The sequence below is a fragment of the Gordonia terrae genome (assembly GCF_051789125.1).
Lineage (GTDB): Bacteria > Actinomycetota > Actinomycetes > Mycobacteriales > Mycobacteriaceae > Gordonia > Gordonia terrae_A.
Map to the genome: position 1 here is coordinate 1653936 of NZ_CP196526.1, position 57671 is coordinate 1711606.

The window sequence follows — 57671 nt, forward strand, 5'->3', positions numbered from 1 at the left end:
CTCGGCGACCTCGTCGACGCGGCCTGCCGGGACGAGCATCCGGCTGGGGGCGTTGCAGGACTGGCCGGAGTTCATCATCATCGTCGCGATGCCTCCGGCGACGTTCTTGGCGAAGTCGTCGTCGTCGAGGATGATGTTCGGGCTCTTGCCGCCGAGTTCCTGTGCGACGCGCTTGACGGTCGGCGCCGCACTCTTGGCGACCTCGATGCCCGCCCGGGTGGAGCCGGTGAACGAGATCATGTCGATGCCCTCGTGGCTCGACAGCGCGGCACCGACGCCGGGACCGTCACCGTTGACGAGGTTGAACACGCCGGCGGGCACGCCGGCGGCGTCGAAGATCTCGGCGACGATCGCGGCCGAGAACGGAGCGACCTCCGACGGCTTGAGGACCATGGTGCAGCCGGTGGCCAACGCCGGGGCGACCTTGCACATGACCTGGTTGAGCGGCCAGTTCCACGGGGTGATGAAGCCGCACACGCCGATCGGCTCCTTGGCGATACGCGAACTGCCCCGGTCCTCGACGAACTTGAAGTCGGGGAGTTGGGCGGCGGCGGTCATCAGGTGGCCGAGGCCGATGGGTACCTGGGCGGCATTGGTGAGACCGACCGGCGAACCCATCTCCTCGGTGACCGCGGCGGCGAGATCACCCATGCGGTTCTGGTATTCGGCGATGATCCGGTTGAGGACCTCGAGGCGTTCTTCGACGGTGGTCTGACCCCAGGTGACGAAGGCGCGACGTGCCGCGTCGACAGCTGCGTCGACGTCGGCGGCACCACCGATCGCGACCTGACCGGCCGACTTCTCGGTCGCCGGGTTGATGACGTCGATGAGGTTGAGCTCTGCGGGCTCGACCCACTGGCCGTCGATGTAGAACTTGGTGATGTCCGGCATGGTGCCTCCGTTGCTGCCTGAAGTGAGGACATTTGTTGTCTGTTTCACACTCTAGGCTCTCTTGCGGTCGAGGTCTCGTGAATCCCTGCCTTCGGCGGCACCGGGCCCGAACCGATTCTGGAACACCCGTCCCAGTCGCAATCTGCGACGCTCCGACCGGCGGGTCGGCGCTAGGCTCGGATCATGATTCTCATCGTCGTGAAGTTCCCGATCAAGCCCGAGTACGCCGACGAATGGCCCGAGCTGTCCCGTGAGTTCACCGAGGCGACGCGAGCCGAACCCGGCAACAAGTGGTTCGACTGGTCGCGGTCGGTGGAGGACCCCAACACTTATGTCCTCGTCGAGGCGTTCGACGACGACGCCGCCGAGGCGCACGTCACGGCGCCGCACTTCAAGCAGGCGCAGCAGGAACTCCCCAAGTACCTCCAGCGGACCCCCGACGTCATCAACACGACGATCGACGGGGACAGCTGGTCCGAACTCGGAGAGTTCCGGGTCGACTGACCCGCTTCAGCGGCCGGCGCGTACCTCGGAGTCCGTGTCGGCCCCCGCGGCATCGGCCGAGCGGGCGGCGTCGTCGAGTCTCAGCTTCTCGCCCTCGATGTCGACCTCGGGCAGGATGCGGTCCAGCCAGCGCGGCAACCACCAGGCCTTGTCACCCAGGACGGTCAGCACCGCGGGCATCAGGGTCATCCGGACGGCGAAGGCGTCGAAGAACACCGCGGCCGCCAGGGCGAAGCCCATCACCATGATGAAAGCCATGTCCTGCAACATGAACGCGGCGAACACCGAGATCATGATGGCCGCGGCGGCCGCCACCACGCGGGCGCTGTGGCGATATCCCTCGACGACCGCGGTCTTGGCGTCGGCGCCGTGCACGTACGCCTCTCGCATCCGGGTCACCAGGAACACCTGGTAATCCATCGCGAGCCCGAACACGATGCCCACCAACATGATCGGCAGGAACGACACCAGCGGTTGCGGGTTGTCGACGATCCCCAGGTCGCCGTTGGTGAACAGGGCCACCGTCACGCCGAAGGTCGCGGCGACGCTCAGGAGGAAGCCGAGTGCCGCGGTCAGCGGGACGAGGATCGAGCGGAACACGATGATCAGCAGGATGAACGCGAGGCCCACCACGACCAGGAGGTAGGGGATCAGCGAACTCGACAGACGGTCGGAGATGTCGAGTTCGATCGCGGTCTGCCCGGTCACGCCGTAGGAGATCCCCGTCGTGCCCTGCACCTGGGACTCCATCTCGCGGAGCGTCTCCACGAGTGCGGGTGTTGCATCGTCGGACGGAGCGGTCGACGGGATGATCGTGATCTTGGCAGTGTCCTGGGCCTCGTTGAGTCCGCCGGCCCCGATCTGGGCGACCGCGACGTCGTCGACACGACCGAGGTCGTCGACGAGGGTGTCGAAGGCACGCAGGCGCTCGCCGGTGTCCTCGATGGCTCGCCCGTCCGCGACGACGACGAGCGGTCCGTTGAAGCCGGGGCCGTATCCCTCGGCGACCATGTCGTAAGCGCGTCGCTGGGTCTCGGACGGATCGGCGGTCCCGTCGTTGGGCAGTGCGAGCTTGAGCCCGGCCATCGGGATCGCGAGGATGACCATGATGCCCACGATCGCGACCGTGACCGTACGCGGCCGGGCCACGACACGCTGGACCCAGCGCTGCCCGTTGTGGCCGCGGTCGGCGTCGTGCGGTCCGACATCGGGTGCGTTGAGGCGTGGCACCCGTCCGGCGAAGGCCTTGCCGCCGAACAGGCCGAGGATCGCCGGGAGCAGGGTGAGCGCGACCAGGACGGCGACGATCACGGTGCCCGCCGCGGCGACGCCCATGGCGGTCAGGAACGGGATGTTCACGATCGCCAGCGCGGCCAGCGCGATGACCACGGTGCTGCCGGCGAAGACGACGGCGGAACCGGCGGTGCCGACGGCCCGGCCGGCCGCATCGGCCCGGTTCGCCGACCGATGGATCTCGTGGCGATAGCGGGAGACGATGAACAGTGCGTAGTCGATGCCGACGGCGAGGCCGATCATCGTCGCGAGGATCGGGGTCTCGTTGCTGAGGTCGAAGAAGTGGGTGCCCATCTGGACGCCGAGCATCCCGATCGCGACGCCGACGATGGCGGTGATGATCGGCATGCCCCAGGCGACGAGGGAGGCGAACGTGAGGATGAGGATGAGCGCGCCCACGCCGATGCCGATCAGCTCGGAGGTGATCCCGAGCTCGAATTGCTGTGTGGCCGAGCCCTTCATCTCGACGGTGAGACCTGCGGCTCGCGCGTCGTCGGCGATCTTGTCCATCTGTTCGCGCATGGTCTCGGTGACGTCGGACGAGGCCTCGACGTCGAAGGAGGCGCCGAGTTGGGCGACGGTGCCCGCCGCATTGATCGGTGAGGTGGCCTGCGCGTCGGCTGCCGCTTCCTCGGCGTTCTTGCCGAAGGTCTCCTCCTGGAAGGTGGCGGACAGCTCGCGGAGCTGACCCGGTGACTGTTCGGTGCCGTAGGAGACGAACGGATTGGTGATCGAGTCGGGGCTCTTCACGTCCTCGACCGACTTCAGGCCGGCGACCATCGAGTCGATCGCCTCCTGGTAACGGGGCTCGGTCAGCGTCGAACCCTGCGGTGCCCGAACGACATACGTGACGCCGATGTCGGAGCCAAAGGTCGCCTCACCGGGGAAGCGCTCGACCATGAGGTCTTGCGCCTTCTCCGACGGGATGCCCGGGATCGAGAACGACTCCGACGTCGGTTTGGCGAGAAGGCTCGCGCCGATGCCCAGTCCGATGAGGACCAGGACCCAGATCGCGATGGTCTTGAGGCGGTTCTCGAACGCCCATCGCCCTAGTCGGTACAGGTGTGTTGCCACGTCAGTGCTCCTCGGGGGATGGGTCGGGAAGGTCGTTCATTGGTCGGATGGGTTGCGACAGGCCGGATTCGAGCTGGTCGAAGGCGCACTCCAGCACGGTGGCCAGGTCGGTGGCGGTTCCCGCCGAGTCGTGATGGCTCACCCAGAACTCCAGGGCGACGCGGACGGTGGTGATCGCGTTGTGCAGGACTAGGCGCGGATACAGGGCGTGCACCGGCTGGCCGCGTTGCGCGCAGAGCTGGGTCAGTCTGGCCTCGACGGTGTCGCCGAGTTCGATGTCGCGCGAACGCGCGGTGAGACCGGGGTCGGTGTCGAGGAGCCGCAGGAGGCCGACGATTTCTCTCGGTTCGCCGACATCGGGGGAGAGGGCGGCCTCGACGAGGGCGGTACGCACCGAGCACCAGAAGGTCTCGTCCGCGGGCCGTGCCTCGATCCGTTCCACGATCGTGTCGAACAGCGACGACACAAAGAACAGCAGGGCGTCTTCTTTGCCGCTGAAGTAGTTGTGGAAGGTACGCACGGACACGTTCGCCTCGGCCGCGACGGCGTCGATCGTCACATGGTCGATGCCCTCGCTGGTCGACAACCGCAGGACGGCGCGGGCGAGCGCCGTGCGGGTGGCCGCCTTCTTCGCCTCACGGAGTCCGGGGGAGTTCACCCCGTCCACGGTACGGAACTTGCAGATTCCTGCAATCTTGCAGTGTCATGCAATATCGGGAGACTGCTCACAGTCGGGGTCGTCGGGTGTCGTACATCACGATGGGACGCGTCGACCCGGGTGAGTCTGGGACTCGCCCGGGTCGGGTCGATCGGTGGCCGTGCCGGCCGCGCGGATCAGCGGTTGTTGTAGCCGGCGTCCACCGGCAACGTGACGCCGGTGATGTAGCGGGCCTCGTCGGAGGCGAGGAACACGATCGCGTTGCTGATGTCGACCGATTCGATCAGCTCGACCGGCATCGGATTCTTGTACGCGTCGTCGTTCGCCACCTCGGGGTGGGAGTTCACGAACTCGCCGTACTCCGCGTTGGCGACCATCGGGGTGTTCACGCCGGTCGGATGGATCGTGTTCACGCGGATGAGATTCTTCGCGAGCTGCTTCGAGTACAGGCGCATCAGGCCCACGACCCCGTGCTTGGCGGCCGAGTAACCCGCCTGGCCTGCGAACGTGTTCAGTCCGATGCTCGTCAGTCCCGCGGCCGAACTGGTGATGACGATGGAACCGCCCTCGTTCTGCTCGATCAACCGCGGGACGGTGAGGTCGAGGACGTTCCACACGCCGGTCAGCATGACGTCGACGGCGTCATGCCAGGCCTGCGTCTGTTCGCCCGGGCCGATGACGGGCATGATGCCCGCGTTCGCGATCACCGTGTCCAGTCGGCCGAATTGGTCGATGCCGGCGTCGAGCACCGAGCGGATGTCGTCGCGGTTGCGGACATCGCCCACGGCGGTGACGATCTGTCCGCCGGCTTCCTTGACCAGTCGCTCGGTCTCGGCGAGGTCCTCGCGGGTCGCCATCGGGTAGAAGACGGTGGGGATCTGGTCGCAGATGTCCAGACCGATGATCGAGGCACCCTCCTCCGCCAGGCGGACGGCATGGGAACGACCCTGCCCACGCGCCACGCCGCTGATGAACGCAACTTTTCCACTGAGTCTCTGCACGATGATCGTCTTTCTCTGGGCGGACCGGGGCGCACGACGGCCTCGACCGGATTGTGTGCGGCGCAGCGCTTCCCGCGCTCATGATGTCCACATCTGAGCGCGCCGACGCCTGGGGGCGGTGTGATGACCCGCTGTGGGCGAAACTAACACAATTAGGTTGAATGTGAAATGGGTTCAGCGATGAAGAGTCCTCAGCCCATGGCTCAGGTGGCGACGATCGCAGGAATCAGGAACGCGCGCAACTTCGTCCGTACCCGGTCCAGGTGGTGATCGGCCGAATCGAACTGGCTGATGTACATGATCTCGAGTTCGGAGATCCACTCGCACAGAAGCGCGATGTCGACATCCGGGCGGAGGTTCCCCGCGGCCTGCTCGGCGAGCAGGATCGGCTCCCACAACTCCCGGGTCAGTTCGATCGCGCGCCCTGAGGCGCTGAGCAATTGCATTGACAGCGCCATGGATTCGGGGGCGACCAACCGGTTGACCATCGGATCCGAATGACCCTTGCGGATGTCCCGGCAGATTCCCTCGACGATGCGTTCGGAGACGGTCGGCCACTGGTTGATGTGTGCACGCGCGGTGTCCATGTTGGCGTGGGCACGGCGAACCACCAGTTCGGTGATGAGTGCCTCGCGATCGCGGAAGTAGCGGTACACGGTCGCGCGTGACAGCGATGCCGTCCGTGCGACGTCCTCCATCGTGGTCTTGGACAGGCCGAAACGCGCGAAACACTCCTCTGCTGCCCGGAGGATGGCTTCCGAGACGTCGGTGCGCTTGTCGGAGTCGGTGCTTGTGGCCACGAACATGACGGTAGCAAGGGTGTACTAATCGAAAGAAGATAGATAAGACACTAGACAGTGAATGTCTCGTGTGTCAGTCTCGGTACATGCAGCGCGACGAGAAGATCAGACTCACCCGGCGACTGATCGACCACGTGGACAACGACAGCACCGATTACGCGGACGATCTGCTGAGAGTTCCCTTCTCGGTCTTCAACGACGCCGAACTGGCGGCGAAGGAGCGCGATGTGGTGCGGCGGTTCCCGCACATCGTCGCGCATGTCGACGAACTGCCCAAGACCGGTTCGTTCGTCACTACCGAGTTGATCGGCACGCCGTTGCTGGTCGTCAGGCAGGGTGACGGCTCGGTCAAGGCGTTCTCCAACGTGTGCCGTCATCGCGGCTCGAAGGTGGAGTTCGGCGAATCCGGGTGCAAACGTGTCTTCGCCTGCCCCTACCACAACTGGTCCTACGGCAAAGACGGTGCGCTGCGGGGCATGCCGCACGCCGAGGGGTTCGACGGGATGGATCGTGCGGAATACGGGCTCGTGGAGTTCCCGTGCGAGGTCCGGCACGGGCTCGTCTGGGTCGTCCCGACGGTGGGTGCCGATCTGGACATCCGGACAGTCCTCGGAGACAAGCACGATGACGAGGTCGCCGACACCGGCTTGGCCGACTCGTACCAGGTGCGCAAGGAGACGTGGCGGCTCGACATGAACTGGAAGATCGCGGTGGACGGCGTCCAGGATTCGTATCACCTGTGCCAGTTGCACACGAAGACGGTGTGCAACTACCTCGAGGGGAACATCACCGCCCTCGACGTGGTCGACCGCTCATGGCGACTCGTCGTGGCGCGCAAGGCCATCACCGAGGTCAGGGATGCCGATCCGGACAGCTTCGACGTCCGCGACTATTCCCTGGCCAACTACACCGTGTACCCGGGCACGATGCTGGTCACCGAGCCCAACCACTTCGAGATCTGGACGATCGTCCCTGACACGCACGACCCGAACGTCAGCCACTGCACGATCCGCCTGCTGTCGCCCAAGAAGCCGGAAACCCCCCGCGAGGAGCGGATCCTGGACAAGAACTGGGAGCTGCTGATGGAGACCCTGCACGCCGAAGACTGGTTCGTCACCAAGACGATCACCGACAACGCGGCCTTCGGTCAGGTCGACGAACTGATCTACGGTCGAAATGAGTTGCCGGGTCAGCTCTTCCACAAGATGGTGGCCGGCGACGTCGAGGCGCTCGAGGAGGAGCGCCGGAAGCTCCCCGCCACCGCCGAAGCACGATAGATACTCGTGTCCGACCTACAGGTGGACCGGCCGGCGCCCGGCGTGTGTCGGCTGACCATCGATCGTCCAGAGGTCCGCAACGCGATCTCCCTGGAGCTCCAGCGGGACATCGACCGGTCACTGGCGACGATCGTGACCGACGACTCGATCCGGTCGGTGGTCCTCGCCGGAGCCGGTCCGCTCGCCTTCTCCGCGGGATACGACATCGGCGAGCTCGCGAAGTGGACTCCAGGGGAGGCGGCCGATGCCGCGGCCGAACGTGACGAGCTCGTCTGGCGGTTCTGGTCGTTCCCCAAGCCCGTCGTCGCGGCGGTGCACGGAATGGCGTACGGAGCCGGAACGATACTCGCGGTGTGCGCCGATCTCCGTGTCGGTGGTCCGCGGACACGATTCGCCGTGACCGCGGCGCGATACTCCGGCGCCAACCTCACCTGGTTGCTGGACTCCGTCGTGGGCGCCGGTCGCGCGCGGGATCTGCTGATGTCGGCACGCACCGTCGACGGCGCCACGGCCTACCGGATCGGTCTGCTGAGCCGCTTCGTCGACGACGGGGACGACGGGGACGACGGGGACGACGGGGACGACGGGCACGACGGGGACGTGGGTGCGGCCGCGGTGGCCGAGGCCGCCGAACTCGCCGAGCTGCCGCCCGAGGGTGTCCGAGACATCAAAGCACTTCTGCAGAACGGGCCCGGTCTGGATCTGCGAACCCGGTATGAGCGCGAAATCGAACGCGCGCGAGCTCATTCGCAGCCCCACCAGATCGCCGGGCTGGTGGCCGGCCTGGCGAATCGCACCCGAGGCGGCGACCGATGACAGGAGGCGGTGTGGACGAGGTGCTCTCGGCAGTGGACCCGTGGCGTCCGGAGTGGGCGGACCCGTTCGGGCCGACCGTGTCCGCTGCGGACGACTACGAGGCCATGGTGCAGGCGCTGCGGGACGTCCAGGAGGCGGTGACCCGCAGCCGTCCCACGCCTGGTGCAGCGGCCGAGGCCGCCGAGGCGCTCCGGGCGGTCGCGCGCCTGATGCATCGCCATGAGGTCGACGAGGACCGCCAGATCGCCGGTAAACGATGGCTGACGGCGGGCAAGGGCCACGCCCTCGCCCCCGTCCTGCACATCGTCGACGTGACCGACACCACCGCGACCGCGCGGGTGACCATCGGCAGATTCCATTCCGGTCGCTATGCGCTCAACGGTGGGGTCACGCCGTTGATCTTCGACGAACTGCTGGCGCGGTTGGCCAACAGCGCGGGCCGTCCGTGGGGCCGGACGGCCTACCTCAACGTCAACTACCGAGCGCCCGCCCCGCTGCACAGGGAACTGAGGGTCACCGCCGAACTCGTGGGGCAGCAGGGGCGCAAGCGCACCCTTCGCGGCGCCCTCTATGTGGGCGAGACGCTGCTGGCCGACGTCGAAGGGCTGTGGGTGGAGCTCAAACCCGAACAGACACACAACACTTCGCTGACGTGAGAGAAGGTCGATGATGAGTGGATACTCCCTGCTGGACGGGATCAGGGTGCTCGAGGTGGCCCAGCTGGCGCCGTCGTCGCTCGGCGGTCATCTCGCCGATCTCGGTGCCGAGGTGATCAAGGTCGAGTCCGGCGCGCTGGGCGATCCGGTGCGTGTCGGTGGCGCGCGGGCGGTCGGGTCGCCGGACGGGCCCGCGTTCATGCACCTGCGCTGGAATCGCGGGAAGAAGTCGGTCGCCCTCGACCTCCGCAGCGATGGCGGACGGCGGGCGTTCCTGGACATCGCCGCCTCGTGCGACGCGGTGATCGAGGGCATGCGAGGTGGCTACCTCGACTGGCTGGGGATCGGCTATGAGCAACTGCGAGAGGTGAATCCGGCCCTCGTGCTGTGCACGGTGTCCGGGATGGGCGCTGACGGCCCCTACCGGACGCTGGGTACCGGCGGGCCCGTCTTCGACGCCTACGCCGGTCTTCGCGAGGTCAATACGCCCGACGATCCGCCGCGAACCGGGATCGCCGGATCGACGACACCGCCCATCGCGATGTATGCCCTGGGGGCCTACGGAGCCATGGGTGTGCTCGCCGCGATCCACCGGGCGGGCGTCACCGGAACCGGCTGCCACGTCGAGGTGGCCGGCATCGATGTGGCAGCCGCGTGGATGCCGGATATGACCGATGCCGAACTGAACAAGACCAGGTCGGTCCCGCGGCCGACCTGGCTGCCCGACGGGCGGCTGCCCGACTGGCCGCGGCTGGAGGCCTACCGGACCCTCGACGGCGAAGCCATCCTGTTCGGTTCGCACGTGGACAAGTTCTGGCACAACTTCTTACGGGCGGTCGGCCGCGAGGACCTCCTCGAGGTGGACCTCACGTCGACCGACGACGGAGCGCCCGCACGCGCCGACAGGGTGTGGCGTGCGCTCACCGAGATCTTCGCGCAGCGCACGCGCGCGGAGTGGGTCGAGTTGTTCCTCGAACACGAGATCGCGGGCGGCCCGGTCAACAGCGTCGAGGACATGATCACCGACCCGCATTTCCGGGCCAGGGCGAACACCTACCGGGTGGAGTACGCCGGGGTCGGCGAGATGGAATTCGTCGCCAGTCCCGTGCGCGTCACGGGAGAGGACTTCGCCCCGCACCTTCCGCCCGACGTCGGCGCCGACACCGCCGAGGTGTTGCGCACGGTCGCCGGCTACGACGACGCCCGGATCACCGCCACGACGGATTCGCGGGGCGTCCCGGCAGGCGCGGGGTCGCACTCCGACTGACTCGACACGATTCAGACACTCACACGAAACACGTTGTGTGAGTGTCTTTGTCATGTCCCGAGCGCGACGACCCGGGTCGGTTCCCGATGACGGATCCACATTGCGGCGAGCACCTAAAGCTGTTAGTTTAAATTCAGCACGAGTGAGGGGGGTCACACCTCTGGGCCTCGGGTGACCCACGTCGACGAAGGAGTATGGATGAACCTCTCGGACCTGACCCGTTTCTGGGGCAAGACCCGCCCGGGGCAGGAGGCGATCGTGTTCGGGGACACCAGGCAGACCTGGGCGGACGTGGACGCGATGACCGATGCGATCGCCCGGGGTCTCGCCGCTCGCGGAGTCGGCAAGGGCGACCGGGTGTCGGTGATGATGCTCAACCGGCCCGAACTCGCGCACATCATCCTCGCGACCCTCAAGCTCGGCGCGATCAGCGTGCCCCTCAACTTCCGCCTGACCGCCACGGAGCTCGCCCCGATGGTCGTCGACGCCGGCCCCCGCGTGGTCATCGTCGAAGAGGACTTCGCCCCGTTGCTGGGCGTCGCCCGGGAGCAGATCGAGTTCGAGACGTTCTCGATCGAGGGCACCTCGCATCCCGCCTTCGGGTCACTCGTCGATCCCGGGCGTGCGCCGCTGGTGGACATCGCCCCCGACGATCCCGCGTTCATCTGCTACACCTCGGGCACCACGGGCGTGCAGAAGGGTGCACTCATCACGCATCGCAACGCGATGACCCCGGGCATCTCGCAGACCATCACCTTCGGATTCTCCGCCCGGGACCGGGTCCTGTGTTCCGCGCCGCTCGTCTACACCGGTTCGGTGCTGTCGATCTTCATGCAGCTGGTCGTGGTGCCCGGCGCCACGATGGTCCTGCTGCGCGAATACGATCCGGAGATCGCACTCGACGTTCTCGAGCGCGAACAGATCACGGCGACCACGACGGTTCCGGTGATCTGGGAACGGATGACGACGTTGCCGGACTTCGGGTCCCGCACCTTCGCCGAGCTCACCTTCGCGGGGACCGGCGGGGCGCCGGTGAGTCCCGACCTGCTCGAGTTCTACCGCTCGCACGGCATCCCGCTGACCCAGTGTTACGGCCTGACCGAGGCCTCGGGGATGGTGTCGACGCTGGAGTACCGGGATGCCGTCACCCGCCCGGGATTCGCCGGACTGCCGCTGGTCGGGACCAGGGTGCGCATCGGCGAACCCGACACGGACACCGCTGCGGGCGAGGTCGGGGAGATCCTCGTCCGCGGCGATCACGTGCTCCGCGAGTACTGGAACAAGCCCGAGGCGACCGCCGCGACCCTGACCGACGGATGGTTGCGCACCGGCGACCTGGGGATGCAGGACGAGGGCGGGTTCCTCAAGATCGTCGACCGCAGCAAGGACATGCTGATCTCGGGCGGTCTCAACGTGTATCCCGCCGAGATCGAGAAGGCCCTCCACGGTATCGACGGTCTGGTCGACCTGGCCGTCATCGGGGTCAAGGACGATCGCTGGGGCGAGGTGCCGATGGTCGTCTTCCACAGCCAGCGCCCGGCCGCCGAGATCGTGACCGACATCGCCGGGGTGGCCGGCGAGCATCTCGCGAAGTTCAAGCGTCCCAAGCACGCGGTCGCGCTGGACGAGCCGCTCCCGCGGACCTTCTCCGGAAAGCTGGCGAAACCGTCTCTGCGAGCGCGCTTTCCGGAGCCTCCCGCCGACGCCTTCGTCGTCGGCGGCGCCCCCACCACGGCCTGACCCGAACGTCGAAGTCACTCCCCACCATCGAGAGGACGCCCGTCATGGGTTCTGTTCGTGACGTCAACATCTCACGTCTCATCGACGACAGGCCCGTCACGGGTCTGCAGAAGCGAGCCATCGCCATCTGCCTCGCCCTGGCCGTACTCGACGGGATGGATGCCCAGCTGATCGGGTTCGCGATTCCGGCGCTGTCCGACGACTGGGACGTGTCCAAGGCGTCGTTCGGTCTGCTCCTAGCTCTCAGCAGCGCTGCGATGGTCGTGGGCAGCCTGGTGTTCGGGCCAGTCGCCGACAAGTGGGGGCGTCGTCGGGTGATTCTCGTGTGCACGGTGATCTTCGCGGTGTTCACCCTGGCCTCGGCGCTCGCCACGTCGATGACCGCGCTGATCGTCCTTCGTATCATGGCCGGAATCGGTCTCGGCGGCGTCACTCCGAACCTCATCGCCCTGACGAGCGAGTACAGTCCCGCACGCGTCCGCGCCACGATGGTGACGATCGTCGTGGCCGGCATGTCACTGGGCGGCTTCGTCGGCGGACTCGTTGCCGCTCAGCTGATCCCGGCGTTCGGATGGCAGTCGATCTTCGTTGCGGGCGGCATCGCGCCGCTGGTCGCGGTACTCGGCGCATGGGTGTGGCTTCCGGAGTCGGGCAAGTTCCTCGCGGCCCGTGGCGATCACGACCGCGTCGCGGCGATCGTGGCCGCGATCGACCCCCGCATCGATCTGACGGGTTCGGTGAGGTTCACCCAGGACACCCAGGTCGTCGCGACATCGCCGGTCCGCGAGCTGTTCGTCGCAGGACGGGGCGTGGACACCGCCCTGCTGTGGGTCGTGTTCGTCGTCAACTTCCTCGTCATCTACTTCCTGTTCGGCTGGATGCCTTCGTTGTTCAGCGAGGCGGGACAGAGTTCGGCCACCGCCATCACGGCCGCGGCGCTGTTCAACCTGGGAGGTATGGCGGGCGCGCTGTCGGCCGGGTGGATCACCGACAGGGTGGCGACCGCATGGAGGTCCGGGGGACCGCGTGCCGCCTACCTGGTGGTGATGGGTGGCTACACACTGGGAGCGGTGTTCATCGGCGTCGTCGCCATGGTTCTCGCGAACCCGGCCCTGTTGCTGATCGCCATCTGCGTGGTGGGTTTCGGGATCTCGGGCAGTTCGGCCGGGATCATCGCGATCGCGGCGTCGATCTACCCCGTCGCCGCGCGGTCCACCGGGATCGGATGGGCGATGGGGGTCGGCCGCATCGGCTCGATCATCGGTCCGACGGTCGGTGCGGCACTCATCGCCGCCGGGCTGGACGCACGCACGATCTTCCTGGCGATGGTGATGCCGACGCTGCTCGCCGTCGCGACCCTCGGGTTGCTGAACCGGCGGGAGGGTACGCGCCTGAGGCGGACGGAAACCGCGGCCCGGGCCGTCCCGACGACGGCAGGCACCCACTGATCGTGCACAGCGAAACGGTCCGCCGAACCTCGTACTGCAGGCTGTGCGCGTCGTCGTGCGGCGTGCTGCTCGACATCGAGGACGGACGAATCCGGAACATCCTGGGAGACAACCACCATCCGATCTCCGGTGGTTACACCTGCCCCAAGGGGCGTCGCGGGGCCGATCTCGCCCGCGGGCACGACCGGCTCACCACCTCCATGCGACGCAGTCGTGACGGTGTGCACGAGCCGGTCACGGTGTCACGCGCGGTCGACGACATCGCAGCGAGATTGCGCACGATCATCGACCGGCACGGCCCGGACGCAGTCGGTCTGTTCACCGGAACCCAGCAGAACTTCGCCGCGCTGACCCCACCCGCCGCGCGCGCGTGGTTCCGGGGCACCGGGTCGCACAAGCTGTTCTCGACCATGACCATCGACCAATCGGCGAAATGGGTTGTGGCCGAACGGATGGGGACGTATCTCGGTGGTCGTCAGCGATTCGGGGACGCCGATGTGTGGCTGTTGATCGGAACCAACCCCGTCGTCTCCGGTAACGGCGGCGACGGGGACGGCGCCGTCGTACAGAACCCCGCGATCACCCTGCGACGCGCTCGCCGGCGCGGGCTGAGGCTGATCGTCATCGACCCGCGCCGCACCGAGACGGCCGCGCTCGCCGACGTTCACCTGGCCCCGCGCCCGGGCACGGATGCGGTGCTGCTGGCCGGGCTGCTCCGCGTGATTCTCGACGAGGGTCTGCACGACGAGGAGTTCTCCCGGCGCCACACCTCGGGTCTCTCCGGAGTACGGCAGGCGGTCGCCGGGCTCACCCCCGAGACCGTGGAGCGGATCTGCGGTGTCCCGGCCGACGATGTGCGCCATGCGGCACGGGTTTTCGGCCGAGGCCGCCGGGGTATGGCCACCAGCGGCACGGGTCTGTGCATGGGTCCGCATTCGAACGTCGCGGAACACCTCGTCGCCGCGTTGAACGTGGTGTGCGGTCGCTTTCTCCGCGAGGGTGAGCGGGCCGACGATCGGGCGGTCCTCACGCGCCACCTGCCCGCCCGCGAGGAGGTCGCCGCCCCCGCCCGAGGGTACGAGCACGGATTCCGCAGCCGCGTCGACGGTGTACGGGCGATCCGCGGAGAGCTGCCGTCGGGGATTCTCGCCGACGAGATCCTCCGGCCGGGGCCGGATCGGATTCGGGCGCTGGTGGTCTCGGGCGGCAATCCGGCATCGGCCCTGCCCGATCGCGCCAAGGCACTCCGGGCGTTGCGTTCCCTCGACCTCCTCGTCTGCATCGATCCGCTCATGTCCGACACGGCGTCGCTGGCCGACTACGTGATCGCGCCGACCATGATGTACGAGCGGGCCGATCACACCGCGATCATGGAGCCCTTCTTCCCGCGCCGATTCGCCCAGTTCACCCCCGCGGTGGTGACGCCGCCGCCCGGGGTGGTCGACGACTGGCGGTTCTTCTTCGACCTCGCCGCGGCCTCCGGGCAACCCTTCAAGTTCGCCGGCCGCATACTCGATCCCGCGGACCCGCCCACGTCCGAACAGATGCTGGCCATGATGGCCGAACGCGGGCGTCTGTCGTTCGACGACCTCGTCACCGCCGAGCACGGCCGTCTCGTCGGCGACAGCGGCGCCGTGGTCGGCCCACCGGGTGACGGGCAGGACGGCCGGCGCCTCGAGCTGATGCCCGACGACGTCCGCCGGGAGCTCGACGACGCGGTCGCACAGACCACGGTGTCGGCGCGGTTTCCGTTCCTGCTGGTGGTGCGTCGCATGCGGGAGGCCGTGAACTCCACCGGCACACGAGTGCCCGGACTCGTCCCCGGCGGTCGCAACCCGGCCGGGATGCATCCCGACGACCTCGAGGCCCTCGGAGTCGAGGACGGAAGCGGGGTCGTCGTGCGTTCGGCGTCCGGATGGTTGCGCGCCACCGCGCGGGCCGACCGCACCCTCGCCCGGGGCACGGTCTCGATCACGCACTGCTTCGGCGGCGTCGACGACGATCCGGACGCCGGGGTCAACGTGAACGTGCTGACCGGATCGTCCCACGGCGTGCAGGCCATCAATGCCATGCCGACGCTCACCGCGGTGCCCGTGGTGGTCACGGCCGAGGTCGCGGAGGGCGAGCCGACGCTCACCGCGGTGCCCGTGGTGGTCACGGCGGTCGGTCCCGAAGCAGCGGAGGGTGAGTCGTGACGGCCTCGACGGAGTCGAGAACCACTGTCGGGCATCGTATCTGCCCGCTCTGTGAGTCGACCTGCGGACTGCTCGTCGAACTCTCCGGCCGGACGATCACGAGGGTGGCGCCCAATCCGGATGACGTGCTGAGCGCGGGTCACAGTTGCGCCAAAGGACTGGGTCTCGGACGCGTCGAGGGCGACCCGGATCGTGTCCGGACACCCCTGTTGCGCACCCCCGGCGGAGGCTTCCGCGCGGTGGGGTGGGAGGAGGCGTTCGCCGAGATCGAGCGCAGGCTCACCGAATTCGTGCTCGACGACCCGGGCACATGTGCTGTCTACCATGGCAATCCGGCGGCACACCACCTCGATGCGACCTTCTACCTCGGTGAGCTGATCGCTGCCCTGGGCACCCGGCACGTGTACTCGCCGGCGAGTGTCGACACCTGGCCGAAGAACCTCGCCCACATGGCGCTCTACGGCACCGGACTCGGCATGAGTCTGCCCGACATCGACCGCACCGACCATCTGCTGATCCTCGGCTCCAATCCGATGGTGTCGAACGGCAGCACGGTCACCGCTCCCGGGATGCACGCGAGGCTGGCGGCACTGCGAGAACGCGGGGGGACCCTCGTGGTCGTGGACCCGGTGCGCACCCGCACGGCCGAGGTCGCCGACGTGCACGTGCCGATCCGTCCGGGTACCGACGCCCTGTTCCTGCTGGCCGTCCTGTCGGTCATCGCGGAGGAGGGCCTGAGCAGGCCCGAGCGGATCCCGGACGTGGTGGACGGCGTCGAGGAGGCGCTGGAGCTGGCGCGCGAGTTCACCCCGGACTCCGTCGCGGACGCCTGCGGGGTGGATGCCGAGATGATCCGTCTGGTCGCGCGCGGTTTCGCCGGCGCCCCGGCGGCGGTGGCCCACTCGCGGATCGGTACCTGCATGCAGGAGTTCGGGACCCTGGCGAACTGGCTCGTCGAGGTGCTCACGATCGTCACCGGTAACCTGGATCGTCCCGGGGGAGCGATGTTCTCGCTGCCCGCCGCGGGCGGACAGAACACCTGGCCGGTGACCCGGCCGCCCACGCTGATGTTCGACCGCTGGCGGTCCCGGGTGCGCGGGCTGCCCGAGGCGATGGGCGAGCTCCCCGCGGTCTGTTTCGCCGAGGAGATCCTGACCCCCGGTCCCGGCCGGACCCGGGCACTGATCACCCTCGCCGGCAATCCGGCACGCTCGCTGCCGAACAGCGGCGCGATCGAGGAGGCCCTCGACGCCCTCGACTTCATGGTCTCGGTGGACTGCTACCTGAACGAGACCACCCGTCACGCCGACGTGATCTTGCCGCCCCCACCGCTGCTGACCCGGGGGCATCACGATGTCACGTTGTCGCACTTCCAGATCCGCAACGTCGCCCGGTACACCCCGCCGCTGCTGGAGCTCGGCGACGACGAACTCGCCGAGTGGCAGATCCTGCTCCGCCTCGCGGGGATCGCGCGGGGCACACCGGAGCGTCGCGTCGAGGAGCTCGACGACGAGGTCGCCGCGGTGGCCGTCCGGCGTGCCGCGCGCCTCGCCGGATGCGATACCGACCGGGCCGCACGAGCGGTCGCCGGGCGGAGCGGACCCCAGCGGTTGCTCGACCTCCGCCTGCGCAGCGGACCCTACGGCGATCGTTTCGACGGTGGCGAGGGCCTGACCCTGGCCGTCCTGGAATCCCGTCCCGACGGAGTCGATCACGGTCCGCTGCGACCCAGGATCCCGGAGGTGTTGCGTACCCCGAACGGCCGAATCGATCTGTGCCCGGAACTCATCACCTCGGACCTGGACCGGCTGCGGGCACGACGACCCGATCCGGACGGGGGACTCCTGCTGATCAACCGGCGGCAGCGCCGCGGGATGAACTCCTGGCTGCACAACGCGCTCCCGCAGCCCGATTCCGGCCAATGTGCCCTGCTGATGTCCCCGCCAGACGCCGCCCGACTCGGTCTCGTCGACGGTGATCGTGTGGCGGTGACGTCGGCAACGACCACCGTGGCGGCCGAGCTGCGGATCGACGACGCGCTACGGCCGGGGGTGGTGAGCATGCCTCACGGCTGGGGTCATGACGGGCCGCACCTGCAAACACCGCGTGCCGAGGCGATGCCCGGCACCAACTACAACGCGCTGGTCGCCGACACCACCCACCTCGACGTGCCGACGTCGTCGCCGGTCTTCAACGGCGTTCCGGTGTCGGTGACCCTGATGAACGAGGAGAACTCCCGATGCCCTACGTGGTGACGCAGAACTGCTGCAACGACGCGACCTGCGTGGCGGTCTGCCCGGTCGACTGCATCCACCCCACACCCGCCGAACGCGAGTACGCGCGGACCGAGATGCTCTACATCGATCCGGCCACCTGCATCGACTGCGGCGCCTGCGCGGATGTGTGTCCGGTGGATGCGATCGTCCCGGGCGACTCGGACGCGGACGACGTCGACACCTACCTCGACATCAACGCCGACTACTTCCGGCGCAATCCGCGGGAGATCGCACCGGGGGCGCACGTCCAGCCGCTGCCGTCGTCGATCGCGACCGCGGGTGTCGCGAATCCGCCGGCGCTGCGGGTGGCGATCGTGGGATCGGGCCCGTCGGCGTTCTACGCCGCGGAAGAACTGCTGGCCCGCCGCGACGTCGCCGCCGAGGTCACGATGTTCGAGCGACTGCCCGTTGCCGGGGGACTGGTCCGGTTCGGGGTCGCCCCCGATCACTGGCATACCAAGTCGGTGGACCGCGTGTTCGAGCGGACGGCGAGGCGGGACGGCTTCACGTTCCATCTCGGGGTCGAGGTCGGGCGAGACGTCGGCCTCGACGAGGTGGCCGCCCATCACCATGCGGTCATCCACGCCTCGGGAGCGTCCGGGGACCGCCGGTTGGGCATCCGCGGGGAGGACCTGTCCGGCAGCCACGCGGCACGCGAGTTCGTGGCCTGGTACAACGGGCATCCCGAGCACGCGGACGCACGGTTCGATCTGTCGTCGAACCGGGCCGTGGTGATCGGCAACGGCAACGTCGCGCTGGATGTCGCGCGGATCCTCGTGTCCGATGTGGAAAGCCTGCGCCGCACCGACATCGCCGATCACGCCCTCTCCGTACTCGCCGGCAGTCACATCGACGAAGTGGTGGTGCTGGGCCGGCGCGGACCCGAGCATGCCGCGTGCACGACACCCGAGCTGCTGGCACTGGGGTCGCTGCCCGGGATCGACGTGATCGTCGAGGGTCCTGTCCCGGCGGATGCCGGGTCCCCTCCGAAACTCCGCCTGCTCGAGGAGTATTCGCGGCGTGTGCCGGTACCCGGACATCGGCGGATCGTGCTGCGGTTCGGGGTCACCCCCCATGAGATGACCGGTGGTGATCGCGTCCGGTCGTTGATCGTGACCGGCACGGAGTCGGGCGAACCGCAGGAGATCGACTGCGGGCTCGTCCTGCGTGCGGTCGGATATCGGGGGCTCCCGATCGACGGCCTGCCCTTCGATCCCGTGTCGGCCACCGTCGTCAACGAGGCCGGACGGGTCGTCGACCCGGCGACCGGCTCGCCGGCCGCCGGTCAGTATGTCGCCGGGTGGATCAAGCGCGGCGCGACCGGGGTCATCGGCACCAACCGGTGGTGTGCGGCGGAGACGGTCGCGGCCCTGCTCGACGACCACCGTCGCGGACTTCTCCCGGCCCCGAGCGGGTCCGGGGCGGACATGACCGACCTGGTGCGCATGCGGCGGCCGGATGCCCTCACCGGTCTCGACTGGCGTGCACTCGATCGGTGGGAGCGCCGCGAGGGACGTGACGCCGGCCGCCCGCGGGTGAAGATCGTCGATGTGGACCTCGCCGTCCGGGTGGCGAGAACCGGCCGCGCGGAGACCACGGCCGGATGAGTACCGATACCGCGCAGGTCCACACCTTCTGCCGCGTCTGCGAACCGGGATGCGGCCTGGTCGCCACGGTCGATGCCGGCGAGGTCGTCGGTCTGCAGCCGGATCCGGATCACCCTGTCCATCGCGGGTTCTCGTGCCACAAAGGACCCCACTACTTGCAGGTGCACCGCGATCCGGACCGGGTGAACCATCCGCTGCGGCGGACGAATCCACGCGGCGCCGATCGCGGTGACTTCGAACCGGTGTCCTGGGACGACGCCGTGACCGACATCGCCCGTCGGCTGGGCGAGATCCGACAGCGCCACGGCCGCAACGCCCTTGCCATGTATCAGGGAAACCCCTCGGCGTTCAACGGGGTCTACTACGCGAATGCCGCAACGATCGCCCGTGGCTTCGACACCCGGATGAGATTCAGCGCGGGGACGCAGGACACGTCCGCCAAGTACGCTGCGAGCGAGGCGATCTACGGCGCATCCATGGCGCATCCGATACCCGATCTGCTCCACACGGACTATTTCCTGTGTCTCGGCAGCAATCCGCAGGTCTCCCACATGACCCTGATCCACATCTCGGACCCGATGGCGAAGCTGCGGGCCATCAGAAGGCGCGGCGGGACGGTCGTGTTCGTCAACCCGCGCCGCATCGAGTCGTCGTCCCCGGAGACCGGTGACGTGCTGCTGACCAGACCCGACACCGACTTCTACTTCCTGGCAGGGCTTCTGCACGAGATCGTGTTCCGGATCGGATTCGATCGCAGCGAGGTCGAGCGGCACGCGCGCGGGGTCGATGGACTGCTCGACTTCGTCCGGCGCTATCCGCCCGACCGGGTCGCGGGGGTGACCGGGGTCGACGCCGCCGTCATCCGCACGATCGCCGACGATTTCTGCGGGGCACGCAGCGCCAGTGTCTACATGGCCACCGGGGTGAATCAGGGACGGCTCGGTGCGCTCGCGTACTGGATGCTCACCATGGTGAGTCTGTTCTCCGGCAACCTGGGCCGGCACGGTGGGAACATCTACTCGCGGGGGGTCGCCGATGTCGTGCAGAACTCACGGCGCAAACGGGAGGACCCGTTCTTCGCCGGCCCGTTCGGCGAGATGCGCACGGTGGGCGGCGATCTCCCGGCCGCCATGCTCGCCGATTTCATCGAGAATGCGGACGATCCGATCAGGGCGCTCATCGTGGTGTCGGGCAACCCGTTGCTGTCGGTCGGAGGCGACGCGCGACTGCGCCGTGCCCTCGAATCGCTCGACCTGATCGTGACCGTGGACCTGTACCGCACGGCGACGGGGGAGATCGCCGATTACGTGCTGCCGGCAACGGATTGGCTCGAACGCGAAGACGTGAACTTCCTGAACACGATGGGCGTCGCGATGGAACCCTACGTCCAGTACACGCCGGCGGTTGTCGCCCCGGCGGGTGAGCGCCGCGACGACTGGTGGATCCTGTCGCGAATCCTGCAGGCGATGGGCGCGCCCAGCATGCTCGACGATGCGGACGCCGATCCCCTCGCCGCGATCGACGCCGCCCTGGCGTCCTCCGGACTGTCGGTCGATGCACTGAAGGCGATGCCGTGCCAGACCGCGGTGCTCCCGGACGCCGTGCCCTCGGATGTCTTCGACATCGCGGTCCAGCACGACGACGGACTGATCGACTGCTGCCCCGCCCTCTTCCGTCGTTCCTACGACACGGTCGAGCGGGTGCTCGGGGAGCTGGCAGCCGAACCGGACGATCAGCTCAAGCTGATCACACGCCGTACGCATTACATGGTGAACAGCTGGATGCACAATCTTTCCGTCCTGAAACACGGTGTACACCAGAGCAATCCCCTCTGGATGAACAATGCCGACATGCGCAGGAGGGGTCTGATGGAGGGTGACGACGTCACGGTCGGCAATGCTCGCGGATCGCTGCCGGCGGTGGTGGTCGGCGACGACACCCTCCGCGAGGGCGTCGTGGCGATGACTCATGGGTGGGGGCACGGTGGCTCCCACGGTCTGGACGTTGCCCGGCGGCACCCCGGGGTGAACGTCAATCGCCTCGCCCCCATCGGAGCCGACGGTTACGACCCCCTCAGCAACCAGTCCCACCTCACCGGGATCAACGTCGAGGTGACCCGGAGGGGACCGGTGGGCACTTGCCAAAAGTAATCGAATGGCTTTAGATTTGCCGTGTGTGATCCAGCGCACGTTCGCCGTGCGGGGGTTCGTGTCGCGTTGCGCGCTCGGCGGGCCGGCGCCTGGGCACCCCATGGCCAGACATCCACCAGGAGGCAATTCATGAGCGGAACCGTCGTCGACGCACTGACCTATTGGGCCCGGACCGTTCCGGACCAGCCGGCCATCGACTTCGCGGGGGATGTGGTGACCTATCGCGAACTCGACACCTGGGCCGACGGCGTCGCACACGACCTGTCCTCGCGGGGCGTGGGCGTCGGCGATCGGGTCAGCTACCTCGGCGCCAACTCGATGGAGTGGTGCGTCGCCGCGCTCGGTGCCATGAAGGTGGGCGCCATCTCGGCGCCGTTCAACAACCGGATGCTCGCAGGCGAACTGTCCGTTCTGGTCGACGACTGCGAACCCGCCCTCGTCTACTGCGACGCAGACCTGCGGGCGCGACTCGTCGAGGTGTATGCGGCGCGGAGTACGTTCGCGATCGCCGAGTTCGACACGGATGTCCGGCCGCTGCGCGGCAGGCCGCATCCGGAGTACCGGAGCCCCGTCGTCGATCTGTCCGAGCCGACCGCGATCGTGTTCACCAGCGGGACGACGGGTAAGCCGAAGGGCGTCGTGTTCACGCACGCGACGATCGGCGGCGAGATGCACGAGTGGTCGCTGATGGAGCCGATCACCCAGAACGGGTTGCGCCCACTGCTGGTTCTGCCCCTGTTCACCGCGGCGGGGATCATCTGGGGTATCTCCCGGACGGTGTTGCACGGCGGAACACTGCTGCTCCAACCCGGATTCGAGCCGGAGGCCGCGCTGCGGGTCCTGATCGACAGCCGGGCAACGACTCTGACCGGGCCACCGATCCTGTTCGAGCAGATCTCGCGGGTGCCGGGCTTCGCCGACGCGGACCTCGGCCATCTGACCACCGCCCATGTCGGCGGTGCCCGCGTCCCGTCGGCTCTGGTGGGCCTCTGGCTCGACCGTGGCGTGCAGCTGCGGCAAATCTACGGGCAGACCGAGATCGGTGGTTCGGCGACGGCCATGCCGCGCGACGAGGCGGCCGACCATCCCGACAAGTGCGGGTTCGGCGGCATCTTCACCAAGATCCGGGTCGTGAACGCCGATCTCGTCGAGTGCGCGCCGAACGAGGTGGGGCAGATCCTGCTGCGCGGGCCGGGAATGATGCCCGGCTACTGGCGTAACGACGAAGCGACCCGTGCGGCGCTCGTCGATGGCTGGCTACACACCGGCGACCTCGGAAAGCTCGACGAGAACGGGTATCTCACCTTCGTGGACCGCCTCAAGGACATGATCATCTCCGGCGGTCTGAACATCTCCCCGGTGGAGATCGAACAGGTGATCAACCGAATCCCGGGTGTCGAAGAGGTCGCGGTCATCAGTGTGCCCGATGACAGGTTCGGCGAGACTCCCGCGGCGGTGGTGAAGAAGGTCGAGGGTCTCTCCGAGTCCGACATCGTGGACTTCTGCGACCGCAATCTCGCGGATTACAAGGTGCCGCGGTATGTGGTGTTCGTCGACGAGGGACTCCCGCGCATGCCCAGCGGGAAGATCTCCAAGCGGCACCTGCGGGATGCCTATGCCGATGTGCCGCAGACCTATCCGAAGGTCAGGTGAGAACCGTGACCCGTCCCGAACGCGTGGCTGTCGTCACGGGCGGAGGCCGGGGTATCGGTGCTGCCATCTCACGACGGCTGGCTGCCGACGGGCATGCGGTCGCGGTCAACTACGCGACCAGCGAGTCGGAGGCGCAGGAGGTGGTGAGCGAGATCGTCGCGGCGGGTGGTCGCGCCGCGGCGATCCCGGCGGATGTCTCCGACGCCGTCGCGGCGGACAGGCTGATCGCCGAGGCCACCCGGCTTCTCGGTCCGCCGACCGTACTGGTCAACAACGCGGGGATGAATCGCGCCGGGTCGGCCCGGAAACAGAATGCACAGGAATGGGATCGGGTCATCGGCGTCAATCTCAGCGGTGCGTTCTACTGCACTCACGCCGCACTCCCCGGCATGTATCGCGCCGGATGGGGTCGGGTCGTCTTCGTGACCAGCCCGTCCGGCGGACGCAGGCCGTCGCCGGGGATGAGTGCCTATTCGGCCGCGAAGGCCGGTCTCGTGGGTATGACGCGATCGATGGCCCAGGAGGTCGCGCGCCGCGGTATCACCGTGAACGCCGTGATGCCCGGGTTCGTCGAGACGGACATCATCGCCTCCGGCGGCGAGGCCGCGGTCGAGAACCTGGCCGCGCACTGGCCACGGATTCCGGCCGAGTCCGTCGCTGCGACGGTGTCCTTTCTCGTCGGTGACGACGGTCGGCACGTCTCCGGCGAGGAGGTCGGGGTATGGCTCGGCGGTCCCGTGGGCGTCTGAGGCCTCAGTCCTGCCGCGATGCGGCCGCGGCGTCGGCCTCGGCCCGGTAATTCCCCGGCCACGCCTTACCCAGGGTGAGACCGCCGTCGACGACGACGTTCTGGCCGGTCACGAACGAGGCGTCGTCGGAGACGAGGTAGGCGATGGCGCCGGCGATGTCGTCTCCCTCGCCGGCGCGAGGGATCGGCTGGAACGAGGCCAGTCCTCTGCGCACGGCCTCGACGCTTGCGTCGAGGGCGTCGCCGTCCAATCCTGCCCCGTTTCCGACGATCCGGGTCGCGACGCCGCCGGGCGTCACCGCGTTGACTCGTACACCGAACTCGGCCAGCTCGCGTGCGGCGCTGCGGGTCAGCTGCAGGACCGCGGCCTTGGCGGCACCGTAGGGGTGCGGACCGAAGCCGGTACGGACCCCCGCCACCGACGAGATGTTCACGATCGTGCCGAAGCCCTGCGCACGCATGACCCGGGCCGCGTGCTTCGTGCCCAGGAATGCGCTGCGCGCGAGGACGGTGAACGTCGAATCCCATTCCGCGGCAGACGTGTCGGTGATGTAGGCCCACTGTCCGACACGGCCCGCGTTGTTGATCATCGCGTCGAGACGGCCGAACCGTGCGGTCGCCGCGCGTACCGCCGCGGCGATGTCGTCCTCCCGGGTCACATCGGTGTGCCGGTACACCGCGTGGTCGCCGAGGGTGATGGCGAGCGCCTCGCCGCGGTCGTCGTCGATGTCGGTCACCAGCACTCGCGCCCCCCTCGCGGTCAGCATCGTGCAGGTCGACGCGCCGATCCCGCTGGCTCCGCCGGTCACGACAGCGACCTTCCCGTCGAGTCCCTTCATGTGGTGGTCCTTTCCGAAAGTGCCCTCGCGACTTCGATCTTGAGGAATTAATCTAAAGACATTAGCCTGATATCCGGATGTTCGCCGACGAATCGGCGGCGCCGTGACCGCGAGGAGAGTGGCCATGTCCGAGTCGATCGTGATAGAGAGGCCTCGTCCGGGCGTTCTGCTGATCCGGCTCGACCGTCCGGACGCGCTGAATGCGCTGAACGCCGAACTGGTCGAGTCCCTGCACGAGGTCTTCGCAGAGGTGCGGTCGGACTCCGAGACGCGGGCTGTCGTGCTGACCGGCAGCGGACGCGCCTTCTGCGCGGGAATCGACCTGCGCGGCTATGGCACACCGCCCGGTGCGCGAGAGGGCGAGGGGCGCGCGCAGGCGGGAATGCGCGTGCAGCAGCACATCGCGTCGCTGGTCGAGGCTTTCCGCGGTGCGCGGCCACCGGTGATCGCGGCGGTCAACGGTGCCGCGGCCGGCGGTGGGATGGCCCTGGCGCTGATGGCGGACGTACGGATCATGTCCGAGACCGCGTCGATGCACGCCTCGTTCATCAACCGTGGCCAGTCGAGTTGCGACATCGGCGTCAGCTGGCTGCTGCCCCGGATGATCGGCTTCTCCCGGGCGGCCGAGATCATGCTGACCGGACGGCCGGTCGACGCCGCCGAATGCGAGCGTGTCGGGATCGTGTCGGCCGTGGTGCCCGGCGACGATCTCCTCGACCGGGCACTCGACACGGCCGAGAACATCGCGCGCAACAGCCCGTTCGGGGTGTGGATGACCAAAGAGGTCATGTGGTCCAACCTCGAGGCCCCGAGTCTGCGCGCGGCGATGGACCTGGAGAACCGCACCCAGATCCTCGCGGCGATGACCAGAGATCATCGCGAGGCCGTGCAGTCGTTCCTCGAGAAGCGTCCCCCCGTCTACCGAAACCACTGACCGGTGCTGTTCACGCGCGACAGGGCGACATCCGAGGAAGAGGTGCAGGTGCGATGAAGGTCGGCGTGATGGCGGGGTATTGGGGGTCGGGTCCGCCCCGGCGGATCGAGCAGACGCTCGCCGAGGCCGAGGCACTCGGTGTGGACAGTTTCTGGACCGCGGAGTCCTACGGCTCGGACGCGCTGACGCCGTTGGCGTGGTGGGGATCCCGCACCTCGACCATCGCGCTCGGTACCTCGGTGTGTCAGATGTCCGCACGCACGCCCACCGCACTGGCGATGGCGGCCCAGACGATCGATCACCTGAGTGGTGGACGGCTGATCCTCGGGATCGGCGCGTCCGGGCCGCAGGTGGTCGAAGGCTGGTACGGGGTTCCCTATCCGCGTCCCCTCGAGCGGACGCGTGAATACGTGTCGATCATGCGTGCCGTCTGGGCCAGGGATGCGCCGGTGACCTTCGATGGGCGGCACCATCAGCTGCCCCTGCGTGGCGGGACAGGTCTCGGGAAGCCGCTGAAGTCCATCGTGCACCCCTTGCGTTCCGACATTCCCGTGTACCTCGGTGCCGAGGGCCCGAAGAACGTGGCTCTGGCGGCCGAGATCGCCGACGGCTGGACGCCGTTGTGGTTCTCCCCGAAGACCGACGAGTTCTACCGGGCCGCGATGGCAGACGGTTTTGCCCGAGAATCGGCCCGGCGCTCGGTGGAAGATTTCGAGATCGCCAACGTCTGTTGGCTTTCCGAGGACGACGACGTGGAGCGCGCCGCCTCGCGGCTCAAACCCGTTGTCGCACTGTACGCGGGCGGGATGGGCGCCAAGGGCGCGAACTTCCACAACGACGTGTTCGTGCGGATGGGCTGGGGAGACGTGTGCGCTGAGGTCCAGGACCTGTATCTCCGGGGCCGCGCGGATCTCGCCGCTCAGGCGGTGCCCACTGCGATGGTCGAGGACGTGGCGCTGGTCGGTCCCGTGGACAAGATCTGCGAGGACATCGAGAAGCGATGGAAGGCGACGTGTCTGACCACGATGATCCTGGGCGGCTGGCCGCGGGCGGGATCCCGCGCACGCATCCTTGACACCATCCGGGCGTAACCGCTCGCGCCCCGTTCCACAGCGATGCTTCGGAATGGTTGTGCAGTAGGGAATTACATGGTCCGTCGTGTTCGACGAAAATGCCCTAAAAGTAATGCCTTTAGGTTAATGTTCACCAGGACACAACCATGACCGGGCGTGGCGCTCGGCACTGAAGGCGTGAGGTGTTCATGATCGAGACCACATCGACTGCGGCCCCGGGGGGTTCATCGGAGGCGCCGCCGACCGACCCCGGGATGTCGAAGAAGGCCGGCCGGGCCGCATTCGTCGGAACGCTGCTGGAGTATTACGACTTCAGCCTCTACGCATCGGCGGCGTCCGTGGTGTTCGCCGGCGTGTTCTTCTCGGGGTCGAGTCCGTTTCTCGGAACGCTGCAGGCGGTGGGGACGTTCGCGATCGGTTTCGTCGTCCGGCCGATCGGTGGCGTCGTGTTGGGCAGCCTCGGAGACCGATTCGGGCGCAAGAGGATTCTCGTGCTCACTCTGGTCCTGATGGGCGCCGCGACGATGCTCGTCGGGCTCCTGCCGGGCTACGATCAGATCGGCTGGCTCGCACCGCTGTTGCTCGTCGTGCTGCGGATCGTCCAGGGGATCGGGGCCAGCGCGGAGTACGGCGGTGCGACCCTGGTCGCCGTCGAGTTCGCGCCGCGTGGCAGGCGCGGGTTGCTCGGTTCGCTGCCGGGCATGGGGGCGGCGCTCGGTGGTGTGCTGGGCACGAGCGCGCTGCTCTTCTTCTCGACCGTCATGTCCGAAGACGCCTTCATGTCATGGGGGTGGCGCGTGCCGTTCCTGCTCAGCGGATTGATACTCGCCTACGGGTTGTGGTTGCGACGGTCCCTGCCGGAAACGCCGGAGTTCCAGCGGATCGAGGACACCGGCGGCACGGCCCGCACCCCGGTTCGCGACGTCATCACCCAGCAGCCGAAGGCCCTGCTGGTCGTGATGCTGATGGCCATCGGCATGACGGGAATCGGCTACTTCTACCTGGTCTTCATGGGCACGTTCGGTGCCAACCAGCTCGGGTTGGGCAGCACCGACATCCTGATCGGGCTGATCGCCGCGCAGGTGGCCAATGCGATGCTGATCCCGGTGTTCGGCGGGCTCTCCGATCGGGTGGGGCGTCGGCGGATCATCATGGCGGGTTTCGTCTACAGCGCGGTGTTCGCCTGGCCCGCGTTCCTGGTGCTGTCCGAATACGACTCGGCGGTGGTGTTCTGGGTGGTCCTTGCGCTGGGCAACGGACTCGGCGTGGGGATGATCTTCGGCCCGATGGGGGCCTACGTCACCGAACTCTTCCGGTCTCGTCATGTGTTCAGTGGGCTCGGGCTGGGTCGCGAGGCGGGCAACGCGATCGGCGCGGCCATCGTGCCGGTGATCGCGGTGCCGCTCGCCTTCGACGGCACGACGATCTGGCTCAGCGTGCTGCTGTGCGGCATCGCGGTGCTCGGATTCGGTGCTGCCTGGCTGTCGAGGGTCGGTGCAGAAACCGGCGACGGCGCGGCGGTCAGCTCCGGAGATCGCGGTCGAGGAACTCCAGCAGACCTTCGCTGAGGACGTCGTTGTCGTCACCGCTGACCATGTGACCGGCACCGCCGACGTCGATCTGGCGAGCGGTGGGGATGAGCTCGAGGAGGTCGCGCGCACCCTCATCGCTGACGACGTCGGACTGTGCGCCGCGGATCAGCAAGGTGGGTACGGTGATCGACCTCGCCGCCCGGCGGGCCTGCTCCTCGCGGACCCCGGCCTGTTCCGGACTGTTGGCGCGGTCGCTCAGCATCCGGGGGTCCCAGTGCCAGTACCAGCGCCCGTCGCGCAGCCGGAGGTTCTTGCGCAGTCCCTCCGGCCGCGGCGGGCGGCGGCGGTGCGGGTTGTAGGCGGCGACCGCGGCGGCGGCATCCTCGAGGGAGTCGAAGCCGGCGAGGCCGTCGTGCATGAACGCCGATATCTTCTCCAGTCCTTCGGGTTCCGCGCGCGGCGTGATGTCGACGAGGACCAGGCCCCGCGCGAGCGTGGGATCGGCGGCCTGGGCGATGAGCGAGGTCATCCCGCCGAGCGACGCGCCGACGAGTACCGGGCGCGATCCGAGGCCGGCGACGACCGCCGCCAGATCGCGGGCATGTGCGGAGATCGAGTAGTCGCCGTCGGCGGGCCACTCGCTGTCCCCGTGTCCCCGCGCGTCGATCGTGACGGCGGTCCAGCCGTGATCTGCGAGCCTCCGACCTGTGCGTTGCCACGAGTGCCGGGTCTGACCGCCGCCGTGCAGCAGGAGGGCGGTCCCCGTCGCGGGCAGGTCCGTGGGCTCCCAGCGATCGGCGACGAGAGTGACCCCGTCTCCGTCCAGACGGATGGCGGTGGTGGAGTCGGGCATCTGCTGCTTCCTCTCGTGTGTCGGGAGTCGACCGTAAACTAATGATATAAGGTTTTGGGGTGCGTCGGCAAAGAGGGGTGGAGATGGTGAAGGGTGGCCCCGGTTCCGTCGGCTCGACCGGTGGGCTGGTTGCCGTGCTCTGCTTCACGGTGATGACGTTGTCGGTCATGCAGGCCGCGGTCGTCCCGGTGCTGCCCACCATGTCCGCGGAACTCGGGGTGGGACCCGCCGAGATCGGCTGGGTGCTGACCGCGAATCTGCTGTCGGCCGCGATCTGCACCCCGCTGCTCAGCAAGGTCGCCGACCGTCGCGGGGGACGAGCGGTGCTCATCGGCGTGCTCGTCGTGGTCGTCGGGGGCTCGGTGCTGTGTGTCGTCGCCCCGAACCTGCCCCTGCTCGTCGCCGGCCGCGTCCTGCAGGGCTGCGCGTTCGCGCTCTTCCCGATCGGGGTGGCCGTACTGCGGACGAATGTGGACGACCGCCGGCTCGCCCATGCGATCGGCCTGATGTCGGGGATCATGGCCGGCGGCGCGGGCATGGGCATGGTGATCGCCGGGGTCCTGGTCGCCGACGGCGGCTCGTACGTCAGGGTGTTCTGGTTGCTGCTGGCGCTGAGCGCGATCTCCCTCCTGTGGGTGGTCGTGGCGGTGCCGCGGAGCCCGCGGACCGCGGTGACCGGCTCGCTCGACATCGCGGGGGCAGCGCTCCTCGCGATCGGACTGAGTGCGCTGCTGCTCGCCTTGTCCGAGGGGCCGCGCCGCGGCCCGGTGCCCGCGATCGGGTTCGGGGCCGCCGGGCTCGTGTGCCTCGTGCTCTGGTGTGTGCACCAGCGCCGATCCGCCTCGCCCTTGGTGCCGCTCTCCTCGCTGGCGGGCCGGGCGGTCGCACCGGCGCATGTCGCCGCGCTGCTGGTGGGCGCGGCGATGTACTTCCAGTTCCTGGGTATCGCGCAATTCGTCCAGGCGGAACCGTCGATCTCCGGTTACGGGTTCGGGGTCAGCGTGCTCGGCGCGAGCGTGATGTTCCTGTTGCCGGGTTCGGTGGCGGGGGTCGTCGCGGCCGCGGCGAGCGGACGACTCGTTCATCGTTTCGGGGGCCATCGGGTGCTCGCCGCGATGTGCGCGTGCGGCGTGGTCGCGTTCGTCTTCCTCGTCCTCGCGCGCGACCGGCCATGGCAGCTGATCGTCGCCGCGGTGGTGGTCAACATCTTCGTCAGCGGGTCCTATGCCGCGCTCCCGTCCCTGCTGACCGGCGCCGTTCCGGCTTCGGAGACGGCCACGGTGAATGGCGTGAACGCGATCGCCCGCATCATCGGCAGTTCGATCGCCAGTGCCACGGTCGCCACCGCGTTCGCGACGATGACCGTCGCGGGTGGGAGCAGCGCCTCCGGTTCGGCCTACACCCTGGTGTTCGCCGTCGGTGGGGTGGCGGCCGCCGCTGCCGGGCTCGTCGGCCTGATGTCTCGTCCGCTCAGACCGGGTACCGAAGCCGGATCGGTGACCGCCGTCGGCGCACGAGACTTCCCGGCGCGTGCGCGGTGAGTGGTCCCCGCCTCAGCCGAGCGTGGACGTCCGGGCAACGAGTTCGGGCTGGAAGACCAGATTCGACGGCACATGGGTGTCGGCCGACTCGTTCGCCGCGGCGATCAGCAGGTCGACGGCGGTGACGCCGATCCGGGTGGTGGGCTGCCGGATCGACGAGAGGGGCACCACGGCCGACCGGGCGAAGTCGATGTCGTCGTAGCCGATGATCGCGATGTCGTCGGGGACCCGCACACCCCCGGCGAGCATGGTGAAGGCTTGTAACACCCCGATGGCGAGGAGGTCGTTGGCGCAGAAGACGGCGTCCGGGAGACCGTGCGGTCCGCGACCCAGCAGGGCGGTGCCGACCTCGCGCCCGGCCAGCACGCTCAGCGTCGTCGTGTCCACGACCTCCAGGGTCGCGCCGTCGACCTCGGCGACCGCGTCCTGGGCGCCGCGGCGACGGTCGGCGACCTGCCGCAGTCCCGGCGGCCCGCCGACGAAGACGATGCGGCGGCGGCCGGTGTCGCACAGATGGGACACCGCGAGGCGTCCGCCCGCGATGTCGTCGACGGCGACGGAGTCGAAAGGAGAACCCCCCGCGTCGCGGTCGACGAGGATCACCGGGGTGCCGCGGCGGCGCAGGGAGTCGAACCGCCGCAGATCGTCGCCGATGGGTGAGACGAGAAGTCCGAACACGCGCTGTTCGTCGAAGGTGTCGAGGTAGGCCTGCTCACGCGATTCGTCGTCATCGGAGGTGCCGAGCAGAACCGTGAGGTCGTGGTCGCCGGCCCGCCGTTCGGCGGCGCGGGCGATGTCGGTGAAGAACGGGTTCCCCACATCGAGGACGACCAGCCCGACACATCGGGATCGGCCCGCGCGGAGTTGCCGGGCCGCGTCGTTGCGCACGAAGCCGAGTTGGTCGATCGCCGCCTGGACCCTGGCGACGGTGGACGGGGACACCTTCCCCGGAGAGTTGAGCACGTTCGACACCGTGCCCACCGACACCGACGCCGCTGCGGCGACGTCGCGCATGCTCACACCCATGGGTTCATCTCACCAGACGCGGTACCGGTACACGCGGAGCCGGGAGGGTCGCCCATCTCTCGGCCTGGTTGACTACGAACAGGTTTCGTCCCGCCACGTTTCGTCCACTCTGGTGTCGTTCTGGCGCGTGGGGCACCACCTGCGCGGCACCTCCAGCACGAAAGGCGACTCGATGTCGACTCCGGCCAGTCCGTTCTCCGCCGACTACCAGCCCGATCCGCGCCGGTGGAAGGCACTGGCGGTGTGCCTGGTCGTGGGGTTCATGACACTGCTCGACGTCTCGATCGTGAACGTCGCGCTGCCGTCCATCGAGGCCGGGCTCGGTGCCACGTCCGCCGATCTGTCGTGGGTGGTGTCCGGGTACGCGCTCACGTTCGGCCTGGTGCTGGTCCCTTCGGGGCGGGTCGGTGACGCCCGGGGCCGCAAGGTCACCTTCCTGGTCGGACTGACCCTGTTCGTGGTGGCGTCGGCGGCATGCGGGGTGGCTCAGGGCCCGACGCAACTCGTCGTCTTCCGCCTGATCCAGGGCGTCGCGGGCGGCATTCTCGCGCCGCAGGTCTCCGGCCTCATCCAGCTGCTGTTCCGCGGGGCCGAGCGCGGCAAGGCCTTCGGCATGTTCGCCGCGACCATCGGGATCTCTACGGCAGTCGGACCGTTGCTCGGTGGTGTCCTCATCCAGCTGGGCGGCGGCGTCGACGGATGGCGCTGGATCTTCTTCGTGAACGTGCCGATCGGTGTGGTTGCCTTCATCGCCGCGATCCGGTTGATCCCGGCACGACCCGAGGAGCTCAAACAGCCGCTGCGCGGAAGTTTCGACCCCGTCGGAGTTGTGCTCCTCGGGGTGGGCGTCTTCGCGCTGATGCTGCCGCTCGTCCAGGAGCAGGAGTGGCCTGGTCCACGGAAATGGCTTCTGTTGATCGTGGCCGCGGTGGTGCTCGTCGCGTTCGTGTTGTGGGAGCGCCGCCAGGGTCGCGCGGGACATCAGCAACTCGTCGACCTCTCGCTGTTCTCGATGCGCTCGTATTCGCTGGGCTGCATCATCGCCATGGTCTACTTCGCCGGGTTCACGACGGTCTTCTTCATCTACACATTGTTCGTGCAACAGGGACTCGGCTATTCGGCGCTGCAGGCGGGTCTGGCGGTCACGCCGTTCGCCCTCGGGTCGGCGGTGTCGGCGACCGTCGGCGGCAACATCGTGACGAGGGTCGGTCGCTCGCTGGTCCTCATCGGACTGGGCCTCGTGGTCCTGGGCATGGCCGCGACGATCGTCGCCGTTCAGTTCGTGCCCGGCCCCGACGTCGGATACGCCGCCGCGTTGCCGCTGCTCGTCGCCGGAGTCGGCTCGGGTCTGGTGATCTCGCCGAACCTCACGCTGAGCCTCGACCAGGTACCGGTCACCAAGGCGGGCATCGCCGGAGGTGTCCTGCAGACCGGCCAGCGGATCGGGGCCGCGGCCGGTATCGCGCTCGTCGGCGCGGTGTTCTTCGCCCAGGTCGCCAACAGCGGTGGGGATTGGGCGCGCGCGTTCCAGATCGGACTCGGGACGGCCGCGGGCCTGGTTCTCATCGCGCTGGTGGTAGGGCTGGTGGACCACTTCGGACATCACCGGGACCAGACCCCGGGCGTCGACGCCCGCTCCTCCTGAACCGACACAGAGGGGCCCGATCGGCAGGATCGGACCCCTCCGCGACACCTTGGGCGTCAGGCACGTGCCCGGGGCACCAGCCGTTCGAGCTGGGTCACATGCGCGGGCGTCAGCTCCTCCAGGGAGGCGACCCCGAGGAGTCGCATGGTGCGAGCGATCTGTTCACCGAGGATCTCGATCATCCGGTCCACGCCGGCCTCGCCGCCGGCCATGAGGCCGTAGAGGTAGGCCCGGCCGACCAGGGTGAACCGTGCACCCAGCGCGATCGACGCGACGATGTCGGCGCCGCTCATGATTCCCGTGTCGAGGATGATCTCGGTCGAGTCGCCGACCTCCCGGACGACGTCGGGCAGTAGGTGGAACGGGATCGGTGCCCGATCCAGCTGTCGGCCACCGTGATTCGACAGGACGATACCGTCCGCGCCGAGGCCGGTGACGGCCTTGGCGTCGTCGACCGTCTGGATGCCCTTGACCACCAGCTTGCCCGGCCACTGCGACTTGATCCAGGCCAGGTCGTCGAAGGTGACGGTCGGGTCGAACATGGTGTCCAGCAGTTCGGCCACGGTTCCCGACCACCGGTCGAGGGAGGCGAATGCCAGGGGTTCGGTGGTCAGGAAGTCGATCCACCACTGCGGCCTCGGGATCGCGTTGACCACCGTCTTGGCCGTCAGGGCGGGCGGGATCGACATCCCGTTGCGCTTGTCGCGCAGGCGTGCCCCGGCGACGGGGACGTCGACGGTCACGAGCAGGGTGTCGTAACCTGCCTTCGCGGCGCGGTCGACCAGGGCCATGGACCGCTCGCGGTCCTTCCACATGTACAGCTGAAACCAGTTGCGACCGTGAGGGTTGGCGTCCTTGACATCTTCGATCGACGCGGTGCCCATGGTCGACAGTGAGAACGGGATGCCGGCGCGACCGGCGGCACGTGCACCGGCGTACTCGCCCTCGGTCTGCATCATCCGGGTGAACCCGGTGGGCGCGATGCCGAACGGCAGCTCCGAGCGCCCGCCCAGGATGGTGGACGAGGTGTCCACCTTCGAGACGTCGCGCAGGATCGCCGGGTGGAACTCGATGTCGGAGAACGCCTGTCGTGCACGTTCGATGGACAGTTCCGCCTCCGCCGACCCGTCGGTGTAGTCGAAAGCCGCCTTGGGGGTGCGTCGCTTGGCGATCTTGCGGAGATCTTCGATGGTGAGCGCGGCGTCGAGGCGGCGCTTCTTGGCATCGAACTGCGGCTTCTTGAACTGCATCAGCGGCGCGAGGTCGCGCGGCTTGGGTACTCGGCGCTTCATAGCGGAACCGGTGTGCATGGTCATGCCTTTCCTGCCCCGACCGTGGCGCGCGCACGCGTGCCGCGAGTGCGTCGGGGTGCATAGTGTTGCGGCGGGAACCTGTCGGCGACGATAGTCCGCATCGCCTCGAGATCGCCATCGATCAATTCATGGGCTCGTGCCGTGAGCAGTACGTTGCCGAGTGCGGTCGCCTCCACGGGGCCGGCCTGGACGGGCAACCCCAGGCGGTCGGCGGTGAGCTGGCACAGAAGCCGGTTCTGCGATCCGCCGCCGACGAGGTGCACGGTCTCCACCGGTGTCCCCGAGAGCGCGGCGGCCTTCGCGACGCCGTCGGCGAACGCGGATGCCAGACTCTCGACGATCGCGCGGACCATCTCGGCGCGGGTCATCGGCGGTCGCATGCCGCGCTCGTCGTACCAGTCGCGGATGCGTGCAGGCATGTCACCCGGCGGGAGGAAACGTGCGTCGTCGGTGTCGAAGACGTCGACGGTCGGCGTCACCTCCGCTGCCTGGGCCAGCAGCTCGCCGAGGTCGGCCCGGTACCCCTCGCGCTGGTACTGACGCACCGTCTCGCTGAGCAGCCACAGTCCCATCACGTTGTGCAGGTAGCGGATTCGGCCGTCGGCGCCGACCTCGTTGGTGAAGTTGGCCTTCCACCCGTCGCGGGACAGAACCGGTTCGGTCAGTTCGACACCGACGAGACCCCACGTGCCGCAGGAGATGTAGGCCGCTCGCGACGGATCCATCGGGATCGCCGCCACCGCCGACGCCGTGTCATGCGAGGCGACGGCGGTGACACGGGTGGACGACGGCAGGCCGAGCCGCTCGGCGACATCGGTGAGGAGAGGGCCCTGGTCGGACCCGGTCTCGACGATCTCGGGGAACAGTCCGACGGGCAGCCCGAGGCGTTCCATCATCGCGGTGTCCCACTGGCCGTTGACCCCGAGCAGACCAGTGGTCGAGGCGTTGGTCCGCTCGGTGCCGCGCCTGCCGGTCAGCCAGTAGGTGATCAGGTCGGGGATCAGCAGCGCGCTGTCGGCGTGATCGAGCAGGCCGTCGGCCTTCTCCGCGGCCAGTTGGTACACCGTGGTGAACGGCAGGAACTGCAGGCCGTTGCGCAGGTACAGGTCCACCGGCCCGAGTTCGGCGTGCACGGCGTCGACTCCGGCCGCCGTGCGATCGTCCCGGTAGTGGTGCGGCAGACCCAGCATCCGGCCGTCGCGGAGCAATGCGTAGTCCACCGCCCATGAGTCGACGCCGATGCCGACGAGGTCGTCGGATTGACGGGCTGCCTCGGCGAGGCCCGCCGAGGCGGCCCGGAACAAGCCGGGAACGTCCCAGTGCAGTGCCGACCGTCGGCCGTTCCACATGTGCACGGGATCGTTGGAGAATCGGGCGACCTGTTCGAGCTCGAGTCGTCCCCGCGACACATCGGCGAGCATCACCCGGCCGCTGGTCGCGCCCAGGTCGATCGCGGCGACCTGGGCGGACCGAGTGGAGCGGCTCATCGCAGGAACGCGGCGGCGACGCCCGCATCCACCGGCACGTGCAGACCTGTGGTGTGCGAGAAGTCGGACGTGCACAGGGCGAAGGCGGCGTTGGCGATGTTCTCCGGCAGCACCTCGCGCTTGAGAAGGGTTCGCTGGGCGTAGAACTTGCCCAGATCCTTCTCCTCGACGCCGTAGACGGCGGCGCGCTGCGCACCCCACCCGCCGGCGAAGATGCCCGAACCGCGCACCACGCCATCGGGATTGATGCCGTTGACCTTGACGCCGTGCTCGCCGAGTTCGGCAGCGAGCAGTCGGACCTGATGGGCCTGGTCGGCCTTGGTGGCCGAGTACGCGATGTTGTTGGGGCCGGCGAAGACCGAGTTCTTCGACGAGATGTAGAGGATGTCGCCGCCGAGCTTCTGGTCGATGAGGGCGCGCGCGGCGGCCTTGCTCACCAGGAACGAACCGCGTGCCATCACGTTGTGCTGCAGGTCCCAGTCGGCAGCGGTGGTGTCCAGCAACGACTTCGAGAGGGACAGGCCGGCGTTGTTGACGACGAGATCGATACCGCCGAAGGCGAGCACGGTGGCGTCGATCGCCGCCTGGACGGCTGCTTCGTCGGTGACGTCGGCGGCCACGCCGATGGCGACGTCACTCGAACCGATCTCCTCCGCGGCGGCACGTGCCTTCTCCGCGTCGAGGTCGGCGATCACCACGCAGGCGCCTTCGGCGGCGAGACGCGCCGCGATGGCTTTGCCGATGCCCGATGCCGCGCCGGTGACGAGCGCGATGCGGGTGGCGAGCGGTTTCGGTTTCGGCATCCGCGCGAGCTTTGCCTCTTCGAGCAGCCAGTACTCGATGCGGAACTTCTCCGACTCGTCGATCGGCGCGTAGGTGGAGATCGCCTCGGCGCCGCGCATCACGTTGATCGCATTGAGGTAGAACTCGCCTGCGACGCGCGCGGTCTGCTTGTCCTTGCCGAAACTGAACATGCCGACGCCGGGGACGAGCACGATGGCCGGGTCGGCGCCGCGCATGGCCGGGCTGTCCTCGGTCGCGTGCCGGTCGTAGTAGGCGCGGTAGTCCTCGCGGTAGCTCTCGTGGAGCGCCGCCAGACGCTCCTTGCATTCGTCGACCGATGCCGATGCCGGGAGATCGAGGACGAGTGGCTTGACCTTGGTACGCAGGAAGTGGTCCGGGCAGCTGGTGCCGAGGGCAGCCAGCCGCGGGTGTTCCTGTGCGGCAAGGAAGTCGAGCACCGGCTCGACGTCGGTGAAGTGGCCGACCTGCGGCTTGTCCATCGAGGCGAGACCGCGGATGAACGGTGCGAGGGCCGCTGCCTTGGCGCGACGTTCGGCGGCCGGGAGTGCGCCGTACCCGTCCAGCGGTGCGCCGAACGGCTGCGAGCGGCCGTTGGCGGTGATGTACTTCTCGGCGGTGTCGATGATCTCGAGCGAATGGGCCTCGGCCTCCTCGGACGTGTCACCCCACGCGGTGATCCCGTGCCCGCCGAGGATGCAACCGATCGCCTGCGGGTTGGACTTCTTGATCGCCGAGATGTCCAATCCGAGCTGGAATCCCGGACGGCGCCACGGCACCCATACGACGCGGTCGCCGAAGATCTTGTTCGTCAACGCCTCTCCGTCGGCGGAGGTGGCGATGGCGATCCCGGAGTCGGGGTGGAGGTGATCGACATGTGCGGCGTCGACCAGACCGTGCATCGCGGTGTCGATGGACGGTGCCGCGCCGCCCTTGCCGTGCAAGCAGTAGTCGAAGGCTGCGACCATCTCGTCCTCGCGGTCGAGGCCCGGGTAGACATCGACGAGCGCGCGCATGCGGTCGAGACGAAGGACGGCGAGGCCCTGCTCGGTCAGGGTGCCGAGGTCTCCGCCGGAACCCTTCACCCACAGCAGATCGACGTCCTCGCCGGTGACGGGGTCGGTGTCGGTGGCCTTGGCGGAGGTGTTGCCGCCGGCGTAGTTGGTGTTCTTCGGATCGGAGCCGAGCCGGTTGGAACGCGCGATGAGCGCGGCGACTGCGGGATTGGTCATGTCGGGGGATCTCCTCGAGTTCAGGGAAGCTGGGGCGGGGGAGCGCTCAGGCGCCCCAGGACGACTGGGTGCCGCCGACGCGCTCGGCGACGATGCGCTCGCGGTAGCCGGACTCGGCGTAGGCGGTCATCGGGTCGGCGGGGAGTCCGCGCCGGGTACGACGCTCGGCGAGCATCGGACGGACGTCGGTGTAGAAGGCATCCATCAGGATTCCGTTTGCGCCCAACACATCTCCGGCCTCCTGCGCCGCGGTCAATGCGTCGGTGTCGACGAGCAGCGCGCGGGCGGTCATCTCCTCGACGTTGAGCACCGAACGGATCTGTCCGGGGATCTTCTCCTCGACGTTGTGGCACTGGTCGAGCATCAGGGCGACCGGCGAGCCGGTGTCGAGGCCGCCGCCGCGGATCACCTCGAACAGGATGCGGAAGAGCTGGAACGGGTCTGCGGCACCGACGATGAGGTCGTCATCGGCGTAGAAGCGCGAGTTGAAGTCGAAGGAGCCGAGCTTCCCGAGGCGCAACAGCTGGGCGACGATGAACTCGATGTTGGTGCCCGGTGCGTGGTGTCCGGTGTCGAGGCAGACCATGGCCCGTTCACCGAGAGCGGTGACGTGGGCGTAGGAGGTGCCCCAGTCCGGCACGTCGGTGACGTAGGTCGCCGGTTCGAAGAACTTGTACTCCAGCACGAGTCGCTGATCGTCGCCGATGTGCTGGTAGATGGTGGCCAGCGACTCGGCGAGGCGGTCCTGGCGTCCGCGGATGTCGCCCTGGCCCGGGTAGTTGGTGCCGTCGGCGAGCCAGATCTTGAGGTCGCGCGAACCGGTCGCGTTCATCACGTCGATACACGCGATGTGGTGGTCGATCGCCTTCTGGCGCACCGTCTTATCGGTGTGGGTGAGGCTGCCGAACTTGTAGTCGTCGTCCTGGAAGGTGTTGGAGTTGACGGTTCCGAGGGTGACGCCGAGACCCTGTGCGTACTGGGCGAGGGCGGTGTAGTCGTCGACGGTGTCCCAGGGGATGTGCAGGGCGACGGTGGGGGCGAGTCCGGTCAGTTCGTTGACCTTCGCCGCGTCGGCGATCTTCTCGTGGATGGTGCGCGGGGTGCCCGGGGTGCCGAACACCTTGAACCGGGTGCCGGAGTTGCCGAACGCCCAGGAGGGGAGCTCGATCTCGAGATTGTCGAGGATCGTCTCGTCAAAGGTGGCCATCAGGGTTCTTTCGGTTGGGTTTCCCCGCCGCCGGCGTCGGGGAACAACCGGCGGCGGGGAAGTCAGTGGACTGATACGTTTCAATCAAGCGGAAGGCCCGCTGGAAGACGACTCAGACAGCGGTCGTGCTGGTGGGTTCGGCGGTGGGTGCGTCACCGGCGACCGGGCGGCCCGCCGACACCGGGTGCTCGATGAGTTGCGGCGACAGCGGTGCGCCGTAACGCTCGACCTCGATCTCCTGCAGCGTCTTGCCCTGCGTGTCGGGAGCGGCGATCGCGCCGATGATGAGCGCGATGGTGAGCAGGGCGACGAGCAGGATGCCCACCGTGGTGAGACCGGTGGCGGCCAGCATCGTGGGGAAGAAGTAGCTCAGCAGACCGGTCGCGGTGCGGACGACGAAGAACATCACGCCCTGCGCGCTGGCGCGATACGGGGTGGCGAACATCTCGCTGGCCCACAGGCTGTAGAACGCCTGCGCGCCGATACCCGCGGAGACGCCCCACAGGATCGCGAAGGCGAGCATCGTGGTGATGCCACCGTCGGTGAAGGCGACCAGCACGATCCAACCGACGATGCCCAGTGCCGCGCCGAAGATGTAGAGCGCGCGCTGTGAGACCCGATCGGCGTACCGCATGAAGCCGAAGTAGGTGGCGAGCACGGTGCAGCCCCACACCAGCACCTGCAGCAGGTTCTGCTGGACGGCACTCTCGAGGCCTGCGGTCTCGTAGACCCGGGGCATGAAGATGCCGGCCTGTCCGGCGACGGTGTTCCAGAACAGATAGATGCCGCCGAGCAACAGCAGCGCGGTGATGTTGACCTTCTTGGAGAACAGGCCCTTGACGCCGCGGGCGCCGACCGAAGCGGTGAGCGAGCGCGTCTCGTCGACAGCCTCGTCCTTCCAGATCTTCGACTCGGAGAGTCCCTGGCGGATCCACCAGACGACGGCGGCCACCACGAAGAGGTGCAGGAAGATCAGGCGCGATCCGAGCAGCCCGAGGGGTGCCAGTGCGGCGGCGAGGGCGAATCCGATCAGCGGACCGACCGACCAGGCGAGCTGCGCGGTGCCGACGTGCTTGGCACGTTCGACCGATGGTGCCTCTTCCGCGATATATGTCCAGGACGCCGGTACGCCGGCGCCGACCGCGAGGCCGGTGATGACGAATGCGGCCAGCAACATGGTGAAGTTGAGCGCGAAAGCGGCGAGCAGGACTCCGACCATGTAGACGAGCAGGTCGTAGGTGTAGATCGCCTTGCGGCCGTAGCGGTCGCACAGCGGGCCGCCGATGGCGGCACCGACCGCGGCACCGAAGGCGTTGGCGCTCAGCGCCGCGAGCAGGCCGACGGCGAAGTTGCTGATGCCGAACTCGTCCTGCCAGAAGCCGAGGCTGGTGGCGATCGCGATGATCGAACCGGCTTCGATGTAGTTCGACATGGCGACCGAGATGGTCGCCCGCCAGCCGGTGGTGGAGCGCGCTCCTACTTTCATGGTGATTCCTTGCGTCGGAGATCAGTACAGAGGGTCGGGATCGGAGAGGTCAAACCGGAGTTCGCTGATGTCGGTGCGCCCGTCAGTACGTGTCGTGTGTTGCGTGTGCGGGGTCAGTCGAGGTGGAAGTACTCGACGAGTTCGGTGCGGATCGTGTCGGGGTTCGCGCCCCCGTCGGTGCCGCCCGCGGCGGGGCGGAAGTACTCGGCCATGTGGGCCTGCCACCTGGCGTTGACCTCGGTGGCCTCCATCGCGGCGGAGGTTTTCGCGAAGTCCTCGGTCTCGAGGTAGCCGACGACCATGCCGTCGTCCTGTCGCAAGAACAGCGAGTAGTTGCGCCACCCGGTCTCGCGCAGCGCGTCGAGCATCTCGGGCCAGACCTCCGTGTGTGCCTCGAGGTAGTCCTCGACGCGCTCGGGGCGCAGATGCAGCACGAAACAGACGCGCTGGAGGTCGGACATGGCTGCTCCTGACAGACGACGTGTGGGGAAACGCAGATCGTCGGGAGGGGTCCACCTCGGCGAATTAGAACGTTTCAATTTGTGATGGCAGCAACATTAAGAGCGAGCTGTGAGGATGTCAAGAGCCGTCCGAGGCAAACGAGTCCCGGGCGGGCGGCGATGCGACATGATCATCGGAAACCGGTGAGGCGACAGGGGATGGCGTGCGCGGAGCGAGTCGGGGAACAGATGTCGGCAGTCCGGATCTGATGGGGAAGACGGCCATCGTGACCGGCGGTGGCTCCGGCATCGGGGCGGCGCTCACCAGAGCGCTGGTCGCCGGTGGTGCGGACGTCACGTGCGCGGACATCGATCTCGCCGCGGCCGAACGCGTGGCGGCGGCGTTGGCCGGTGGGCTCGGTGACGTCCGGGCCGTACATCTCGACGTGACCGATGCCGCTGCGGTGGCAAGCCTGGTGGACAGCGTCGTCACGCGGTCGGGCCGGTTGGACCTGATGTTCAACAACGCCGGCATCACGTGGGGTGGACCCACCGAGATGTTGTCGCTCGATCAATGGAACGCCATCATCGACGTCAACATCCGCGGCGTCGTCCACGGGGTCGCGGCCGCCTATCCGGTGATGATCGGCCAACGGTCGGGGCACATCGTGAACACGGCGTCGATGGCGGGGCTCGTCGCGGCGGGCCTGATCACCAGTTATGTCATGACCAAGCATGCGGTCGTCGGGATGTCGCTGGCGCTGCGCACCGAGGCGGCCGGGCATGGGGTCAAGGTGACGGCAGTCTGCCCGTCCGCGGTCGAGACGCCGATTCTGGACAAGGGCTCGGTCGGCGGATTCGTTGGTCGCAGATACTATCTCGCGAGCCAGGGTTCGACGAAGGCCTACGACGCCGACCGGCTGGCGCAGGACACCCTGGCCGCGATCGCCGCGAACCGACCGCTTCTCGTCGTGCCGCGGCGCTCCCGGATCTCCTGGCGCATGCAGCGATTGGCGCCCGGACTCACCAATCGTCTTGCAGCGCAGTTCATCGCACGGCAACGCGCGGAGTTGCGGTCGGAGGGTTAACCTCCGGCGGTACTGCTCAGGATGGCGACGATGACGCCGGCCACGGTCAGCACGCCGACGACCCACGCCATCGCGACCGCGACCCGTCTGCGCCCGAACCGTGCCGCGTTGATCGCGATCCCGAGGCACACCAGGATCGCGATCGAGTAGACCGAGATCCCGAGGGTGAGCAGAGCGACCGAGGAGTCGGCGAGCAGGACAACCCGAGTGGACATGCCTCCGAGTACATCACCAGTGGGATTCAGGGGTGCACGCGGATCGCGTCGGAGGTGACGTCACGCGGTGGACATCGTGACCGAAGATCTCGCGTTGTGCATCACGCCTCCGCCGCGCGCCTCGGACGATAGGCGACGACGAGCACGAGCAGTGCGACGACCGCGAACGAGGAACCGGCCAGAATCGTTGTGCCGGTAGCTGTGCCGGAGGGATCGCTGCGTTGTAGCGGGCCGAAGACGGTCATCAACGTGGCAAGTCCGAGCGCCCCGCCGACCTGGAGCAGCGCCTGCATGAGGCCCGAGGCGGCGCCGGCGTCGGCCGCGGGTGAGTTGTCGACGATCAGGACGTTGGCGGGGGCCACGGACAGGCCGATTCCCGCGCCCATGATCATCGACGGCGCCAGAATCGCACTGACGAAGGTGGATTCCGGGCCGACGAACGACAACCACAGCAAACCGACGATCGCCAGAGACAATCCCGCCATCAACACCGGTGCCGCACCGAGGCGGGCAACGAGGCGGGCGGTGATCCCGGTGACCGTCAGTCCGATGTTGAGGACCATGAACGGTAGGAAGGCGAACCCGGAGGCGACGACGCTGTAACCCATCACGTCCTGCAGGTGCAGGGTCATGAAGGTGAACATGCCCATCATCGCCCCGGGCAACAGCAACATCACCACGAACGGCGCGGCCTTGCGCGCGGAGTTCACCAGCCGGGGCGGGAGCAGTGGGTGGCTCGTACGGCGTTGCCGGACAGCGAAAGCCGCGAGGGTCGCTGCGCCGACGGCAAGCGATGCGGTGGTCGCCGGGTCGGTCCAGGAGACCTCGGAGGCGCGGATGAAGCCGAAGACCACCGCGGCGACGCCTGCCGCGGACAGAAGGGTGTCCCAGATACCCAGATGGCCGGTTTGCCGAGGTGTCTCGTCGACGGTGAACGGTGCGGCGAGGAGGATCGCTGCCCCGATCGGCACGTTGACCAGCATCACCCAGTGCCACGACAGCTGTTCGGTGAGTACGCCGCCGAGGAGCAGGCCGAGTGCGCCGCCCGACGCGGCGCCCAGCGAGAACCAGCTGATCGCTTTCGCGCGATCGGGTCCGGGAGGGAAGTTCGCGACGATCAGTCCCAGTGCGGTGGGTGCGGCCAGCGCGGCGCCCACACCCTGCAGGACGCGGGCGGTGAGAAGCATCCACGCGCTGGTCGCCAGTCCGCCGAGGAGCGACGCCGCGGTGAACAGTGCGATCCCGTAGAGCAGCGCGCGGCGGCGTCCGATCAGGTCGCCGAGACGTCCGCCGAGCAACAGAAGTCCGCCGACCGCCAGCACGTAGGCGTTCATCACCCACGACTGGGAGACCTCGCTGAAGCCCAGGTCGTCGCGGATGCGGGGAAGCGCGACGGTGACGATCGTGCCGTCGAGGATCACCATCAGCTGGCTCGCGACCACGACGATGAGTCCGATCCAGGTGCGGCGGTCGATGGTCGGTTCGCCTGCGCCAGACGCCGAAGTCGATGAGCGGGCTGCGCGATCGGAGATCTGGGACATCGGGCCTCCAGGGCGGGTAAGGTCGAAGAGGAGAGTCTCTCCAATTGGAGACTGTCTCCGCTTATTCAAGCGGAGATGCTCTCCGGTTACAAGTGTTTTCTTCGGGAGGTGGCATGACCAGCGCATCCGCGCCGGCAAAGCCGATGCGAGCCGACGCTCGACGCAACTACGAGAAGGTCGTCGCCACGGCGGCGCAAGCCTTCCGTGAGTCGGGGATCGACACATCGCTCGATGACATCGCCAAACGAGCCGGTGTCGGGGCCGGGACCTTGTACCGTCACTTCCCGTCTCGCGAGGCGCTCGTCGCGGCGGCAATGCGACAGGACACCGCTGCCCTGGTGGAGGCGGCGCGAACCGCAAACGGGGAGGAGCCGGGGGAGCGGCTCGTCGACTGGATTCGTGCACTCGCCCGCCACGTCGGGGCGTATCAAGGTCTGCCCGAGGTCATCATCGCGGCGGCCGGCGATCCGGAGAGCCCGCTCTTCACCAGCTGCGCCGACATCCGCGTGGCCGGCGCCGACATCCTCGGCGCCGCCCAACGCTCCGGCGGGATCCGCGCCGACCTCACCGTCGACGAACTGTTCACCCTGGCCAACATGATCGCCCTGGGACGCAGTTGCGTCGAGTCGCAGCGTCTCCTGGAACTCGTGGTCGAGGGTATCCGTGGGCCCGGTGTGTGAACCGGGCCCACGGACCCGTCCGTCCGTGCGCGGCACGGACGGACTCGCGGCCGGCTAGGAGCTGACGGTCACCTGCTCGAAGGCCAGCCGTTCCGGTGCTTCACGCCCGGCGAAGACCTGACGATTCGGAAAGCCGTCCGTCCAGATGTCGTACAGATACGACACCAGGCCGCCGGAGTGGTAGTCGCACACCATCACCCCGTCGGTGACCAGCACCGGCCACTCGTCGGGGTCGTCGCCCGTCAGATGCCAATAGCCCGAGTCGCCATCTGTCGACCGGCCCCATCCGAAGAAGGTGCCGCCGGTCAGATCGACGGCCGTGTCGGTGCCGTCGTCATGGGCCCAGGTCACGATGCTCTGGTCCTCGAGGAGTGGGTCGAGGTCCGCCACTGCGCGGCGGCCGGCCACCTCGATCGGCGCGTCGGGCCAGGGGAGTCCGGTCCAGACGAGGAAGTCGTCGCAGAAGACTCCGGGACCGTACGTGTCGGCGAGTCCTTTGTAGTCGGCCGGTAACCGGAATCCGAGTCGCTGTTCGGTGAGCGCCCAATGGATCGTTGCCGGCCGCGCCGCCGGCGGCGGGATCAGCGACATCAGATCATCGATGGTGTGCTTCGGCATGGTCGTCACCTCACGTTCGGGATGATCTCGAAATGAGCGATGCCGCCCCGGACGCCGAACGCTCCGACGGCGATGTCGGTAGGCGGACGGTGGTATCCGTTCCCGTAGATCGGGGTCACACTGTAGTGGACGGCTTCGCCCCTCGCGACGACACGAGCGATACGGTTCTCGACGACGCGCATGCGGGTGTTGGCCGCACTGCTCAACGCCACGATGTTCCGGGCGTCGCCGCCGAGTCCGCCGAGCCGGTTGGCGAGCAGATGCCCCCGTTCCAGGCCCGGCCGGTAGCCGGGAGGAGTGATGGATCGCGTACTCGGAGTGCCGGTCCTCAGCATGTTCGGAGTGATGGCGGCGTTCATACCGGTCGCGGCGCGACCCTGCATACGTGTCAGATTGACTTCGCCGCCGTCCCGGAATCGGGTGGTACGTGTGAGGGTCGTCCGGTCGGTGCGGTCGCTGGCGATCTTTCCGTTGTACGGATAGCGCTGCGGCGCAGGGTAACCCGGCGTCGGATTGGTCACCGACGGTGCCGGGGTACCGGGCCGCTGCGGCGGCGGGGGTGTGCTCGGCCGGTGGGGGCCGCCCGAGCCCGGGCCCATTCCCTGGAGGTGAATGCGGCATCCGTTGGCCCAGGCGACCAGCGCCGCACGTTCGGTGTTCAGTCGATTGGCCTCGGCCTGGTAGGCGGTGGCCTGTAGTTGCTGCTCCGGTATGCGGAACTGTCTCGGCTTGGCGTTGTGTGCCGCGATTCGCGCATTCAGCGACCGGGCCTCGGCATTTCCCTGAGCGATGTCGCGGTCACTGCATCCGGTCGGTACGGCATTCGCCGCGTGGACCGGCGTGACAAGTGCGACGACGAGAAAGAGGGCGATCATCGCCCCACGCATCAATATCTTCATCTGTTCCCCCGACGGGTCGTCCTGATTGGTCTCGATGGGCCGCGACGGACTCGGAAGGTGCCGAGTGTCGTTCGGTACCACCGGCAGTCATGTAACCGTGGGGATCGGAGCGGTGTCCACGCACGTATTCGGCTGAACGGCCATGCGTTTGATCGACGCAGCTTGTGCCGAAGAGTCCGCGCGGACGCCGGATGCGGCGACGGTATAACGGCGCAAACGCCTGGTCAGAAGTGCCCCCAGTCGGACTCGAACCGACACTGTGCCGATTTTAAGTCGGCTGCCTCTGCCAATTGGGCTATGGGGGCGCAGGGTCCGCTCGACGACGGTGCCCCTGGTGAGCATAGTCAGCTTTCCTTGACCGACCCCGGCGCCGGGGCCATCATGGGGCATGGACGCGGCAGCAGTGACCGGGGCACGTAACTGGGATTCCGTGCGGGAGCGGCATCCCGAACGCGTCGAACGCCTCGAGTCGGGTCTGGTGCAGGGCGACCCGCTTGCCGACGCCGTGATCGTCGAGGCCCGGCAGCAGGGCATCTCGTTCTCGACTCTCGTCGCGTTGCTGGAGATGCACGCGGACGCCGACACCGCGCCCGATCCGGATCATCTCGAGCTGCCGGCCACCCTGGCCCATCTGCTGCGAGTGGCGAGCGTGCCACCACCGTGGTTCGACCCCGCGTTCGCGGCAGCGGGTGCGCGTGCCTGGTGGCGCTTCGGGACGCTGCAGTCGTCGACCCTCTACCAATCACTGATCTACGGATTCAAGGCGCAGGGGTTCGTCCGCCCGCTGGTGGCGACCGGCCGCCTCGGGTCGGGTACCCGCGATCGCGTGCAGTCGACTGCGCGGTGGGTAGCGGAGGCGACAACGCCCGGGTCGATGCTGCCGGGCCGCCCGGGTTGGGTTGCGACACTGCGTATCCGGCTCCTGCACGCCTACATCCGCGATGTCCTGCGACAACCCGTCGACGACGCCGAGGGCTGGGATGAGGACGAGTGGGGTGCACCGATCAACCAGACGTACTCGGTCATGACGATCTCCTGCGGATTCCTCGCGCTGCCCCTCGTCGTGGCCCGTGACTTCGGCATCCACTACAGCAGTGCCGAGCAGGAGGCGATCACCCATCTGTGGCGCTGGATCGGTTGGGTCATCGGCGTCGACGACGAACTGTTGCCGCCCAGTTACGCGGACGCGCGTGAATTGTTCCAGGTGGCAGGCGAATTCGAGCTCCGCCCGGACGACTCGTCAAAGATCCTCATCAAGGCGCTGTTGCGCGAGGGGTACGACCTCCCGGGTGTTGTGCACAGCGCGGCGCCGATCCCGGTGCCGGGACTGCTGGTGTCGGCGGTGGACACGTTGACCAGGCCGCTGCTCATGTCATCGTTCTCCGCGATCAGCACCCGCTGGGTCGAGCGGCCCGTGGCGCGGCGGATGGGCTTGCGGCGGACGCCACTGCACCATCTCGTCGACGTCGCGCGCCCCGCGGTCCGTCTTCGCGAGATCGCCCGCGCGACCGGAATCCTGGGGTCCGAGTCCACGGTCATCGAACGCGAACTGCGGACGGTCCGACGCGGACTCGGTATGGCCCCCCAGCCGTCGGAAACACACCTGTCCGCCTGATTGCTGATAACTTAACGCCGTAAAGTCGACCGACGCGACAGGGGTCCGCATGCTGGTCCGATTGACACGGCGTGTCATTTCCATGCCACGACGGGTGCTGCTCGGTGCACTCATCCTGCTCGTGGTCTGTGGCGCCTACGGCGCGACGGCCGCCGAGCACCTCCTCGCCGGCGGGTACAGCGATCCGAACTCGGGTTCGGCACGCGCCGAGAAGGTCCTCGACGAGACCTTCAACCGCGGCGGGATCCAGGTGGTCCTCAAACTCGACGGTCCCGACGGCGTCGACATCTCCCGCGATCCGAACGCCCGTGCCGTCGGCGACGACCTCATCCGGGAGCTCCGCGACAACGAGTACGTCCAAGATCAGATCCTGTCCGTCTGGGCCAACCCCACGCTCGACACGGCACTGGTCAGTCGGGACCGGACATCGTCGCTGATCATCGCCTCGCTCGACGGCGGTGAGGATCTCGCGCCGGCGCGCGCGGTGGAGATCGAGGAGTCCCTGTCGGGCGTCCGCGACGGGATCACCGTCCACGTGGGAGGCCAGGCTCTCGTCTTCTCTCAGGTCAACGACCAGACGGCGTCGGATCTCCTCGTCGCCGAGGCCATCGCCATCCCGATCACGTTCGTCGTGCTGATCTTCATCTTCGGCGGATTGCTCGCCGCGGCCCTGCCCGTCGGCATCGGCATCGCCTCGATCATCCTCACGTTCGCCTTGCTGCGGGTCATCGGTTCCCTCACCGACGTGTCGGTGTTCGCGCTCAACCTCACCACCGCGATGGGCCTCGCACTGGCGATCGACTACACGTTGCTGCTGTTGACGCGATATCGCGAAGAAGTGGAGCGGGGACTGGCGCGTCCCGACGCCATCGTGCGCACCCTCGCCACCGCGGGACGGACCGTGGCGTTCTCGGCCGTCACCGTCGCGCTGTCGTTGAGTGCGCTCGTGCTGTTCCCGCAGTACTTCCTGCGCTCGTTCGCGTTCGCCGGTCTCGGTGTCGTCGCCGTGGCAGCGGTGTCCGCGCTGGTTCTCACGCCCGCGGTCCTGATGCTGCTCGGTGATCGCATCGACGCGTTCGACGCCCGCAGGCCTGCGCGCCGGCTTCTACGGCTCCCGGCGCCCCAGCCGCGCGAACCCGAGGACACGTGGTGGTATCGCCTCGTGCAGTGGGTGCTGCGGCACGCCCTGCCGGTGGCTCTGGCGGTCACGCTGTTCCTGCTCGTCCTCGGCGCACCGTTCCTCTCGATCAAGCTCGGATTCCCCGACGACCGCGTGCTGCCCGAATCGGCGACGTCGCACTCGATCCAGCAGGAGATCCGCGACGACTTCGACGACGATCTGTCCGCCGCGGTCACGATCGTCGTGCGTGGTGCGGTGGACCGACAGGCCCTCGCCGGCTACACCAGCGCACTGTCAGACGTCGACGATGTGAACTCCGCCGGATCGTCGGCGGGAACCTTCGTCCGTGGCGCACCCGTGGCCCCCGGAGATCCCGACGACAGTCGTGGCGACGTGCACGTACTGAACGTGTCGACCGATCAGGACCCGATGAGCGACTCGGGCATCGCCCAGCTCGACGATCTGCGTTCGGTGGCGCCGCCGGCCGGTACCGAGACCCTCTTCACGGGCTTGGCTGCCACGACCGACGACACCGTCGAGTCGATCTATGCGCACCTGCCGTGGGTTCTCGGCCTCATCGCGATCGCCACCTTCGTGCTGCTGTTCCTCTTCACCGGCAGCGTGGTGTTGCCGCTGAAGGCGCTGGCGCTCAACATCCTCTCGCTGTCGGCGACCTTCGGAGCGATGGTGTGGTTCTTCCAGGAGGGTCACCTCGGCGGCCTCGGAACCACCACGACTGACACCTTGAGTGCGACGATGCCGGTGCTGCTGTTCTGCGTCGCCTTCGGCTTGTCCATGGACTATGAGGTGTTCCTGCTCGGACGGATCCGCGAGGAATGGCTGCGGTCGGATCGCACCCGAGCGGCGAGTGACCATGCGGTGGCGCTCGGCCTGGCGAGAACCGGCCGGGTCATCACCGCCGCCGCACTCCTGATGAGCATCGTCTTCGCTGCCATCGCCGCCTCGGAGGTCTCGTTCATGCGGATGTTCGGCGTGGGGCTGACCCTCGCCGTACTGATGGACGCGACCCTGATCCGGATGTTCCTCGTACCGGCGTTCATGCGTCTGGCGGGCCGGGCCAACTGGTGGGCGCCGCGTCCGCTGCGGCGGCTGCACGACAAGATCGGTCTGTCCGAGGAAGTCCCGGAGGCGGGGCACGCCGAGGGAAAACCGATGGCGACGACAACGCCGTCGAAGGTCTGACGCCGAATACCTCGTGTCGGGCCACCGGCGGCAGTGCAGGACTCAGGAGTGCAGTGACGACACACAGACGGGCGCGATCACCTCGCGGATCCGGGGACATCCTGGCCGAGGAGATCATCGAGGCAGCCGGCGAACTCCTGGTCGAGAACGGGGACGACACCGCGATGTCCATCCGCGCCGTCGCCAACCGGGTGGGCGTGACCCCGCCGTCGATCTACTTGCACTTCGCCGACAAAGAGGCGCTCCTCGACGCGGTGTGCGCCCGTTACTTCGAAAGGCTCGACGACGAGATGGCCGCCGCGTCGGACGGGATCGACGACGCGCTCGAGCGAGCTCTCACCCAGGGCATGGCCTATGTGCGTTTCGCCGTGGCGACCCCGGTGCTCTATCGCGTCGCCTTCGGTAAGCCGACGTCGCAGGACCACCCGTCGAAAGTGGACCAGGTACTCGCCGCCAGTGCGTATTCGCGGTTCGTCGACACGATCACCCAACTCGCCGACGAGGGACTGTTCGATCATGCCGACATCGCCGACATCGTCGTCGAACTCTGGGCCGCCGCGCACGGGATCGCGTCCCTCATGCTCACGAAGCCCAACCTCCGGTGGGGCGACGACTTCGCGCGTGCCGAGACGACGCTCAAGGCCGTGTGTCTCGGGCGGGCCGTGCTCGCGACCGGACAGGTGTGTGACGACAACGACGCCACTCGTTCGTGGTTGCGGTCGCTGCGTTAGCTGCTGTTCGGGTCCGCTGCGTGGGTGTTCGCGACAGAAGAGTCAAGAGTCGGTAAAGTCGACAGCGACACGGTCGACTTGTGTCCTCGTCAGGGAACTCACAGGAATGACCTGACGTTGAGACGGTATACATCCGTACCGATTAAGGAGCGCTTCGTGCGAGAGAGCAGCAATCCGGTGATGCGCGGCGTGGTCCGCGACAATCAATCCGGGTACGCGGGTTTCGGGGCCGGCATGGCCGGCGCCGGCGCCGCAGCCAACCAGTACGGTCAGGCCACTGACCCCTACACCCAGCCGGCACCACCGGCCACGCGTCAGCTCACGATCGACGACGTCGTCACCAAGACCGCGATCACGCTCGGAGTCCTGACCGTCGCCGCAGTGGCGACCTACTTCGCCATCAGCAGCCAGGCCACCGAATCCGCGCAGGCGGCTCTCGCGACCCCGCTGATGCTGGTCGGCGCCATCGCCGGTCTCGTCCTCGTCCTGGTCGCGAGCTTCGGCCGCAAGCAGGACAACCCCGCCATCGTGCTGGCCTACGCGGCCTTCGAGGGCCTGTTCGTCGGTGCCATCTCGTTCGTCTTCGCGAACTGGGCGGTTGCCGGTGACACGTCCGCAGGGGCGCTGATCGGTCAGGCCGTCCTCGGTACCTTCGGTGTGTTCTTCGGCATGCTGTTCGTGTACAAGATCGGCGCCATCCGCGTGACGCCGCGATTCACCCGCATGCTGTTCGCGGGCATGATCGGTGTGCTCGTCCTCATGCTGGGCAACCTGGTCATCGGGCTGTTCACCGGTGAGGCCGGTGTCCTCCGCGACGGTGGCCCCATCGCGATCATCTTCTCGCTGGTCTGCATCGCGCTCGCCGCGTTCAGCTTCCTGCTCGACTTCGACGCCGCGGATCGCCTGATCCGCGCCGGCGCTCCCGAGCGGGCCGCCTGGGGTGTCGCACTCGGCCTGACCGTCACCCTGGTGTGGCTGTACGTCGAGATCCTGCGACTGCTGACCTACTTCAACTCCGACTAGTCAACCGACACGACAGCGGCCCCGCACCGATGGTGCTGGGCCGCTGTCGTCTCACGACATCAGGTCACCGGACAACGTGTGGGCGATCCGCGCGAAGATCTGCATCGTCGGCGGCGCGGTCATCGCGATCGCGTGATTCGTCTACCGACGAACAACCCCCCGCCGCATCGCGGTCCGGGGACCGAACGCGGCGAGGGGCGTCGAAGAGTCGAACTCAGCGCTGCAGGCGCAGACGCTCGCGAACCGTCAGCTGAGGCGCTCCAGAACCATGGCCATGCCCTGGCCACCGCCGACACACATCGACTCGATGCCGAACGTCTTGTCATGGGTGCGGAGGTTGTTGAGCAGCGTCGTGGTGATGCGGGCACCGGTCATGCCGAACGGGTGGCCGAGTGCGATGGCGCCGCCGGACACGTTCAGCTTGTCGTGGTCGATACCGAGCTCGGCTGCCGAGCCGAGGACCTGAACCGCGAACGCCTCGTTGATCTCCACGAGATCGATGTCGGACAGCGACATCCCGGAGACCTTGAGCACCTTGCGGATCGCCTCGATCGGGCCGAGACCCATGATCTCGGGCGACAGGCCGGTTGCCGCGGTGGCGACCACGCGGGCCAGCGGCGTCAAGCCCAGTTCCTTCGCCTTGGTGTCGCTCATGATGACCAGCGCCGCGGCGCCGTCGTTGAGCGGGCAGGCATTGCCCGCGGTGATGGTGCCGTCGGGGCGGAAGACGGGCTTGAGCTGAGAGATCTTCTCGTATGTGGTGCCGGCGCGGGGTCCGTCGTCGGTGGTGACGAGGGAGCCGTCGGGAAGGGTGACCGGGTCGATCTCGCGCTCGAAGAAGCCGGACTTGATGGCCTCCTCGGCGCGGTTCTGGCTCAGCACGCCCCAGCGATCCTGGTCTTCACGCGAGATGCCGGTGAACGAGGCGACGTTCTCGGCGGTCTGGCCCATCGCGATGTAGACATCAGGGACGAGTCCGTCCTTGCGGGGGTCGTGCCAGATCCCGGCATCGCCGGCGGCGGCCAGTTCGGTGCGGGCGACCGCATCGTCGAACAGCGGGTTCTTGGAGTTGGGCGCACCGTCGGCGCCGCCGGAGATCCCGAAGCTCGACACGCTCTCGACGCCCCCGGAGATCAGGACGTCGGCCTCGCCCGCCTTGATCGCGTGCAGGGCCATGCGCGTGGTCTGCAGCGACGAGGAGCAGTACCGGTTGACGGTGACGCCGGGGATGTGGTCGTGACCGAGTTCGACGGCGATGACACGGGCGATGTTGTAACCGCCCTGCCCGCCGGGCTGGCCGATGCCCCAGTGGATGTCCTCGATCAGCGCCGGATCGAGTTCGGGCACCTTGGCGAGTGCGGCCTCCACCATCTGACGCGACAGCTCGTCGGGACGGACGTCTTTGAGGGATCCCTTGGCGGCGCGGCCGATAGGGGAACGGGCATGGGCAACGATGACTGCTTCAGGCATGCCTCAAAACTACCGCACCAAGCATCTGCTTGGTTGTACGGTGCTCGGGCTGGAGTCGGCGCTGGTCAGGAACGCTCGAATTGTTTTCTGAGACGCGTGACGAGGCGTGTTTCTTCGACGGCTTCGGACACCTTCGGTGGTTCCGGCAGCGGGGTGGGACCCCATTCGCCGATCGAGGCGAGGACCTCGGGCACCAGGGTGTCGGCAGCGAGTGCGTAGCCCGCGGCCGACGGATGGAACCGGTCGGGGGAGAGCATGTGGTCGGGCCGGGCGAGGAACTCCTCGGTCAGCAGATCAGCGAGAGGCACCGGCCTCCCGCCGGCCCCGCGGACCGCTGCCCTCTGCGCGGACGCCAGCACGAGTCCCCAGCGACGCAACACCGACCGCAACGGCTGCGGGATCGCGGTCACCACACCGAAATCCGGACACGTGCCGACGATCACCTGAGCGCCCTCGGCTTTCAGTGACCGCACCGCCTCGCCGAGACGCTGGGCAGAGGCGAAGGGTTCGTTACGGGCCGTGACGTCGTTCGCCCCGACGAGGATCACCGCCACGTCGGGACGTTCGTGGGAGACGAACATCGCCTCGATCTGGGCTGCGAGGCCTTTCGACGTCGCACCGACGATCGCTTTGTTCGCGTAGCGGATCGTCTGACCGGTCTCGGCGGCCACCCGGCGGACGACCTGCACTCCGGGGGTCTCGTCGGCGGTCTCCGCGCCGAGACCCGCAGCCGTCGAATCGCCGAAGACGACCAGGAACAAGTCGTAGGTGGTCTCTCGGGTGTAGCGGACGGTGGTGCCGTCTGGGAGGTAGACGCCGTCGCCGTCGGGAGCGTTGTCGGTGCGGTGGGGGATCACCACGCGGGCTTCGGCGGCCTGGCTGGTGAGCAGGTTGTACGCCGCCCACCCGGCGCCGGCGCCGGCCGCGGTGGCAGCAGCCGTTGCTCCCACGTCCCGGATGATTCTCTCGGCGATGATCTTGCGGCTCGAACCGGACACGGTGCCAGTTTAGAGGCTCCGACGCGGCAGCCCGGTCCGCTCGTCGGCCGGGTGTCGGGGTCCGCGGCGACTCTGGGACCATGGACACATGCGCATCGCCAATCACGTCGTGGACCTGGTGGGCAACACCCCGCTGGTCAAGCTGAACTCGGTGACCTCACCCGGATCGGGGCTGGTCGCGGCCAAGGTCGAGTACCTCAACCCCGGCGGCAGCAGCAAGGACCGCATCGCCGTGCGGATGATCGACGCGGCCGAGGCGTCCGGCGAGCTGAAGCCGGGCGGGACCATCGTCGAACCGACATCCGGCAACACCGGTGTCGGCCTCGCGCTGGTGGCCCAGCAGCGCGGCTACAAGTGTGTGTTCGTCTGTCCGGACAAGGTCGGCGAGGACAAGCGCAACGTGCTGCGCGCCTACGGTGCCGAGGTCGTCGTGTGCCCGACCGCGGTGGAGCCCTCGCACCCCGACAGCTACTACAGCGTCTCCGACCGGCTCGTCACCGAGATCGACGGGGCGTGGAAGCCCAATCAGTACGCCAATCCGGCCGGCCCGCAGAGTCACTACGAGACCACGGGCCCGGAGATCTGGGCCGACACCGACGGCAAGGTCACCCACTTCGTCGCCGGCGTGGGGACCGGCGGCACGATCACCGGCACGGGTCGCTATCTCAAAGAGGTGTCCAACGGTGCGGTGAAGATCGTCGGCGTCGACCCCGAGGGATCGGTGTACTCCGGCGGAACCGGCCGTCCCTACCTCGTCGAGGGCGTGGGCGAGGATTTCTGGCCCGCGGCCTATGACCCCGACATCCCCGACGAGATCATCGCCGTGTCCGACGCCGACTCGTTCGACATGACGCGTCGCCTGGCCCGCGAGGACGGCCTCCTCGTCGGCGGTTCGTGCGGTATGGCCGTTGTCGCAGCGCTGCAGGTCGCCGAACGCGAGGGGCCCGACGCCGTGGTCGTGGTGCTGCTGCCCGACGGCGGGCGCGGATACATGGCGAAGATCTTCAACGACCAGTGGATGAGCAGCTACGGCTTCCTGCGGACCCCCCTCGACGCCAACACCAAGGAATCGCTCGTCGGGGATGTGTTGCGCGGCAAGACCGGTGCGCTTCCCGACCTCGTCCACACGCATCCGCAGGAGACCCTGCGCGACGCCATCGAGATCCTGCGCGAGTACGGCGTCTCGCAGATGCCGGTGGTCGGCGCCGAGCCACCCGTGATGGCCGGCGAGGTCGCGGGTGCCGTCACCGAGCGCGATCTGCTCAGTGCTGTCTTCGAAGGACGTGCCAGCCTCGCCGATCCGGTGTCGGCCCACATGGGAGATCCGTTCCCGCTCATCGGTTCCGGGGAACCGGTAACGGCGGCGACCAAGGCGCTCGGCGACTGCGATGCGCTCATGGTCGTCGAAGACGGCAAGCCCATCGGCGTGATCACACGCCACGACCTGCTCGCCTTCGTGTCGAGCCACCCCATCGTCGGATAGGAGCAACACCGTGAGTGAACGACGCAGTGCCGCGGATTCGGTTCGCTGGCAGGGCTTCTCGACCCGCGCCATCCACGCCGGTTACGAGCCGGACCCGCAGACCGGTGCGGTGAACGTGCCGATCTACGCCAGCTCGACCTTCGCGCAGGACGGCGTCGGCGGACTCCGGGACGGTTTCGAATACGCCCGGACCGGCAATCCGACCCGCCGTGCCCTGGAGGCGAACCTCGCCGCCCTCGAACGCGGCACGTACGGACGGGCATTCGCCTCCGGCATGGCGGCCACCGACTGCCTTCTGCGGTCGACGCTGCGGCCCGGCGACCACCTCGTCATCCCGAACGACGCGTACGGCGGCACCTTCCGACTCATCGACAAGGTGTTCACCCAGTGGGGGATCACCTACTCGGTCGCCCCGGTGTCCGACGTCGCGGCCGTCCGTGACGCGATCCGTCCGGAGACCAAACTGGTCTGGACCGAGACCCCGACGAACCCGCTGCTGAATGTCGGCGACATCGAGACCCTGGCCGCGCTCGCGCACGAGGCCGGCGCACAGCTGGTCGTCGACAACACCTTCGCCTCGCCGTACCTGCAGCAGCCCCTGACTCTCGGCGCCGACGTCGTCCTGCATTCGACGACGAAGTATCTTGGCGGCCACTCCGATGTGGTGGGTGGTGCGCTGGTCACCGACAGCGAAGAGCTCGACGAGGCGTTCGCCTTTCTGCAGAACGGGGCCGGCGCGGTTCCCGGACCGTTCGACGGCTTCCTCACCCTGCGCGGCATCAAGACGCTGGGCGTGCGCATGGACCGGCACTGCGACAACGCGGAGAAGGTCGTCGAGTACCTGAGCTCGCACGACAAGATCGACGCGGTCCTGTATCCGGGGCTGGAGAACCACCCCGGTCATGAGGTCGCGGGCAAGCAGATGAAGCGTTACGGCGGCATGGTGTCGGTGCTCGTCAAGGGCGGCATCGAGGAAGCCAAGCAGTTCTGCGCCCGCACCGAGGTCTTCACTCTCGCCGAGTCACTCGGCGGCATCGAGTCGCTCATCGAACATCCGGGCGCGATGACCCACGCGTCGACCGCCGGATCGTTGCTCGAGGTCCCCGCCAACCTGGTCCGCCTGTCGGTCGGCATCGAGGACATCGACGACATCCTCGGTGACCTGGAGAACGCGCTGAGCTGATCGCGGGTCGGCGGCGGAGAGCGGATGATGGTGGCCATGCTGCTCACCGCTGCCGACATCGATGCCGCGACAAGGGAACTCTCGGGCGTGATCCGGCGGACCCCGTCGATCGCGTCCCGGGTCCTGTCCGAACGCAGCGGCTCCGACGTCTGGCTCAAGTGCGAGAACCTGCAGCGCACCGGGTCGTTCAAGCCCCGCGGGGCGTACCTGCGGATCTCACGCCTGACCGCCGATGAGCGGGCCCGCGGTGTGGTCGCCGCCAGCGCGGGCAATCACGCCCAGGGGGTGGCGTGGGCCGCTTCGGATCTGGGGATCGATTCGCGCGTCTACATGCCCGTCGG

The 57671-nt window shown here is 68.0% G+C and carries 47 protein-coding genes and 1 tRNA gene (2 of these 48 cut by a window edge); 27 read left to right on the plus strand and 21 right to left on the minus strand.

What is annotated here, in order from left to right; translation table 11 throughout:
* Nucleotides 1-891, minus strand: partial view of an aldehyde dehydrogenase family protein gene (locus tag ACSUZC_RS07545; protein WP_439032229.1) — the 5' portion only. It extends 534 nt beyond the left edge of the window; only the first 891 of its 1425 coding nucleotides appear in the window; its start codon is at nt 889-891; its stop codon lies off the left edge, out of view.
* 183 nt (nt 892-1074) lie between these two features.
* Here ACSUZC_RS07545 and ACSUZC_RS07550 point away from each other — a divergent pair, with 183 nt between their 5' ends.
* Nucleotides 1075-1395: a putative quinol monooxygenase gene (locus tag ACSUZC_RS07550; protein ID WP_439032230.1), complete on the plus strand. Its 321-nt coding sequence runs from the start codon at nt 1075-1077 to the stop codon at nt 1393-1395.
* A 6-nt stretch (nt 1396-1401) separates the two neighbouring features.
* On the opposite strand, the gene ACSUZC_RS07555 is transcribed toward ACSUZC_RS07550, so the two are convergent.
* From ACSUZC_RS07555 to ACSUZC_RS07570, 4 genes are all read right to left on the minus strand, one after another.
* Nucleotides 1402-3762, minus strand: a complete 2361-nt coding sequence (locus ACSUZC_RS07555) for an MMPL family transporter (RefSeq protein ID WP_439032231.1) — start codon at nt 3760-3762, stop codon at nt 1402-1404.
* A 1-nt stretch (nt 3763) separates the two neighbouring features.
* Nucleotides 3764-4420 carry a TetR/AcrR family transcriptional regulator gene (locus tag ACSUZC_RS07560; RefSeq protein ID WP_439032232.1) on the minus strand — a complete coding sequence of 219 codons (657 nt, stop codon included), beginning with the start codon at nt 4418-4420 and terminating at the stop codon, nt 3764-3766.
* 176 nt (nt 4421-4596) lie between these two features.
* Nucleotides 4597-5421 (minus strand): mycofactocin-coupled SDR family oxidoreductase, encoded by an 825-nt coding sequence (locus ACSUZC_RS07565; RefSeq protein WP_439032233.1) that lies wholly within the window; start codon nt 5419-5421, stop codon nt 4597-4599.
* A gap of 203 nt (nt 5422-5624) precedes the next feature.
* A complete protein-coding gene (locus ACSUZC_RS07570) occupies nt 5625-6221 on the minus strand; it encodes a TetR/AcrR family transcriptional regulator (protein WP_439032234.1) in 597 nt (198 codons plus the stop codon).
* Nucleotides 6222-6307: 86 nt separating this feature from the next.
* Between ACSUZC_RS07570 and ACSUZC_RS07575 the strand changes: the two genes are divergently transcribed.
* The 12 genes from ACSUZC_RS07575 (at nt 6308) to ACSUZC_RS07630 (ending at nt 24055) form a co-directional block, all read left to right on the plus strand.
* On the plus strand, nt 6308-7498 hold the full coding sequence (locus tag ACSUZC_RS07575; protein ID WP_439032235.1) for an aromatic ring-hydroxylating oxygenase subunit alpha: 1191 nt from the start codon (nt 6308-6310) through the stop codon (nt 7496-7498).
* A gap of 6 nt (nt 7499-7504) precedes the next feature.
* A complete protein-coding gene (locus ACSUZC_RS07580) occupies nt 7505-8314 on the plus strand; it encodes an enoyl-CoA hydratase/isomerase family protein (RefSeq protein ID WP_439032236.1) in 810 nt (269 codons plus the stop codon).
* Nucleotides 8311-8970, plus strand: a complete 660-nt coding sequence (locus tag ACSUZC_RS07585) for a PaaI family thioesterase (RefSeq protein ID WP_439032237.1) — start codon at nt 8311-8313, stop codon at nt 8968-8970. The genes ACSUZC_RS07580 and ACSUZC_RS07585 overlap by 4 nt, the downstream gene beginning before the upstream one ends.
* 13 nt (nt 8971-8983) lie before the next feature.
* Nucleotides 8984-10237: a CaiB/BaiF CoA transferase family protein gene (locus tag ACSUZC_RS07590; protein ID WP_439032238.1), complete on the plus strand. Its 1254-nt coding sequence runs from the start codon at nt 8984-8986 to the stop codon at nt 10235-10237.
* 198 nt (nt 10238-10435) lie between these two features.
* Entirely contained in the window at nt 10436-11977 is a 1542-nt protein-coding gene (locus tag ACSUZC_RS07595) for a class I adenylate-forming enzyme family protein (protein ID WP_439032239.1), read from the plus strand.
* Nucleotides 11978-12021: 44 nt separating this feature from the next.
* Nucleotides 12022-13425, plus strand: a complete 1404-nt coding sequence (locus ACSUZC_RS07600; protein ID WP_439032240.1) for an MFS transporter — start codon at nt 12022-12024, stop codon at nt 13423-13425.
* Between the two features lie 2 nt (nt 13426-13427).
* Entirely contained in the window at nt 13428-15620 is a 2193-nt protein-coding gene (locus ACSUZC_RS07605) for a molybdopterin-containing oxidoreductase family protein (RefSeq protein WP_439032241.1), read from the plus strand.
* Nucleotides 15617-17875 carry a molybdopterin-dependent oxidoreductase gene (locus ACSUZC_RS07610; protein WP_439032242.1) on the plus strand — a complete coding sequence of 753 codons (2259 nt, stop codon included), beginning with the start codon at nt 15617-15619 and terminating at the stop codon, nt 17873-17875. The genes ACSUZC_RS07605 and ACSUZC_RS07610 overlap by 4 nt, the downstream gene beginning before the upstream one ends.
* A complete protein-coding gene (locus tag ACSUZC_RS07615; RefSeq protein WP_439032243.1) occupies nt 17860-19503 on the plus strand; it encodes an FAD-dependent oxidoreductase in 1644 nt (547 codons plus the stop codon). Before ACSUZC_RS07610 ends, ACSUZC_RS07615 begins: the two co-directional genes overlap by 16 nt.
* The gene (locus ACSUZC_RS07620; RefSeq protein ID WP_439032244.1) at nt 19500-21653 is read left to right on the plus strand and encodes a molybdopterin-containing oxidoreductase family protein; all 2154 of its coding nucleotides are present in this window, start codon (nt 19500-19502) and stop codon (nt 21651-21653) included. The genes ACSUZC_RS07615 and ACSUZC_RS07620 overlap by 4 nt, the downstream gene beginning before the upstream one ends.
* Before the next feature lie 129 nt (nt 21654-21782).
* Complete coding sequence (locus ACSUZC_RS07625; protein ID WP_439032245.1) at nt 21783-23306, plus strand: class I adenylate-forming enzyme family protein; 1524 nt, start codon at nt 21783-21785, stop codon at nt 23304-23306.
* Nucleotides 23307-23311: 5 nt separating this feature from the next.
* Nucleotides 23312-24055 (plus strand): SDR family oxidoreductase, encoded by a 744-nt coding sequence (locus tag ACSUZC_RS07630; protein WP_439032246.1) that lies wholly within the window; start codon nt 23312-23314, stop codon nt 24053-24055.
* Nucleotides 24056-24059: 4 nt separating this feature from the next.
* On the opposite strand, the gene ACSUZC_RS07635 is transcribed toward ACSUZC_RS07630, so the two are convergent.
* The gene (locus ACSUZC_RS07635) at nt 24060-24893 is read right to left on the minus strand and encodes a glucose 1-dehydrogenase (protein WP_439032247.1); all 834 of its coding nucleotides are present in this window, start codon (nt 24891-24893) and stop codon (nt 24060-24062) included.
* A 124-nt stretch (nt 24894-25017) separates the two neighbouring features.
* Between ACSUZC_RS07635 and ACSUZC_RS07640 the strand changes: the two genes are divergently transcribed.
* The 3 genes from ACSUZC_RS07640 to ACSUZC_RS07650 all read left to right on the plus strand — a co-directional run bounded on the left by ACSUZC_RS07640 (nt 25018) and on the right by ACSUZC_RS07650 (nt 28468).
* Nucleotides 25018-25827, plus strand: a complete 810-nt coding sequence (locus ACSUZC_RS07640; protein WP_439032248.1) for an enoyl-CoA hydratase/isomerase family protein — start codon at nt 25018-25020, stop codon at nt 25825-25827.
* Between the two features lie 53 nt (nt 25828-25880).
* A complete protein-coding gene (locus ACSUZC_RS07645) occupies nt 25881-26918 on the plus strand; it encodes an LLM class F420-dependent oxidoreductase (protein WP_439032249.1) in 1038 nt (345 codons plus the stop codon).
* Nucleotides 26919-27088: 170 nt separating this feature from the next.
* Nucleotides 27089-28468, plus strand: coding sequence for an MFS transporter (locus tag ACSUZC_RS07650; RefSeq protein ID WP_439032250.1), 1380 nt, complete (start codon nt 27089-27091; stop codon nt 28466-28468).
* Here the strand turns inward: ACSUZC_RS07650 and ACSUZC_RS07655 are convergent.
* The gene (locus ACSUZC_RS07655; RefSeq protein WP_439032251.1) at nt 28422-29285 is read right to left on the minus strand and encodes an alpha/beta fold hydrolase; all 864 of its coding nucleotides are present in this window, start codon (nt 29283-29285) and stop codon (nt 28422-28424) included. The two genes, ACSUZC_RS07650 and ACSUZC_RS07655, sit on opposite strands and share 47 nt — an antisense overlap.
* 59 nt (nt 29286-29344) lie before the next feature.
* Here ACSUZC_RS07655 and ACSUZC_RS07660 point away from each other — a divergent pair, with 59 nt between their 5' ends.
* On the plus strand, nt 29345-30826 hold the full coding sequence (locus ACSUZC_RS07660) for an MFS transporter (RefSeq protein ID WP_439032252.1): 1482 nt from the start codon (nt 29345-29347) through the stop codon (nt 30824-30826).
* Between the two features lie 12 nt (nt 30827-30838).
* Here the strand turns inward: ACSUZC_RS07660 and ACSUZC_RS07665 are convergent, their stop codons facing one another.
* Complete coding sequence (locus ACSUZC_RS07665) at nt 30839-31852, minus strand: LacI family DNA-binding transcriptional regulator (protein WP_439032253.1); 1014 nt, start codon at nt 31850-31852, stop codon at nt 30839-30841.
* A 172-nt stretch (nt 31853-32024) separates the two neighbouring features.
* Between ACSUZC_RS07665 and ACSUZC_RS07670 the strand changes: the two genes are divergently transcribed.
* Nucleotides 32025-33497, plus strand: coding sequence for an MFS transporter (locus tag ACSUZC_RS07670; RefSeq protein WP_439032254.1), 1473 nt, complete (start codon nt 32025-32027; stop codon nt 33495-33497).
* 56 nt (nt 33498-33553) lie between these two features.
* Here the strand turns inward: ACSUZC_RS07670 and ACSUZC_RS07675 are convergent, their stop codons facing one another.
* From ACSUZC_RS07675 to ACSUZC_RS07700, 6 genes are all read right to left on the minus strand, one after another.
* Nucleotides 33554-34789 (minus strand): alpha-hydroxy acid oxidase, encoded by a 1236-nt coding sequence (locus tag ACSUZC_RS07675; RefSeq protein ID WP_439033032.1) that lies wholly within the window; start codon nt 34787-34789, stop codon nt 33554-33556.
* A gap of 20 nt (nt 34790-34809) precedes the next feature.
* Nucleotides 34810-36297 carry a rhamnulokinase gene (locus tag ACSUZC_RS07680; protein ID WP_439032255.1) on the minus strand — a complete coding sequence of 496 codons (1488 nt, stop codon included), beginning with the start codon at nt 36295-36297 and terminating at the stop codon, nt 34810-34812.
* Nucleotides 36294-38330, minus strand: a complete 2037-nt coding sequence (locus tag ACSUZC_RS07685) for a bifunctional aldolase/short-chain dehydrogenase (protein WP_439032256.1) — start codon at nt 38328-38330, stop codon at nt 36294-36296. Before ACSUZC_RS07685 ends, ACSUZC_RS07680 begins: the two co-directional genes overlap by 4 nt.
* 46 nt (nt 38331-38376) lie before the next feature.
* Nucleotides 38377-39537, minus strand: coding sequence for an L-rhamnose isomerase (gene rhaI, locus ACSUZC_RS07690; RefSeq protein ID WP_439032257.1), 1161 nt, complete (start codon nt 39535-39537; stop codon nt 38377-38379).
* 112 nt (nt 39538-39649) lie between these two features.
* The gene (locus ACSUZC_RS07695) at nt 39650-41023 is read right to left on the minus strand and encodes an MFS transporter (protein ID WP_439032258.1); all 1374 of its coding nucleotides are present in this window, start codon (nt 41021-41023) and stop codon (nt 39650-39652) included.
* 113 nt (nt 41024-41136) lie between these two features.
* Nucleotides 41137-41484 carry an L-rhamnose mutarotase gene (locus ACSUZC_RS07700; protein WP_439032259.1) on the minus strand — a complete coding sequence of 116 codons (348 nt, stop codon included), beginning with the start codon at nt 41482-41484 and terminating at the stop codon, nt 41137-41139.
* Nucleotides 41485-41732: 248 nt separating this feature from the next.
* On the opposite strand from ACSUZC_RS07700, the gene ACSUZC_RS07705 reads away from it, so the two are divergent.
* On the plus strand, nt 41733-42551 hold the full coding sequence (locus ACSUZC_RS07705) for an SDR family NAD(P)-dependent oxidoreductase (RefSeq protein WP_439032260.1): 819 nt from the start codon (nt 41733-41735) through the stop codon (nt 42549-42551).
* Here the strand turns inward: ACSUZC_RS07705 and ACSUZC_RS07710 are convergent.
* Nucleotides 42548-42766: a hypothetical protein gene (locus ACSUZC_RS07710; protein WP_439032261.1), complete on the minus strand. Its 219-nt coding sequence runs from the start codon at nt 42764-42766 to the stop codon at nt 42548-42550. The genes ACSUZC_RS07705 and ACSUZC_RS07710 overlap by 4 nt on opposite strands.
* Before the next feature lie 101 nt (nt 42767-42867).
* Nucleotides 42868-44307 (minus strand): MFS transporter, encoded by a 1440-nt coding sequence (locus ACSUZC_RS07715; protein ID WP_439032262.1) that lies wholly within the window; start codon nt 44305-44307, stop codon nt 42868-42870.
* A 113-nt stretch (nt 44308-44420) separates the two neighbouring features.
* On the opposite strand from ACSUZC_RS07715, the gene ACSUZC_RS07720 reads away from it, so the two are divergent.
* Nucleotides 44421-44987 carry a TetR/AcrR family transcriptional regulator gene (locus ACSUZC_RS07720; protein ID WP_439032263.1) on the plus strand — a complete coding sequence of 189 codons (567 nt, stop codon included), beginning with the start codon at nt 44421-44423 and terminating at the stop codon, nt 44985-44987.
* 54 nt (nt 44988-45041) lie between these two features.
* On the opposite strand, the gene ACSUZC_RS07725 is transcribed toward ACSUZC_RS07720, so the two are convergent.
* The 3 genes from ACSUZC_RS07725 to ACSUZC_RS07735 all read right to left on the minus strand — a co-directional run bounded on the left by ACSUZC_RS07725 (nt 45042) and on the right by ACSUZC_RS07735 (nt 46809).
* Nucleotides 45042-45605 (minus strand): hypothetical protein, encoded by a 564-nt coding sequence (locus ACSUZC_RS07725; RefSeq protein WP_439032264.1) that lies wholly within the window; start codon nt 45603-45605, stop codon nt 45042-45044.
* Nucleotides 45606-45610: 5 nt separating this feature from the next.
* Nucleotides 45611-46492: a DNA/RNA non-specific endonuclease gene (locus tag ACSUZC_RS07730; RefSeq protein WP_439032265.1), complete on the minus strand. Its 882-nt coding sequence runs from the start codon at nt 46490-46492 to the stop codon at nt 45611-45613.
* Between the two features lie 243 nt (nt 46493-46735).
* Nucleotides 46736-46809, minus strand: a tRNA-Leu gene (locus ACSUZC_RS07735).
* 83 nt (nt 46810-46892) lie between these two features.
* Here ACSUZC_RS07735 and ACSUZC_RS07740 point away from each other — a divergent pair.
* From ACSUZC_RS07740 to ACSUZC_RS07755, 4 genes are all read left to right on the plus strand, one after another.
* Complete coding sequence (locus ACSUZC_RS07740) at nt 46893-48119, plus strand: oxygenase MpaB family protein (protein WP_439032266.1); 1227 nt, start codon at nt 46893-46895, stop codon at nt 48117-48119.
* Between the two features lie 49 nt (nt 48120-48168).
* On the plus strand, nt 48169-50442 hold the full coding sequence (locus ACSUZC_RS07745; RefSeq protein WP_439032267.1) for an MMPL family transporter: 2274 nt from the start codon (nt 48169-48171) through the stop codon (nt 50440-50442).
* Between the two features lie 53 nt (nt 50443-50495).
* Nucleotides 50496-51173, plus strand: a complete 678-nt coding sequence (locus ACSUZC_RS07750) for a TetR/AcrR family transcriptional regulator (RefSeq protein WP_439032268.1) — start codon at nt 50496-50498, stop codon at nt 51171-51173.
* Nucleotides 51174-51329: 156 nt separating this feature from the next.
* Nucleotides 51330-52196 (plus strand): Bax inhibitor-1/YccA family protein, encoded by an 867-nt coding sequence (locus ACSUZC_RS07755; protein WP_439032269.1) that lies wholly within the window; start codon nt 51330-51332, stop codon nt 52194-52196.
* Nucleotides 52197-52442: 246 nt separating this feature from the next.
* Here the strand turns inward: ACSUZC_RS07755 and ACSUZC_RS07760 are convergent, their stop codons facing one another.
* Both ACSUZC_RS07760 and ACSUZC_RS07765 read right to left on the minus strand, forming a co-directional pair.
* A complete protein-coding gene (locus ACSUZC_RS07760; RefSeq protein ID WP_439032270.1) occupies nt 52443-53666 on the minus strand; it encodes an acetyl-CoA C-acetyltransferase in 1224 nt (407 codons plus the stop codon).
* Between the two features lie 65 nt (nt 53667-53731).
* Nucleotides 53732-54664 carry an SGNH/GDSL hydrolase family protein gene (locus ACSUZC_RS07765; RefSeq protein WP_439032271.1) on the minus strand — a complete coding sequence of 311 codons (933 nt, stop codon included), beginning with the start codon at nt 54662-54664 and terminating at the stop codon, nt 53732-53734.
* An 88-nt stretch (nt 54665-54752) separates the two neighbouring features.
* Here ACSUZC_RS07765 and ACSUZC_RS07770 point away from each other — a divergent pair, with 88 nt between their 5' ends.
* The 3 genes in view from ACSUZC_RS07770 to ilvA are tightly spaced (at most 36 nt apart) and all read left to right on the plus strand, a layout consistent with a single transcriptional unit that may run on beyond the window.
* Nucleotides 54753-56147, plus strand: a complete 1395-nt coding sequence (locus ACSUZC_RS07770) for a cystathionine beta-synthase (protein ID WP_439032272.1) — start codon at nt 54753-54755, stop codon at nt 56145-56147.
* Between the two features lie 10 nt (nt 56148-56157).
* Entirely contained in the window at nt 56158-57330 is a 1173-nt protein-coding gene (locus ACSUZC_RS07775; RefSeq protein WP_439032273.1) for a cystathionine gamma-synthase, read from the plus strand.
* A 36-nt stretch (nt 57331-57366) separates the two neighbouring features.
* Nucleotides 57367-57671: the 5' portion of a threonine ammonia-lyase gene (gene ilvA, locus ACSUZC_RS07780; RefSeq protein ID WP_439033033.1), read on the plus strand. The gene runs 895 nt beyond the window's last position; only the first 305 of its 1200 coding nucleotides appear in the window; it begins with the start codon at nt 57367-57369; the stop codon falls past the right edge of the window.

What these genes read in the sequence shown, in the direction of transcription:
- ACSUZC_RS07550 (WP_439032230.1), top strand. Translation starts at nt 1,075, where the DNA reads ATGATTCTCATCGTCGTGAAGTTCCCGATCAAGCCCGAGTACGCCGAC.
- ACSUZC_RS07575 (WP_439032235.1), top strand. Translation starts at nt 6,308, where the DNA reads ATGCAGCGCGACGAGAAGATCAGACTCACCCGGCGACTGATCGACCAC.
- ACSUZC_RS07585 (WP_439032237.1), top strand. Translation starts at nt 8,311, where the DNA reads ATGACAGGAGGCGGTGTGGACGAGGTGCTCTCGGCAGTGGACCCGTGG.
- ACSUZC_RS07590 (WP_439032238.1), top strand. Translation starts at nt 8,984, where the DNA reads ATGAGTGGATACTCCCTGCTGGACGGGATCAGGGTGCTCGAGGTGGCC.
- ACSUZC_RS07595 (WP_439032239.1), top strand. Translation starts at nt 10,436, where the DNA reads ATGAACCTCTCGGACCTGACCCGTTTCTGGGGCAAGACCCGCCCGGGG.
- ACSUZC_RS07600 (WP_439032240.1), top strand. Translation starts at nt 12,022, where the DNA reads ATGGGTTCTGTTCGTGACGTCAACATCTCACGTCTCATCGACGACAGG.
- ACSUZC_RS07615 (WP_439032243.1), top strand. Translation starts at nt 17,860, where the DNA reads ATGCCCTACGTGGTGACGCAGAACTGCTGCAACGACGCGACCTGCGTG.
- ACSUZC_RS07620 (WP_439032244.1), top strand. Translation starts at nt 19,500, where the DNA reads ATGAGTACCGATACCGCGCAGGTCCACACCTTCTGCCGCGTCTGCGAA.
- ACSUZC_RS07625 (WP_439032245.1), top strand. Translation starts at nt 21,783, where the DNA reads ATGAGCGGAACCGTCGTCGACGCACTGACCTATTGGGCCCGGACCGTT.
- ACSUZC_RS07635 (WP_439032247.1), bottom strand. Translation starts at nt 24,893, where the DNA reads ATGAAGGGACTCGACGGGAAGGTCGCTGTCGTGACCGGCGGAGCCAGC.
- ACSUZC_RS07640 (WP_439032248.1), top strand. Translation starts at nt 25,018, where the DNA reads ATGTCCGAGTCGATCGTGATAGAGAGGCCTCGTCCGGGCGTTCTGCTG.
- ACSUZC_RS07645 (WP_439032249.1), top strand. Translation starts at nt 25,881, where the DNA reads ATGAAGGTCGGCGTGATGGCGGGGTATTGGGGGTCGGGTCCGCCCCGG.
- ACSUZC_RS07650 (WP_439032250.1), top strand. Translation starts at nt 27,089, where the DNA reads ATGATCGAGACCACATCGACTGCGGCCCCGGGGGGTTCATCGGAGGCG.
- ACSUZC_RS07655 (WP_439032251.1), bottom strand. Translation starts at nt 29,285, where the DNA reads ATGCCCGACTCCACCACCGCCATCCGTCTGGACGGAGACGGGGTCACT.
- ACSUZC_RS07665 (WP_439032253.1), bottom strand. Translation starts at nt 31,852, where the DNA reads ATGGGTGTGAGCATGCGCGACGTCGCCGCAGCGGCGTCGGTGTCGGTG.
- ACSUZC_RS07670 (WP_439032254.1), top strand. Translation starts at nt 32,025, where the DNA reads ATGTCGACTCCGGCCAGTCCGTTCTCCGCCGACTACCAGCCCGATCCG.
- ACSUZC_RS07675 (WP_439033032.1), bottom strand. Translation starts at nt 34,789, where the DNA reads ATGAAGCGCCGAGTACCCAAGCCGCGCGACCTCGCGCCGCTGATGCAG.
- ACSUZC_RS07680 (WP_439032255.1), bottom strand. Translation starts at nt 36,297, where the DNA reads ATGAGCCGCTCCACTCGGTCCGCCCAGGTCGCCGCGATCGACCTGGGC.
- ACSUZC_RS07685 (WP_439032256.1), bottom strand. Translation starts at nt 38,330, where the DNA reads ATGACCAATCCCGCAGTCGCCGCGCTCATCGCGCGTTCCAACCGGCTC.
- rhaI (WP_439032257.1), bottom strand. Translation starts at nt 39,537, where the DNA reads ATGGCCACCTTTGACGAGACGATCCTCGACAATCTCGAGATCGAGCTC.
- ACSUZC_RS07695 (WP_439032258.1), bottom strand. Translation starts at nt 41,023, where the DNA reads ATGAAAGTAGGAGCGCGCTCCACCACCGGCTGGCGGGCGACCATCTCG.
- ACSUZC_RS07700 (WP_439032259.1), bottom strand. Translation starts at nt 41,484, where the DNA reads ATGTCCGACCTCCAGCGCGTCTGTTTCGTGCTGCATCTGCGCCCCGAG.
- ACSUZC_RS07705 (WP_439032260.1), top strand. Translation starts at nt 41,733, where the DNA reads ATGGGGAAGACGGCCATCGTGACCGGCGGTGGCTCCGGCATCGGGGCG.
- ACSUZC_RS07710 (WP_439032261.1), bottom strand. Translation starts at nt 42,766, where the DNA reads ATGTCCACTCGGGTTGTCCTGCTCGCCGACTCCTCGGTCGCTCTGCTC.
- ACSUZC_RS07715 (WP_439032262.1), bottom strand. Translation starts at nt 44,307, where the DNA reads ATGTCCCAGATCTCCGATCGCGCAGCCCGCTCATCGACTTCGGCGTCT.
- ACSUZC_RS07720 (WP_439032263.1), top strand. Translation starts at nt 44,421, where the DNA reads ATGACCAGCGCATCCGCGCCGGCAAAGCCGATGCGAGCCGACGCTCGA.
- ACSUZC_RS07725 (WP_439032264.1), bottom strand. Translation starts at nt 45,605, where the DNA reads ATGCCGAAGCACACCATCGATGATCTGATGTCGCTGATCCCGCCGCCG.
- ACSUZC_RS07730 (WP_439032265.1), bottom strand. Translation starts at nt 46,492, where the DNA reads ATGCGTGGGGCGATGATCGCCCTCTTTCTCGTCGTCGCACTTGTCACG.
- ACSUZC_RS07740 (WP_439032266.1), top strand. Translation starts at nt 46,893, where the DNA reads ATGGACGCGGCAGCAGTGACCGGGGCACGTAACTGGGATTCCGTGCGG.
- ACSUZC_RS07745 (WP_439032267.1), top strand. Translation starts at nt 48,169, where the DNA reads ATGCTGGTCCGATTGACACGGCGTGTCATTTCCATGCCACGACGGGTG.
- ACSUZC_RS07760 (WP_439032270.1), bottom strand. Translation starts at nt 53,666, where the DNA reads ATGCCTGAAGCAGTCATCGTTGCCCATGCCCGTTCCCCTATCGGCCGC.
- ACSUZC_RS07770 (WP_439032272.1), top strand. Translation starts at nt 54,753, where the DNA reads ATGCGCATCGCCAATCACGTCGTGGACCTGGTGGGCAACACCCCGCTG.